General features: G+C 44.0%; 39 protein-coding genes and 2 tRNA genes (1 of these 41 running past the window's edge). 20 read left to right on the top strand and 21 right to left on the bottom strand.

The features are described 5' to 3' along the window. The first annotated feature begins 309 nt into the window (after nt 1-309). The 7 genes from AAFP11_RS08150 (at nt 310) to AAFP11_RS08180 (ending at nt 21,796) form a co-directional block, all read left to right on the top strand. The gene (locus AAFP11_RS08150; protein ID WP_341736593.1) at nt 310-1,989 is read left to right on the top strand and encodes an AarF/ABC1/UbiB kinase family protein; all 1,680 of its coding nucleotides are present in this window, start codon (nt 310-312) and stop codon (nt 1,987-1,989) included. A 109-nt stretch (nt 1,990-2,098) separates the two neighbouring features. Then, nucleotides 2,099-7,597, top strand: a complete 5,499-nt coding sequence (locus tag AAFP11_RS08155) for a GAF domain-containing protein (protein WP_341736594.1) — start codon at nt 2,099-2,101, stop codon at nt 7,595-7,597. 522 nt (nt 7,598-8,119) lie between these two features. Further along, nucleotides 8,120-13,237 (top strand): PAS domain S-box protein, encoded by a 5,118-nt coding sequence (locus AAFP11_RS08160; RefSeq protein ID WP_341736595.1) that lies wholly within the window; start codon nt 8,120-8,122, stop codon nt 13,235-13,237. Beyond that, a complete protein-coding gene (locus AAFP11_RS08165) occupies nt 13,234-16,065 on the top strand; it encodes a response regulator (RefSeq protein ID WP_341736596.1) in 2,832 nt (943 codons plus the stop codon). Before AAFP11_RS08160 ends, AAFP11_RS08165 begins: the two co-directional genes overlap by 4 nt. After that, complete coding sequence (locus AAFP11_RS08170) at nt 16,062-17,909, top strand: EAL domain-containing protein (RefSeq protein WP_341736597.1); 1,848 nt, start codon at nt 16,062-16,064, stop codon at nt 17,907-17,909. The genes AAFP11_RS08165 and AAFP11_RS08170 overlap by 4 nt, the downstream gene beginning before the upstream one ends. A gap of 122 nt (nt 17,910-18,031) precedes the next feature. Then, complete coding sequence (locus tag AAFP11_RS08175) at nt 18,032-19,174, top strand: hybrid sensor histidine kinase/response regulator (protein ID WP_341736598.1); 1,143 nt, start codon at nt 18,032-18,034, stop codon at nt 19,172-19,174. Between the two features lie 90 nt (nt 19,175-19,264). Then, nucleotides 19,265-21,796, top strand: a complete 2,532-nt coding sequence (locus AAFP11_RS08180) for an adenylate/guanylate cyclase domain-containing protein (protein ID WP_341736599.1) — start codon at nt 19,265-19,267, stop codon at nt 21,794-21,796. A gap of 94 nt (nt 21,797-21,890) precedes the next feature. Here AAFP11_RS08180 and AAFP11_RS08185 read toward each other — a convergent pair. Next, nucleotides 21,891-21,963: transfer RNA gene (locus AAFP11_RS08185), tRNA-Glu, on the bottom strand. Between the two features lie 93 nt (nt 21,964-22,056). Next, complete coding sequence (locus tag AAFP11_RS08190) at nt 22,057-23,103, bottom strand: M42 family peptidase (protein ID WP_341736600.1); 1,047 nt, start codon at nt 23,101-23,103, stop codon at nt 22,057-22,059. A gap of 140 nt (nt 23,104-23,243) precedes the next feature. On the opposite strand from AAFP11_RS08190, the gene AAFP11_RS08195 reads away from it, so the two are divergent. Next, nucleotides 23,244-24,059, top strand: a complete 816-nt coding sequence (locus tag AAFP11_RS08195; protein WP_341736601.1) for an FkbM family methyltransferase — start codon at nt 23,244-23,246, stop codon at nt 24,057-24,059. 81 nt (nt 24,060-24,140) lie between these two features. Here the strand turns inward: AAFP11_RS08195 and AAFP11_RS08200 are convergent, their stop codons facing one another. Both AAFP11_RS08200 and AAFP11_RS08205 read right to left on the bottom strand, forming a co-directional pair. Continuing rightward, complete coding sequence (locus AAFP11_RS08200; RefSeq protein WP_341736602.1) at nt 24,141-25,058, bottom strand: histidine kinase; 918 nt, start codon at nt 25,056-25,058, stop codon at nt 24,141-24,143. Between the two features lie 309 nt (nt 25,059-25,367). After that, a complete protein-coding gene (locus AAFP11_RS08205) occupies nt 25,368-26,765 on the bottom strand; it encodes an S-layer homology domain-containing protein (protein ID WP_341736603.1) in 1,398 nt (465 codons plus the stop codon). 69 nt (nt 26,766-26,834) lie between these two features. On the opposite strand from AAFP11_RS08205, the gene AAFP11_RS08210 reads away from it, so the two are divergent. Next, nucleotides 26,835-27,380: a hypothetical protein gene (locus AAFP11_RS08210; protein ID WP_340519217.1), complete on the top strand. Its 546-nt coding sequence runs from the start codon at nt 26,835-26,837 to the stop codon at nt 27,378-27,380. Between the two features lie 62 nt (nt 27,381-27,442). On the opposite strand, the gene queF is transcribed toward AAFP11_RS08210, so the two are convergent. Continuing rightward, a complete protein-coding gene (gene queF, locus AAFP11_RS08215) occupies nt 27,443-27,862 on the bottom strand; it encodes a preQ(1) synthase (protein WP_341736604.1) in 420 nt (139 codons plus the stop codon). A 141-nt stretch (nt 27,863-28,003) separates the two neighbouring features. Here queF and AAFP11_RS08220 point away from each other — a divergent pair, with 141 nt between their 5' ends. After that, nucleotides 28,004-28,636: a hypothetical protein gene (locus AAFP11_RS08220; RefSeq protein ID WP_341736605.1), complete on the top strand. Its 633-nt coding sequence runs from the start codon at nt 28,004-28,006 to the stop codon at nt 28,634-28,636. 88 nt (nt 28,637-28,724) lie between these two features. On the opposite strand, the gene speD is transcribed toward AAFP11_RS08220, so the two are convergent. The 7 genes from speD to AAFP11_RS08255 all read right to left on the bottom strand — a co-directional run bounded on the left by speD (nt 28,725) and on the right by AAFP11_RS08255 (nt 37,461). Beyond that, complete coding sequence (speD, locus tag AAFP11_RS08225) at nt 28,725-29,147, bottom strand: adenosylmethionine decarboxylase (RefSeq protein WP_341731713.1); 423 nt, start codon at nt 29,145-29,147, stop codon at nt 28,725-28,727. A gap of 206 nt (nt 29,148-29,353) precedes the next feature. After that, nucleotides 29,354-30,415 (bottom strand): pentapeptide repeat-containing protein, encoded by a 1,062-nt coding sequence (locus AAFP11_RS08230; protein ID WP_341736606.1) that lies wholly within the window; start codon nt 30,413-30,415, stop codon nt 29,354-29,356. Between the two features lie 1,357 nt (nt 30,416-31,772). Then, nucleotides 31,773-32,981, bottom strand: coding sequence for a general stress protein (locus tag AAFP11_RS08235; protein ID WP_341736607.1), 1,209 nt, complete (start codon nt 32,979-32,981; stop codon nt 31,773-31,775). Between the two features lie 325 nt (nt 32,982-33,306). Next, complete coding sequence (locus AAFP11_RS08240; RefSeq protein ID WP_341736608.1) at nt 33,307-33,771, bottom strand: BON domain-containing protein; 465 nt, start codon at nt 33,769-33,771, stop codon at nt 33,307-33,309. Between the two features lie 391 nt (nt 33,772-34,162). Further along, on the bottom strand, nt 34,163-34,927 hold the full coding sequence (locus tag AAFP11_RS08245; protein WP_341736609.1) for a hypothetical protein: 765 nt from the start codon (nt 34,925-34,927) through the stop codon (nt 34,163-34,165). A 179-nt stretch (nt 34,928-35,106) separates the two neighbouring features. Continuing rightward, a complete protein-coding gene (locus AAFP11_RS08250; RefSeq protein WP_341736610.1) occupies nt 35,107-36,015 on the bottom strand; it encodes an LD-carboxypeptidase in 909 nt (302 codons plus the stop codon). A 165-nt stretch (nt 36,016-36,180) separates the two neighbouring features. After that, nucleotides 36,181-37,461 carry a glutamate-5-semialdehyde dehydrogenase gene (locus AAFP11_RS08255; RefSeq protein ID WP_341736611.1) on the bottom strand — a complete coding sequence of 427 codons (1,281 nt, stop codon included), beginning with the start codon at nt 37,459-37,461 and terminating at the stop codon, nt 36,181-36,183. A gap of 174 nt (nt 37,462-37,635) precedes the next feature. Between AAFP11_RS08255 and AAFP11_RS08260 the strand changes: the two genes are divergently transcribed. Further along, nucleotides 37,636-39,348 (top strand): zinc metalloprotease HtpX, encoded by a 1,713-nt coding sequence (locus AAFP11_RS08260; RefSeq protein ID WP_341736612.1) that lies wholly within the window; start codon nt 37,636-37,638, stop codon nt 39,346-39,348. Nucleotides 39,349-39,413: 65 nt separating this feature from the next. Here the strand turns inward: AAFP11_RS08260 and AAFP11_RS08265 are convergent, their stop codons facing one another. From AAFP11_RS08265 to AAFP11_RS08280, 4 genes are all read right to left on the bottom strand, one after another. Next, complete coding sequence (locus AAFP11_RS08265) at nt 39,414-40,589, bottom strand: acyltransferase (protein ID WP_341736613.1); 1,176 nt, start codon at nt 40,587-40,589, stop codon at nt 39,414-39,416. Nucleotides 40,590-40,603: 14 nt separating this feature from the next. Then, the gene (locus AAFP11_RS08270; RefSeq protein WP_341736614.1) at nt 40,604-41,119 is read right to left on the bottom strand and encodes an acyltransferase; all 516 of its coding nucleotides are present in this window, start codon (nt 41,117-41,119) and stop codon (nt 40,604-40,606) included. A 219-nt stretch (nt 41,120-41,338) separates the two neighbouring features. Further along, nucleotides 41,339-42,355, bottom strand: coding sequence for a succinate dehydrogenase/fumarate reductase iron-sulfur subunit (locus AAFP11_RS08275; protein WP_341736681.1), 1,017 nt, complete (start codon nt 42,353-42,355; stop codon nt 41,339-41,341). A 65-nt stretch (nt 42,356-42,420) separates the two neighbouring features. Beyond that, entirely contained in the window at nt 42,421-42,588 is a 168-nt protein-coding gene (locus AAFP11_RS08280) for a hypothetical protein (RefSeq protein ID WP_341736615.1), read from the bottom strand. A gap of 86 nt (nt 42,589-42,674) precedes the next feature. Here AAFP11_RS08280 and radC point away from each other — a divergent pair, with 86 nt between their 5' ends. From radC to AAFP11_RS08320, 8 genes are all read left to right on the top strand, one after another. Beyond that, on the top strand, nt 42,675-43,406 hold the full coding sequence (gene radC, locus AAFP11_RS08285; protein ID WP_341736616.1) for a DNA repair protein RadC: 732 nt from the start codon (nt 42,675-42,677) through the stop codon (nt 43,404-43,406). 317 nt (nt 43,407-43,723) lie between these two features. Beyond that, a complete protein-coding gene (locus AAFP11_RS08290) occupies nt 43,724-44,068 on the top strand; it encodes a DUF1815 family protein (protein ID WP_341731728.1) in 345 nt (114 codons plus the stop codon). 72 nt (nt 44,069-44,140) lie between these two features. Beyond that, complete coding sequence (locus AAFP11_RS08295) at nt 44,141-44,317, top strand: zinc ribbon domain-containing protein (protein WP_341736617.1); 177 nt, start codon at nt 44,141-44,143, stop codon at nt 44,315-44,317. A 307-nt stretch (nt 44,318-44,624) separates the two neighbouring features. After that, on the top strand, nt 44,625-45,104 hold the full coding sequence (locus AAFP11_RS08300) for a DUF4079 domain-containing protein (RefSeq protein ID WP_341736618.1): 480 nt from the start codon (nt 44,625-44,627) through the stop codon (nt 45,102-45,104). Nucleotides 45,105-45,274: 170 nt separating this feature from the next. Next, nucleotides 45,275-47,836, top strand: coding sequence for a ComEC/Rec2 family competence protein (locus AAFP11_RS08305; RefSeq protein ID WP_341736619.1), 2,562 nt, complete (start codon nt 45,275-45,277; stop codon nt 47,834-47,836). Between the two features lie 100 nt (nt 47,837-47,936). After that, complete coding sequence (locus AAFP11_RS08310; protein WP_341736682.1) at nt 47,937-48,278, top strand: MerR family transcriptional regulator; 342 nt, start codon at nt 47,937-47,939, stop codon at nt 48,276-48,278. A gap of 63 nt (nt 48,279-48,341) precedes the next feature. After that, nucleotides 48,342-48,467, top strand: a complete 126-nt coding sequence (locus tag AAFP11_RS08315) for a zinc ribbon domain-containing protein (RefSeq protein WP_341736620.1) — start codon at nt 48,342-48,344, stop codon at nt 48,465-48,467. 524 nt (nt 48,468-48,991) lie between these two features. Next, a tRNA-Ser gene (locus tag AAFP11_RS08320) sits at nt 48,992-49,078 on the top strand. A 328-nt stretch (nt 49,079-49,406) separates the two neighbouring features. Here AAFP11_RS08320 and AAFP11_RS08325 read toward each other — a convergent pair. The 4 genes from AAFP11_RS08325 to AAFP11_RS08340 all read right to left on the bottom strand — a co-directional run bounded on the left by AAFP11_RS08325 (nt 49,407) and on the right by AAFP11_RS08340 (nt 56,102). Beyond that, complete coding sequence (locus AAFP11_RS08325) at nt 49,407-50,237, bottom strand: metallophosphoesterase (protein WP_341736621.1); 831 nt, start codon at nt 50,235-50,237, stop codon at nt 49,407-49,409. A gap of 203 nt (nt 50,238-50,440) precedes the next feature. Then, nucleotides 50,441-51,859 carry an adenylate/guanylate cyclase domain-containing protein gene (locus tag AAFP11_RS08330; RefSeq protein ID WP_341736622.1) on the bottom strand — a complete coding sequence of 473 codons (1,419 nt, stop codon included), beginning with the start codon at nt 51,857-51,859 and terminating at the stop codon, nt 50,441-50,443. Nucleotides 51,860-51,974: 115 nt separating this feature from the next. After that, nucleotides 51,975-52,361: a response regulator gene (locus AAFP11_RS08335; protein WP_340550235.1), complete on the bottom strand. Its 387-nt coding sequence runs from the start codon at nt 52,359-52,361 to the stop codon at nt 51,975-51,977. Between the two features lie 111 nt (nt 52,362-52,472). Continuing rightward, nucleotides 52,473-56,102, bottom strand: coding sequence for a GAF domain-containing protein (locus tag AAFP11_RS08340; RefSeq protein WP_341736623.1), 3,630 nt, complete (start codon nt 56,100-56,102; stop codon nt 52,473-52,475). A gap of 803 nt (nt 56,103-56,905) precedes the next feature. Here AAFP11_RS08340 and AAFP11_RS08345 point away from each other — a divergent pair. Next, nucleotides 56,906-57,382: an anti-sigma regulatory factor gene (locus AAFP11_RS08345; RefSeq protein WP_340520745.1), complete on the top strand. Its 477-nt coding sequence runs from the start codon at nt 56,906-56,908 to the stop codon at nt 57,380-57,382. A 218-nt stretch (nt 57,383-57,600) separates the two neighbouring features. Here the strand turns inward: AAFP11_RS08345 and AAFP11_RS08350 are convergent, their stop codons facing one another. After that, a protein-coding gene (locus tag AAFP11_RS08350) for a DUF6439 family protein (RefSeq protein WP_341736624.1) crosses the window boundary here: on the bottom strand, nt 57,601-57,671 show its 3' portion. 211 nt of this gene lie beyond the right edge of the window; 71 of the gene's 282 nt are visible here — the last part of the coding sequence; the start codon falls outside the window, past its right edge — the gene reads right to left on this strand; the stop codon is at nt 57,601-57,603.

Consider the following 57,671-nt stretch of genomic DNA (forward strand, 5'->3'; position numbering starts at 1 on the left):
TACCGAGATTGCCTGTGGAGTAGACAAACCCTCAGAAGTCATTCTGAGACTACGCTGAAACAGGAAATAAGCATCAGAGTAAAAACATCTAACGGTGTCTAACTTTGTCTAAGTCTTATAGAGCGGTAGATACTCCTGACCCAAAACATACCTCAACTTCCCTAAGCCTATTTGTTGACAGTTGACAGTTGACCCTTCGACTAACCAACGGCGAAGCTGAGCTCTTAACAGCGAGCGGGCATCGTTGTTGACGGTTGACTGCTCAACAGTGAACAGCTAACAGTCAACAGCGATGGAATCTCCCTTATTATGCTCATCAAAGCTGCACCTAAAACCCTACGTTGGCAACGTTCTCAATATTCACCGTTAGCACGACAAATAGATGTTTTTGCAGCAGCGGCCAAGTTTATATTTTGTCTGTGGTGGGATGGACTGCTGCAAAACAAATCTGCCCATACTAGAAGAATTCGCGCCCATTGGTTGGTCAATACTTTGTTGCATTTGGGTCCGACTTTTATCAAAATCGGACAGTCTCTTTCCACTAGGGCTGATTTGCTCCCCTTGGAGTACGTCAAGGAACTCGAACAATTACAAGACCGGGTGCCGGAGTTTAGTTCCGAAGAGGCGATCGCCCTGATAGAATCAGAGTTGGGCAAAGATATTTATGCTTTGTATCGCGATTTTGACCCTTGTCCCATTGCCGCCGCCAGTCTCGGACAGGTGCACAGGGCTAGACTCCACACGGGAGAAGATGTAGTTGTCAAAGTGCAGCGCCCCGGATTGGAAAAATTATTTGACTTGGATGTCAAAGCCGTTCGTCAAGTGATGAATTTATGCAATAAGTATTTTCCTGGGATTCGCAAATACGACCTGGAATCTATTTATCATGAGTTTTTTAAGATTTTATATCAAGAAATTGACTATATACAAGAAGGCAAAAATGCCGATCGCTTTGGCAAGAATTTTCAAGGCTATCCTCGGATTATTGTGCCAAAAGTCTATTGGCAATACACTACCAAAAAAGTGCTGACTGTACAATACGCCCCTGGTATTAAAGTCGATGACCGCCTTAGTTTAGAGGCCATAGGAGTAGATATTGTCAAGCTCAATCAACTGGGAATTTGCTGTTACTTGAAACAGTTGTTGCTCGACGGTTTTTTTCAAGCAGACCCCCATCCCGGAAATTTAGCAGTTACGGAAGATGGTAGTTTAATTTTTTATGATTTTGGGATGATGGCAGAGGTTAAGTCTTTGGAAAAAGACCAGATGGTGAAGACTTTTTTTGCTGTGATGAGAAAGGATACTGACGAGGTACTCGATACTTTAATGACCATCGGCTTAGTGGAGCCGATGCCGGATCTGATGCCGGTGCGCCGACTGATTACTTTTTTGTTGGATAAGTTTATTGATAAGCCGATCGACTTTCAAGCCTTTAACGAGATTAAAAACGAATTGTACATCATGTTCGAGCAGCAACCGTTTCGTATGCCTGCACAAATGATGTTTATTCTCAAGTCAGTGACTACCCTCGATGGCATTGCCAGAACCCTCGACCCCAACTACAATTTTCTAGCATCTGCTCAGCCTTTTGTCAAGAGTATTGCGATTAGTAAAGGTAGAGGTAATACGGTGGGAGAACTGGCGAGACAAGCGCGAGATTTGATCAGATATAAATTGCAGCAGCCGAGCAAATCAGAAGTTTTGTTCAAACGTTTAGAGCAGCGGATTCTGGATGGAGAATTGCAAATTAAAGTGCGAAATATAGAAAACGAGCGCGCCCTGAAACGCATTTATTTAGCCTTGAAAACTCTGATCTATGCGTGTGTGACAGGTTTTGTGCTGGTAGCGGGGACAGTGTTGCTCAAGGGTGGATATGCCAGGGAGGCGATCGCCGCTTTTGTGGTGTCAGGATTCGGCAGTTTGTTTTTGATACGTTCTTTTGTGGATTTGTTGCTGAAAGAAAAACTAGATCGCCTAGCGGAAAAATAAATCTAAAATATAGGGATATTAAGGCAAAAAAGTCATAAAAATCTCCGTATCTTGAGACCAGAGACTGTCAATGCTGTAATAATTGGTTAAAGCACAGTTTCCTTGAAAAATGCTGACACCTGCCACAGCCCTGACGCCAGCCGAACTAACATCCGCGATCGTCCGCAATCCGCTGATGGTTGCACCCGATACCACAGTGATGGAAGCGATCGCCCAGATGAGTGGCGTCCGTACCATTTGCTCAACCTCCAAAACCGCCGATAGCCAACTTGACGAACTCCATGTAGAGGCGCGATCGAGCTGCGTCTTAATTGTCGAAGGTAATCAGTTGCTGGGAATTCTCACAGAACGAGATATTGTGCGCCTCAGTACCCAAAAACGTTCCTTAGATAGCGTTCCGATCCGTGAAGCAATGACATCTCAGGTGGTCACTATCGGCGCATCTGCCTTCACCGATTTGTTTTTTGCGCTGAATCTGCTTCAGCAATATCAGATCCGCCACTTACCAGTGCTCGATGACCAAAATCGGGTGGTGGGAATTTTGACCCACGAGAGTTTGCGACAAACATCGCGCCCGGTAGATTTGTTACGATTGCGCCTAGTAACAGAAGTGATGACCTCTGAAGTGATTTGCGCCAATCCTGATGTTTCAATGATGAACATCGCCGAATTGATGGCCCAAAATCGAGTCAGTTCGGTGATGATTTTCGAAGAAAAGGTAGGAAGCGATCGCCAAAAACTGCAAATTCCCATAGGGATTGTGACTGAGCGCGACATCGTACAATTTCAGGCTTTAAATCTAAACTTAGAAACCTGTCTGGCAAAATCTGTGATGAGCACCCCGATTTTTGCGGTGAGTCCAGAAGATTCTCTGTGGACTGTGCAGCAGATGATGGAACAACGGTTAGTCCGCAGATTGGCGGTGACTGGCAAAGAAGGTGAATTGTTGGGAATTGTAACTCAGACGAGTATTTTGCAGGCACTCAACCCCATAGAAGTATTTAAATTAGCAGAAATTTTAGAAAAAAAGGTGTTACGACTAGAAGCAGAAAAAGTAGCACTGCTGGAAAATCGGAATATTGAACTAGAACAGCAAGTATCGGAGCGCACCGCTACCCTGAAGGCAGAATCAGAGCAAAAACAACTGATCGCTACCATCGCTTCCCAGATTCGAGCTTCCCTAGATTTACCAGAAATCCTCAATACCACAGTCACAGAAGTGCGATCGCTCTTAAATTGCGATCGGGCTGACATCTGGCAGTTTCAAGCAGATGCCAGCGTGATTGTCCTAGTAGAATCCGTCGCACATAAGCAAACAGCAAATCAAAGCAAATATGTTCAGGACAATTGTGTTGATTGGCGGGGAAAATGGCGCAGCGGAATGATTCGAGTAGTAGACGATATCTACACTGTCCCAATCACCGATTGCCACCGTCAACTATTAGAAGATTTGGAAATTAGAGCCAAAATTTTAGTACCCATTTTCCAAGCAGAAACCCTCTGGGGCTTGCTTTGCGTCTCCGAAAGCCGGGCCCCCCGCCACTGGCAAACAACAGAAATTACTCTCGTGCAACAGTTGGCTACACAACTAGAAATTGCCATTCAACAGGGAACGGCTTACCAACAGGTACAAAGCGAGTTGGCAGAAAGACGACGGGTGGAGGCCGATTTGCGAGAAAGCGAAAAACGTTTTGCGACTTTGGCTCAATCTGCTCCCGTGGGGATTTTCCGCACGGATACTAGCGGTAATTGCTTGTTTGTCAACGATCGCTGGTGTGAAATTGCTGGACTTACACCCGATGAAGCATTGGGTACGGGTTGGATTCAAGGCTTGTATCCAGAGGATCGGGACAGGATTAGCGCCGAGTGGTATCAATCCTCCCAAGAACATCGCCATTTTAAGTTAGAGTACCGCTTTGGGCGATCGGATGGGACTTTCAGTTGGGTGTTTGGGCAAGCATCGGCAGAAAGGGACGAAGACGGGCAGATTGTGGGTTATATCGGCACAATTACTGATATTAGCGATCGCAAACGGGCGGAAGAAGCACTGTCCCAACTCAATCAAGAATTAGAACAAAGGGTACAACAACGGACGCTAGAGGTACACCGCAGTGAATCTCGCCTACAGGAAGCTCAACACATTGCTCGTCTTGGCCATTGGGAAATTGATTTAGCCGAGTCTAAGATTACTGGTTCTCCTGAGATTTTCGAGATTTTGGGATTGGAGCTCGATCGTCAGGAACTGAGTTTTGAGCAACTCAGACAGCATTTCCATCCCTCGGACTGGGCCTATCATCGTAAAACCATCAAAGGAGTTATGCAACTAGGTGGTAAACACTACGAACTAGACCAGCAAATTATCCGAGCTGATGGCTCCCTAGGTTGGATTTTTGCTAAGGGACAAACGGTTTACAATGCTGAGGGTCAGCTTGTCCGATTGTTTGGCATTGTGATGGATATTAGCGATCGCAAATTAGCTGAGGAACAGTTGCGCCAACAGAAGGAAACACTTCAAACTATTTTCGATCGCATTCCCTTAATGATTGGTTTGTTTTCAGTCACTGGGGAAACTGTGATGATTAACCCGGAAATGGAGCGGGTACTTGGTTGGAACCAGGAAGAATACAACCAAATTGATGTTCTAGCATCCTGCTATCCCAATGTTGATGATTATCGCAAGGTAGTCGCTCACATGATTCGGGCTGATTCTAGTTGGCAAGATTTTGAAACTCAGGTGCGCGACGGGCGAAAGTTGATTACTAGCTGGTCTCAAATTCGTTTGTCTAACGGTTCTAGCATTGGTCTGGGACAGGATATTACCGATCGCTTCTTAGCCGAAGAAGCTTTGCGCGAATCCAAGCAATTTTTGCAAACAGTGATCAATACTTTTCCCCTGGGAGTATTTTGGAAGAATCGAGAATTTGTTTTTTTAGGTTGCAATCTATATTTTTCCCAGGTGGGTGGTTTAGCGTCTCCAGAGGCAATTGTAGGCAAGACTGATGAGGATTTTGACTGGGGACTAAGGGAAGCAGTTTTTTGCCGCACTGATGATGCAGAAGTCATGGCATCAGGTATAGCTAAACTGGGAATGATCAAGACAATGCTTCAGGCTGACGGTTCGACAATTTGGCTGGAAATTAATAAGATTCCTCTGCGAAACATCAAAGGCGAAATAGTCGGATTACTTGGTACTTTTCAGGATATTACCCATCGCAAATTAGCCGAAATTCGCTTGCAACAACAAGCAGAACAGGAACGCATCCTCACCTTCATCACTCAGCGGATACGGGCTTCTCTGAATCTCAAAGAGATTCTGAATACAGCAGTGGCAGAAGTGCGCCAGATTCTGAAGGTAGACAGAGTGTTGATCTATCGTGTCTATCCCAGTGGTACAGGGGCTGCGATTGCGGAATCCGTTGCACCGCATTGTCTGAAACTTCTGAATATAAATTTTCCCGAAGAAACGTTCCCCCCGGAGAACTATCAGCGATACTTAGATGGCAGAATTTTTGCTTTGAGCGATCGGGAAACGGGGTCTATTTTGCCTTGTTTGGTAGATTTTTTAAGGGAAATCAAAGTCAGGGCAAAACTGGTATTACCCATTGTGGATAAACAGGAACTTTGGGGATTATTAATCGCTCATCAGTGCGAGGTGTCTCGTGACTGGCAAAACTGGGAAATTGATTTGATGAAACAACTTTCTAACCAATTATCCATCGCTATTCAACAATCTAATTTGTATCAACAATTGCAAGTAGAGCTAAAGGAAAGAAAAGCCAAAGATTTGGTGATTCATAGACAAGTGGAAACGGAATCTTTGCTGAGGGAAATCACCCAACGTATCCGTGACTCCCTGGATTTACAAACTATTTTTGCCAGGGCTACGGAGGATATTCGTCATTTAATTGATGCCGATCGAGTGGGCATTTTTCAATTTGCTTACAATTCTAACTCTAATGAGGGTGAGTTTGTGGCTGAATCTGTGGTAGCAGGATTTGATTCTGTGATGGCGACTAAAATTCACGATCATTGCTTCGGCGAACAGTACGCTGTTTACTATCACCAGGGTAGAATTCAGAAAGTCAGTGACATCTATGATTCTGGACTGACAGAATGTCACATCAATATTTTGGCACAATTTCAGGTGCGGGCGTATCTGGCAGTGCCATTATTAGATGGATCGAATTTGTGGGGATTGTTGTGCATCCATCAATGTTCTAGACCCCGCTATTGGAGAGAGTCGGAGATTAATTTAGTTAAGCAAATTGCCAACCAATTGGCGATCGGCATTCAGCAGGCAAATCTTTTTGACCAGTTGCAAACGGAGTTACAGGAACGCCAACAAGCAGAAACAAAACTTACTGAAATCAATCAAGAGTTGGCTATTTCCAACCAAGAACTTGCCCGCGCTACTCGTCTCAAGGATGAATTTCTGGCGAACATGAGCCATGAATTGCGAACTCCCCTAAACGCTATTTTGGGGATGACAGAGGCTTTGCAGGATGAGATTTTTGGTGCGATTAACGAGAGACAAATACGAGCTTTGCAAACTGTTGAGCATAGTGGAAATCATCTTTTATCATTAATCAATGATATTCTCGATCTTGCCAAAATAGAATCGGGACAGGTAGAATTAAATTGTAGTCCCACAGCCGTGGATAGTTTGTGTCAGTCGAGTTTGACTTTGGTGAAACAGCAAGCTTTACAAAAAAGGATTCAACTTCAGGTAAAAATTCCCGCGAACCTCCCAGAAATAGTGCTGGATGAACGCCGGATTCGACAAGTTTTGATTAACCTGCTCAATAATGCGATTAAGTTTACTCCTGAAGGTGGTAGTGTGATTTTGGAGGTGACAATCCAACCAAGCGAAATATTACCAACAAAGGCAAATTCTCCAACTACAGCAAGTTCTATTCGGTTTGGGGTGAGGGATACTGGTATCGGTATCACAGCGGAAAATATTCAGAAGTTGTTTCAGCCTTTTGTGCAAATCGATAGTGCATTAAATCGTCAGTATATGGGTACTGGTTTGGGCTTGTCTCTGGTGAAGCGGATGGTATCTATGCACGGGGGAACAGTTTTGGTGACGAGTGAGGTTGGTGTGGGTAGTTGTTTTAGTTTCGATATCCCCGCAGGCAATTTGCCCCTGCTGGTTTCTGAGTCCGGGGATGCAAAAATGCCTAATTTGGAAGGTAGTTTGAGGGAAAAGGTGGCAGTAACAACTTCGCCTTTGCTATTGTTGGTGGATGATAATCCAGCGAATGTTAATACAATTTGTGGCTATTTAAAAGCTAAGGGATATCAGATGTTGGTGGCGAAAAATGTTGCCGAGGCGATCGCTCTCACTAAATCATCGATTCCTGACTTAATTATGATCGATATTCAGATGTCGGGAATGGATGCTGTGGATGCGATTGGGCAAATCCGCAGCGATCGCCAATTTGCGAATATTCCGACGATCGCCTTGACTACATTGGCGATGGCGGGGGATGGGGAACGATGTCTAGAAGCTGGGGCGAATCACTATCTGACTAAGCCTGTAAAATTAAAGCAATTAGTTAGCACTATTCAGGATTTATTAGCATCATCGCCCCTCGAAAGTAGTTAATGAAGGAAGAAGGAGGAAGGAGGAAGGAAGAAGGAAGAAGGAGGAAGGAAGAAGAACCCCCCCCTACCCCCCCCAAGGGGGGAAATTTAGGAAGAGCTCACCCTACCCCCCCCAAGGGGGGAAATTTAGGAAGAGCTCACCCTACCCCCCCCAAGGGGGGAAATTTAGGAAGAGCTCACCCTACCCTACCCTACCCTCCCCTACCCTCCCCTACCCTCCCCTACCCCCCCCTACCCCCCCCTACCCCCCCCAAGGGGGGAAATTTAGGAAGGGGGGAAATTTAGGAAGGGGGGAAATTTAGGAAGGGGGGAAATTTAGGAAGGGGGGAAATTTAGGAAGACTGTGTTTGGCAAATATATTCGTAGGGGCGAAGCATGACCGCAGACAATTTATTAGTGATAACCAGAGATTTACAGCGGTCATGCTTCGCCTATGCAAAATCGGGATGTTCCCAAAAATTTCCCCATTTAAAATTGAAAAAATATCAAAGTTCAAATCTAAAATACCCAATCTAAAATCAATATGACATCTAGCACCGCCCTAACACAAACTGAATTAAAATCTGCCATCATCCGCAATCCACTGACAGTTTCACCCGATACGACGGTGATGGAGGCGATCGCCCAAATGAGCGGGGTTCGTACCCTTTGTTCGGCTTCCCAAAGCGCGGATATCCAAGGACATGAATTGTCTATGGAAGTGCGATCGAGTTGCGTTTTGGTTGTGGAAGGTCGGCAGTTGTTGGGAATTGTCACAGAACGGGATATTGTTCGACTCACTGCGAAAAATTGCTGTTTAGAACGTATGAATATTACCACAGTGATGGCATCTGAGGTGGTGACTATGCGCGAATCTGTGTTCACAGATTTGTTTGTGGCGGTAAATCTGGTTCAGCAACATCATATTCGCCATTTGCCGATTCTAGACGACGAAAATCAATTGGTGGGACTTGTGACTCACGAGAGTTTGCGGAAAGCGTCGCGCCCCATTGACTTGTTGCGAATACGGCTGGTTTCTGAAGTGATGGCGACGGAAATAATTTGTGCTAGCGCGGATGTTTCTATGCTCACTATCGCTCAATTGATGGCCCAAAATCGAGTTAGTTCCGTCATGATTGTGGAAGCACAACACACAGGAGGCGATCGCCCACAACAGCAAATCCCGATTGGCATTGTCACTGAGCGCGATCTCGTCCAATTTCAAGCCTTAAATTTAAACCTGGAAACTTGTCAAGCCCACTCGGTGATGAGTACGCCGATTTTTACGGTGAAACCTAATGATTCTCTGTGGGATGTGCAGCAGATTATGGAACAGCGGTTAGTCCGTAGATTGGCGGTGACAGGGGTGTTTGGTGAACTTTTGGGTATTGTCACTCAGACAAGTATTTTGCAAGTTTTGAATCCCTTGGAACTTTATAAATTAGCTGAGGTTTTAGATAATAAGGTATCGAAATTGGAGGCGGACAAAATAGCATTGTTGGAGAATCGCACCGTCGAATTAGAGCGCCAAGTAGAGGAGCGAACTGCCGCACTCGCCACAACGGTGAGGCGGGAAAAACTGATGGTCACCATCGCTTCGCAGATTCGATCTTCTTTAGATTTGCCGGAGATTTTGGATACTGCGGTGAAGGCGGTACGAGAGTTTTTGCAGTGCGATCGACTGTTAATCTATCGGTTTGAACCGGATTGGACTGGTGTGGTGGTGGCAGAGTCGGTGGAGGCTATTTGGCGCACTTCTATTAACGATCGCATAAATGATTCTTGTTTTCAAGAAAGGGCTGAAATTATTTATCAAAGTGGAAAAACCATTTTTGTTGATAATATTTATACGGCTGGTTATACACCATGTCATGTGCAGTTGTTAGAGCAATATCAGGTAAAATCTAATCTTGTAGTACCTATTTTGGTGTCGGAAAAGTTGTGGGGATTGTTAATTGGGCATCACTGCGAAAGCTATCGTGCTTGGTATCCTAACGATCTGAGTTTGTTGGAGGAGATAGCTGTGCAATTAGCGATCGCCATTCAGCAAGCAGAACTACACAGTCAGCTTCAAGAAGAACTAGCAGAAAGACGACAGACGGAATTGCAGTTACGCAAGAGTCAAGAAAATTACCGTTTGATTACTGAAACTATTGAGGATGTATTTTGGTTAGCAGATCCGCAACTTGGGAGAGCAATTTATATTAGTTCGGGTTATGAAAAAATCTGGGGGCGTGCTGCTGAACCGCTTTATGAAAACTTTCTGGGGTGGCTAGAAGCTCTCCACCCTGACGATCGCGAATATGTCAGCAGGGAGTTTATGCAATTATTATCCACAGACCATTATGAGGTGGACTACCGGATTGTGCGGCCTGATGGTTCTGTGCGCTGGATTCGCGATCGGGGCTTTACGATTAAGGATGATTCGGGAACGGTGGTGCAGATTTCTGGGGTAGCAGAGGATATTAGCGATCGCAAAGCTAATGAGACGTTTTTGCGACAGTATGAGGGGATTGTTTCTGCGACACCCGATCGCATTGCTTTAGTCGATCGTAATTATATTTATCGCCTGGTTAACCGGACTTATTTAGAGCGTAGTGGTAAGTCTTGGACGGAAATAGTCGGACATTCGGTGGCTGATTTGCACGGAGAAACCATGTTCCAAACGATTATGAAGCCCTATCTCGATCGATGTCTTGGGGGAGAAAGTCAACAATATGAAGCCTGGGTTTATGAGTTTAATGGCACCGAACCTCGCTTTATCAGTGTCAGCTACGGGCCCTATTTATCGGCAGACGGCACGATTTCTGGCGTGACAGTCAACGCCCGCGATTTGACCGAACTCAAACTGGCTGAAGAATCTTTGCGGGAGAAAGAGCAGTTTTTACGCAGCATTTATGAAGGCATAGAACAGGCAGTTTTTACTGTGGATGTTTTGCCGGATGGAGAATTTTATTTTCTCGAATTCAACCCTGCCTGCGAGCGTTTAACTCAGACATTAACTGCTGATGTGCGAGGCAAAAAGCCCTTACCCGAAATCCGAGAACGCTATGCCCATTGCGTTCAGGCTGGATTTCCTATTTGCTATGAAGAATGTCTGACTTTTAAGGGGAAAATTACTTGGTGGATTACGACGTTGACTCCAATTCGAGATAATGGCGATCGCATTTATCGGATTGTGGGTACGAGTATGAATATTACCGATCGCAAGCAGGCAGAAGCAGACCTACTGCAACTGAACCAATCTCTAGAAGCGAGGGTAGCACAGCGCACTGCGGAACTCCAAGAACGGGAAGCTCAATTGTATGATTTATTTGACAATGCTACGGATTTGATTCAAAGCGTTTCCCCCCTTGGGCAAATTTTGTTTGTGAATTCTGCCTGGAAAGAAACTCTGGGCTATACCGATGCCGATCTACAGGAGTTGTTTTTGTTTGAAATCATCCATCCAGACAGTTTGGTTAACTGCCAAGTCATGATGGAACAGCTATTTGATGGCGTACCTTGCACCAGTATTGAAATTAAATTTTTGACAAAAGATCGTAGGACAATTGTAGTTGAAGGAAATGTCAATTGTCGGTTGGAAAATGGCAAACCCATCGCGATGCGGGGAATTTTTCGGAATATTACGGAACGCAAACAAGCCGAAGCTAGACTGAAAGATACTCTCAAGGAATTATCCGACTTTAAATATGCCTTGGATGAGTCAGCAATTGTGGCGATTACTGATGCTGAGGGCAAAATTACCTATGTTAACGATCGATTCTGCGAGATTCTTCAATATAGTCGAGGGGAGTTGATCGGGAATACCTATCGGCTGTTGAATGCTGGCCATCATTCTCCTGAATTTTTTGAGGAAATGTGGCGAACTCTACGGAATGGGGAAATCTGGCGGGGCGAGATTCTCAACCGGGCAAAGGATGGTAGTTTCTACTGGATTGATACTACGATTGTGCCTTACCTGGATGCGGACGGTAAGCCTTTTCAATACTTGGCTATCCGCACTGATATTAGCGATCGCAAGCGTGCCCAAGAGCAGTTGTCCAGTTTGTCAGACAGGTTGGAATTGGCGCTGAAGTCGGGTCAAATTGGGATTTGGGATTGGGATATTGTCAACGATCGCCTGATCTGGGACGATCGAATGTACGAACTCTATGGCGTCACAGCCTCGGATTTTGGCGGTGCTTATCAAGCCTGGGAAGCGGGCATACATCCCGATGATATCCTGGCGACGCGGACTGTGAGCGAGGAATCACGGGCTGGAATCAGAGATTTTGATACGGAATTTCGCGTGGTGTGGCCCGATGGTACGGTGAAATTTATCAAAGCCTACGCGCTGATTCAGCGCAACTCCGAAGCAGAACCCCAACGGATGATTGGGATTAATTATGATATTAGCGATCGCAAGCAAGCAGAAGCCAGACTTACTGAAACCAATCAAAAACTGGCTATTTCTAACCAAGAACTAGCTCGCGCTACTCGTCTCAAGGATGAATTTTTGGCGAATATGAGCCACGAATTACGCACGCCCCTGAATGCGATTTTGGGAATGACGGAGGCTTTGCAGGAACAGATATTTGGCTCGATTAATGAGGGACAAATACAGGCTTTGCAAACTATTGAACATAGTGGCACTCATCTTTTATCATTAATCAATGATATCCTCGACCTTGCCAAAATAGAATCGGGACAAATCGAACTAAATTGTAGTCCCATACCCATAGATAATTTGTGTCAGTCCAGTTTGAGTTTTGTGAAACAACAAGCTTTACAAAAACGGATTAAACTTCAGGTGAAAATTGCCGATATCCTCCCCGAATTATTAGTCGATGAACGTCGCATCCGACAAGTTTTGATTAATTTGCTCAATAATGCGATTAAATTTACTCCTGAAGGTGGCAGCGTGACTTTGGAGGTGACAATCGCACAAACCGAAATGGTCCCAACACTCCCAAATTCTCCCACTAGATCCAGTTCAATTCGGTTTGCAGTGAGTGATACTGGGATCGGTATCACAGCGGAAAATATTCAGAAGTTGTTTCAGCCTTTTGTGCAAATTGATAGTGCTCTGAATCGTCAGTACATGGGTACTGGTTTGGGTTTGTCTCTGGTGAAGCGGATGGTGGAAAAGCATGGGGGAACGGTTTCGGTGACGAGTGAGGTGGGCGTGGGTAGTTGTTTTAGTTTCGACTTACCGGCTGGCAATTTGCCGATGCTGATTTCTCAATCTCCGATTGTCGCACCATCAGCACCGATGGACGGGAAAAAAGACTCTGAAACATCCCGACTAATCCTATTGGCAGAAGATAATGAAGCAAATATCAGTACCATTTCTGCCTATCTGATGGCTAAAGGGTATCGGATTGTGGTGGCGAAAAATGGTGCAGAGGCGATCGCCGTCACTAAATCATCTCTTCCCGACTTGATTTTGATGGATATCCAAATGCCGGGAATGGATGGCTTTGAGGCGATTCAGCAAATTCGTAGCGATCGCCAATTTGCCAATATTCTGATTATTGCCTTGACTGCATTGGCGATGACTGGTGATGGAGAACGATGTCTAGAAGCTGGCGCGAATAACTATCTCACTAAGCCAGTAAAATTGAAGCAACTAGCAAATGCCATTCATGAATTATTAGCAACTAAAGAGCTTAATCAATGAAAAAAAATTATAACTCACGAAATCACATCGAAGGCACACTTGACTTGACTAATTGCGATCGCGAACCCATCGAAATTCCTAATGCTATTCAACCCCACGGGATTCTTATAGTATTTTCTCGACCCGATTTTACGATCGAGCAGGTGAGTGCTAATACAGAATTGCTGCTGGGAATAAGTCCCTATGACCTCTTAGGAAAATCTTGGGAAACCTTGTTAAGTCAAGCAGATTTAGAAAAAATTAAATATGGCATTGACCGAGATTTAAAAACAGCAGTTCCTATAAAACTGTTCCTCAAAAAACAACAAAATGCAACCTTATTTAACGGCATAATTCATGGGATAGGAGACAATTTAATTCTCCTAGAGCTAGAGCCGGGAGATAGTACAGATCGGTCTAGTTTTAACGGATTGTTCCAAGTAACTAAAGGCATTCTCAGTCAGATGCAAAAGGCTGCCAACCTCACAGAAATGTGTCAGACCATCACCAAAGAAGTGAGAAAACTGATTGAGTTTGACCGGGTGATTGTTTATAAGTTTGATGCTAATGATGCCGGCGAAGTGATTGCCGAAGAAAAACTCGATGAGATGGAATCCTATCTGGGGTTACATTACCCTCAATCTGATATTCCTCGGCAGGCTAAACGTCTCTATACGATTAATCTATTGCGAATAATCCCCGACATCAATTATCAGCCTGTGGGTATTTTGAAGCTGGATGCAGGGGCGATCGCCCAGTCAGGGAAAACTACAGACTATCAGCCCCTTGACTTAAGCCTTAGTGTATTACGGAGTGTTTCTCCCATCCATATTGAATATCTCCAAAATATGGGTGTGGTAGCTTCCATGTCGATTTCACTAATTGAGGATGGAAAACTCTGGGGTTTAATTGCCTGTCACCATCAAACTGCCCGATTTATTCCCTATGAAATTAGAACTATCTGCGAGTTTATTGCTCAGGTAATGTCTCTGGAATTGGCATCTAAAGAAGCTCAGGAAGATATGGATTACAAAATGTTCCTGAAGTCAGTACAGTCGCAATTGATTAAAAGTCTTGCCCAGGCTGGGGAGATTACGGAAGAATTGGCAAGAAACCAAGACAATTTATTGGCACTTGTAGGTGCTAGGGGCGCGGCAATTTGTGCCGAAAGTCAACTTGTGACTGTGGGTGATACACCCCCAGTAGCCGAGTTGCAGGATTTGATCGATTGGTTGGGCGATCGCTTCGATGGAGATATTTTTGTTACCGATTCTTTAGCTTCGTTATATCCCCAGGCGACGGAGTTTAAGGATGTGGGTAGTGGTTTAATCGCTCTTTGCATTACTAAAGTTCAGAAGAATTACCTATTGTGGTTTCGACCTGAGATCTTACAATTGGTTAATTGGGCTGGGAATCCCTATAAACCGAATCAGGTGGAAGCAGATGGGAGTCTGACGCTGTTTCCTCGGAAATCCTTTGAGCTTTGGCAACAAACTGTTCGCCTTAAGTCGCTTCCTTGGAAACCATGGGAGATTGAGGCGGCGATGGAAGTCCGAAGTGCGATCGTGGAAATTATTTTGCGAAAATCTGATGAACTGGCTGCTATTCATCAATCTGAGCTTTATGCCCAGTTGCAGGAAACTAATCAGGAATTAGCCCGCGCTACCAGGCTCAAAGATGAATTTTTGGCCAATATGAGCCACGAACTCCGTACTCCCCTGAATGCAATTTTGGGGATGACAGAGGCCTTGCAAGAACAGGTTTTTGGGAAGATTAACGAGCAACAATTGCGGGCTTTGCAAACAGTTGAAAACAGTGGCACTCATTTACTGGAATTAATTAACGATATCCTCGATTTGGCAAAAATTGAAGCAGGACAAATTGAACTAAACTGCACCTCAGTCACTGTCAGTCAGTTGTGCCAATCTAGTTTGCCGTTTGTGAAACAACAAGCTTTGCAAAAACGCATTCAGATTCAGTTGCAGATTGCACCTAATCTGCCAATTTTGATGGTGGATGAACGGCGGATTCGACAAGTTTTGATCAATTTGCTCAATAATGCGATTAAGTTTACTCCTGAAAAAGGTAGCGTTAGCTTGGATGTGAGATTAGAATCACCCACACCCCCGGCAACATTGGCGGCCGCTCGAAACATACCGAGTTTAATTCGGTTTGCGGTGATTGATACTGGTATCGGTATTAAACCCGAAAATCTCAAAAAACTGTTTCATCCTTTTGTCCAAATTGACAGTGCTTTAAACCGTCAATACACGGGGACTGGTTTGGGTCTTTCTCTGGTGAAACAGATAGTGGAAATGCACGGAGGAAATGTGGCTGTCCAGAGTGAATTAGGTGTTGGTAGTTGTTTTAGTTTCGATTTGCCCTGTGGGGATTTACCCCTTCCTGTATTTGAGCATCTGAGTGCTTCACCCCCGGAACCTATGCCCAGCGAGACTGTTACACAACTGTCTCCGCTAATCCTGTTGGTCGAAGATAATGAAGCTAATATAAGTACGCTTTCTAGTTACTTGGAGGCGAAAGGATATCGGATTGTTTTGGCGAACAATGGTTTAGAGGCGATCGCCGCCACTAGGGCCCAAGTTCCTGATTTAATTTTAATGGATGTCCAAATGCCGGAAATGGACGGTCTTGAGGCAATGAGGCAGATCCGCAGCGATCGCCAATTTGCGCATATTCCGATTATCGCCTTGACGGCATTGGCCATGACGGGCGATCGCGAACGATGTCTAGAAGCTGGGGCTAGTGATTATCTCACTAAGCCGGTTAAACTCAAGCAATTGGCCAGCACAATTCAACTATTGTTAGAAGCACAGGATAGTAAGAAATGAATCAGCCATCTGTTTTAGTAGTTGACGATGAACCCGATAATTTTGATGTGATTCAAGCACTCTTGAGCGATCGGGAATATGATTTGTACTATGCTTCTAGCGGTCAATTTGCGATCGACTCCCTAGACGTATTCCGACCCGATGTGATCTTGATGGATGTGATGATGCCAGATTTGGATGGTATTGAAGTCTGTCAGCGGATTAAAGCTTTGCCACAATGGGAGTCGGTTCCGATCATCATAGTCACAGCCTTAAGTGCCAAAGAAGACTTGGCCCGATGTCTCAAGGCTGGTGCTGATGATTTTATTAGCAAGCCCGTCAGTGGTCTGGAACTGCGCGCCAGAGTCAACTCCATGCTGCGAATTAAACAACACTACGATGACTTGCAAGCTTCTTTGAGGCGGCAAGCAATCTTAGAAGCTGAAAAACTCTATTTCCTCAAGCATCGCAATACGGAATTGGAACAACAGGTTGCAGAACGAACCACGGAACTTAAGGCAAAGGCAGAACTGATTATACACAATGCCTTACACGATCCCTTGACAGATTTGCCAAATCGGACTCTGTTGGTGGAGCGGCTCGAATTAGCGATTAATCGAGCTATGCGATTGAAAGACTATTTTTATGCTGTCTTGTTTCTCGACCTCGATCGCTTTAAAGTAATCAATGACAGCTTAGGACACTTAGCTGGAGACCTCTTGCTCACGAATATTGCTCAAAACCTCAAAAATTATCTGCGGGAGGCTGATTTAATCGCTCGACTTGGTGGTGATGAATTTGTAATTTTGCTGGAAGATGTGGCGGGTATTGAAGAAGTTATTCAAATCACTGAGCGGATTCAAAAAGAATTTCAAAACCCCCTCACGATTAATGGCTACGAAATGTTTATCAGTGCTAGTATCGGCATTGTTTTCGGGCAAAAAAATTACTATCAAGCCTCGGATTTGATTCGAGATGCGGATATTGCCATGTATCGGGCTAAGGCTCAAGGCAGAAATTCTTACAAAATTTTTGATACCACAATGCACACTCAAGCTGTCAACAGGCTAACTCTGGAAAACGATCTCCGTAGGGCGATCGAACGAGAAGAGTTTGTGGTGTACTATCAGCCAATTGTTGACATCAGAGGCGATCGGCTGGTGGGATTTGAGGCTTTGGTACGTTGGCAACATCCCACTCGTGGTTTCATTTCTCCCCTAGACTTTGTTCCTATTGCAGAAGAAACGGGGTTGATTGTACCGCTAGATAGTTGGGTATTGCAAACTGCTTGCAAACAATTAGCTCGCTGGCAAAATCAGTTTCCTAGTCGATTTCCCTTGAAGGTCAGTATTAATCTTTCCGCTCAAGACCTGCGTAAACCTCTGTTGATTCAGGAAATCGACCGCACCATTGCTGCAACAGGTTTAGATGGCAGTTATATTACTCTGGAAATTACCGAAAGTATGCTGATTAAAAATATCACAAAAACCATAGATTTATTGACCCAATTAAAAGAACGCCAAATTCAAGTCAGTATCGATGACTTTGGCACGGGATATTCATCGCTCAATTATCTCCATCGCTTGCCTGCGGATAATTTAAAAATCGACCGCTCTTTTGTGAATCAGATGCAGGAAGGCAACCGTAATTATCAGGTGGTGAGTACGATTATTGCTTTGAGCAATCAACTGGGATTAGCCGTTGTGGCTGAAGGCATAGAAACAGGACAACAACTTAAATGGTTGCAGGAACTTGGCTGTGAATTGGGTCAAGGATATTTATTTTCCAAGCCCTTATCAGCTCAAGAAATTGAGATAAAATTTTTGAATAATCAAGATGAAAATATTTTTAAATTAGCTGGTTAATCGTAGCTTGAAGATTTAGATAACTCAACGGAAAAATCGATCCTTATTCAGCAAGCCCTAATTAGGTTAACCTAATTAGCAGCGACAATTCAGTAATATTCACCAGAAAAGGAGCAGCACAAATGAATCAGCCCTCTATTCTAGTAGTTGACGACGAGCCCGATAATTTTGATGTGATTGAAGCGCTGTTGAGCGATCGGGGATATGATTTGCACTATGCTTCCAATGGTCAAGTCGCCCTCAACTCCCTGGATGTATTCCAGCCCGATGTGATCTTGATGGATGTGATGATGCCAGACTTGGATGGTATGGAAGTCTGTCAGCGGATTAAAGCCCAGCCCCAATGGGAAGGTGTTCCCATCATCATGGTGACAGCTTTGAGCGCCAAAGAAGACCTGGCTCGATGTATCAAGGCTGGTGCCGATGATTTTATCAGCAAGCCCGTCAGTGGGCTGGAACTCCGTGCTAGGGTTCATTCCATGTTGCGACTCAAGCAACAATATGACAAAATCACCAGTCTTTCCAAAGTCCAAGAAAGTACGATCGACCTATTACAAAAAAATCTGAATGAATTAAGCGGTAACTTAGCTTCCAGTTTACCTCACGAATTGAACACACCATTAAACGGTATTTTCGGAGTTATTGGATTGTTGATCGACGATCGTGAAGACATGAGTGAGGAAGAAATTCATGAACTTTTACTATTAGCTCAACAGTCGGCTCTGAGATTAGATAGGCTGACCAAAAAGTTTTTGATTTATATCAAGCTAGAACTGATGACTAGCCAAATGCCTATGGATAAAATTCCGACTAATAATGAAGTCACTTCTACTAAATCAGTCATAGAAAATTGTGCGATGGAACAGGCAAAAAAAGTCGATCGCCAAAATGACTTGATTTGCGAGCTAGAAGATATAGCTGTTCCAGTGTCTGAGGACAATTTGAAGTGGATGGTGGACGAATTGTTAGAAAATGCTTTGAAGTTTTCTACACCTTTAACACCGGTGAAGGTAAGTAGTCAATTAATTAAGGGAGCATTTCATCTATCCATATCCGATCGCGGCAGGGGAATGACAGAGGAACAGATTTCCAAAATCGGAGCGTTTATGCAATTTGAACGCCGTACCTATGAGCAACAAGGTTTAGGACTAGGATTAAAAATAGTCAAAAAAATCATAGATATATCCGGTGGAGAATTTTATCTTTCTAGTGTATACCATGAAGAGACAACCGCTCATGTTAAATTGCCTAGCATTTCTGAATAGTTGGGTTTTGTGATGATATAGCAACCGCCAAACATTTAAGTTGTCAACTTTTTTGCTGGGTCCATCTTTTCTACACTAATCTTACAAATTTTGCGACTGCCAAAACTTTATACTTTACGCAAAAAGTTGATCGTCTCCTTTTTAATAGTGGCGCTAATTCCACTAATGTTGCTAGCGGCGATCGACAAACACGCCACTGAACAAATATTAACCAAGAATGCGGAACAATCTCTATTTGCGATCGCCTCCCAAACCGCTGTCAGCATCGACACTTTCATCACCGTCAATCTCAACGATGTCCGCGTCGCAGCCCTGTTACCAGGACTCTCAAAATACCTGAGTTTACCCCCAGAGTCTAGGGCTGAAAGTGAGGAAAAAAAAGTAGTTGAAGAGACTTTACATAGTCTCAGCCGTCGAGATACTGTGAATATATTTTCCTATGCACTGCTAGACATCAATGGTAAAAATGTATTAGACACTTATAGTGAGGATATCGGGAAAGATGAATCGAACCGCGATTACTTTCAACAACCCTTGAACACCGGTTTACCCTATGTTTCAAATTTACGACTTTCCCCAAAAAAACCAGGTTTAGTTAACATTTATTTTAGCAATTTAGTTCGCAACAGCCAAGGAGTTGCGGTGGGGTTGTTGCGAGTATCATATAATGCGACTGTGTTGGATCAGTCCATCGCCCGACAAACTGGTTTAGCCGGTCAAAAATCCTTTGCTATTTTACTAGACGAAAATTATATTCGGTTAGCCCACGGTACGGAACCGGAATTAATTTTCAAATCCGTAGTTCCTCTCCCACCGGATTTGGTAAAAAAATTGCAAGCCGAGAGAAGGTTGCCGGAGTTACCTATGGACGAATTGTCCACTAATTTGCCCGAATTAAAACATGGTTTAGACAATGCTCTCGATCGACCTTTTTTAAGGTTGCGACTAACATCCACACACAATCAACTGAGTGCAGTGGCGATCGCACCTTTACACAATCTCCCCTGGTACGTCCTATTTGTACAGCCACAGTCAGTATTTCTCGCCCCCATAGAAGCCCAAACCCGCACCGCACTCATATTATCTCTAATTATTGCTAGCCTTGTCACCCTCGTGGCGATTATCTTAGCACGAATCTTAGCTAAACCAATTATTATTTTAACTCAAAGAATTGCCCAATTCAAAGCAGGAAACTTAAATATTAGAGTCCCCATAGAATCGAGAGACGAACTGGGAAATCTCGCCGATACATTCAATAAAATGATTGAAAGAATCCAAAGTTATACGGATAGCTTGGAAGTGAAAAATGCCGCTTTGTTGCAAGTGGAATCGCAGTTACGTGAAAGCGAAAGCCGACTGTCCCAATTGCTAGAAGCAATGCCTGTCGGCGTGTTTGTCACCGATGCCAACGGTCAACCCTACTACGCCAATCAGGTAGCCCAACAGTTACTTGGTCAAGGAGTTTTAGCCGGAGATACAATTGAGGAATTAGTCCAAAATTATCAAATTTATATTGCAGGAACTAAGCAAAATTATAACTTAGAAATTTTTACGATTCCGAAACTATTGAGGGGAGAATATGCTAACGCTGACAATATAGAAATTCACCGCGCGGACAAGGTGATTCCCATCGAAGCTTGGGGAACTCCAATTTTTAACAACCAAGGTAATATCTCCTATACAATTATCGCGTTTCAGGACATTTCGGAACGGCGAAAAATTGAAGGAGAGCGAGAAAAGTTTACTGAGGAACTATCGCAACTGAATCGCAACTTAAAAAAAGCCCTGGATGCGGAATTTGAACTAACCGATGCCTACGGTAGGTTTGTGCCGCATCAATTTTTACATTTACTGGGATACGAAAGTATTGTTGATGTGAAATTGGGGGACAACGTACAGCAAAAAATGTCGGTGCTGTTTGCGGATATTCGGGATTTCACAGCGCTGTCGGAGAGCATGACACCTCAAGATAATTTTAAGTTTATCAATGATTATTTGATTCGGATGGAGCCTTGTATTACTGCGAGTAATGGGTTTATTGATAAATATATTGGTGATGGGATTATGGCTTTGTTTAGCGGTAGTGCGGATGATGCGGTGAAAGCAGGAATTGCGATGCTAGAAAGTTTGGCAGAATACAATTTAATCAGGAAAGAAGGAGGTTATGCGCCGATTAAAATAGGGATTGGGATTAATACTGGTTCTTTGATGTTGGGTACTGTGGGCGGGGAAAATCGGATGGATGGAACTGTGATTAGTGATGCTGTGAATTTGGCATCTCGTCTGGAAGGATTGACCAAAAATTATGGAATATCGCTGTTAATTAGTCATCATACTTTTTCAGCGCTGACAATTCCTAGTGATTATGATATTCGGCTAATCGATCGAGTTCAGGTGAAAGGTAAGTCGGAGTTGGTGACTGTGTATGAGGTGTTTAATGCCGATTTACCGGAGGTGCGGGAGGCTAAGGCGATCGCCAAAACCGCTTTTGAAAGTGCCTGGATTTTGTACAATCAGGAAAGGTTTACTGAGGCGGCACAACTGTTTGAGGATTGTGTGCTGCGAAATCCGGCGGATGGGGTGGCTGCAATTTATCTCGATCGCAGCCAACAACAATTCTGACAATTTTCCTGTCTTGCTCATAGCAAGAAGGGCGGGCTTATTGCCCACCCTTCGGTTGCTTGATATCGTTTTGATATCGGAGTTAGATTTTTAATACCCCCAGGGGAATTCGAATCCCCGTCGCATCCGTGAAAGGGATGTGTCCTAGGCCTCTAGACGATGGGGGCGCGTCGTTTGCTTGTGTTCCGCACCTTTATTAACTTAACTAATCTTCCTCGATTTGTCAACCACTTTGAGAAAGTTTTTTTTAAACTTGTGGGTCAATCGTCGGAAAGCTCGTCACAGTAAGCTTTCAGAATCCGAGCACAATTGTCGATCGCCCCTAGATGAGCAATCTCAAAGCCGTGGGTGTTCTGGGTAGGGAAGGCCAAACAAGCGGCACGGGCCACATGGCCGAACTTCATGGCGATGGAAGCATCACTACCAAAACCGCTAATCGCCGCCAACTGCACCTGGACACCAGCCCGATCGGCCGCCACGCGCAATTGCCCATTCAACCCTTCATCGTAAATCCCATAGCCGTCCTGAACCAGCAACACTGGATTTTCGCCGTCGGCGATCGGGTATTCTGGAGCCAGCGGGCAAATTTCCAAAGCAATCAGCGCATCCAAGGGCTGCCGCTGCGAGAAATACAAAGCCCCGATCGCCCCAACCTCCTCCTTCGCCGAAGCCACCAAATAAACATTCACCGCAGGCTCGGTCAAACATTCCGCCAAACCCAGCAAAATCGCCACAGAAGCCTTGTTATCCAGGGTATAGCTCCCGATCCAGTCCTTCAAGCGGATCGGCTGTTTGCGGTGCTTGGACACCACCATCCGCGTTCCGGGTCGAACTCCCGCCTCCGCTAATTCCTCAGTAGTACACTTAGTTTCGATCCACGCATCTTCCCACTTGAGGGAAACATCCTCCTGCTGAGCTTTTTGAGGGGATTCGTGGGAGACGTGACGGCTTCCGAAGCTGAGAATGCCACTAATTGTTTGGTTGTCGCCCAACAAATCGACAACGCCTTCGCCGTAAACCCAAGGAAACGCGCCCCCTAATTTGCGAACTTCCACCCGCCCCGGGCTACCGATGGTTTTGACGATCGCCCCAATTTCGTCTTTGTGGGCGGTAATGGCGATCGACTTTTGCCGATTGCGCCCCGGAATCAGGGCGATGACATTATCGGCGCGATCGATCCAAGCATTCACTCCCAGGGCTGCAAATTTTTCCATTAACCCCTGATTAATTTCTGATTCCACGCCGCTGGGGGAGTATAGCATCACTAATTCTGCGATGGTTTGAAAAAGTCGATCGAACTCTAGCATTGTTGATTTTCTTGTTGGCTAGCGCAGGTTAATATACAATAACGCGGGGTGCACTTATCTAGATTCTAGTTTTGAATTTGAGTTTATTGGTATCGAAGCAGCAATCAGCAATAAGCAAGCACCAAGCAGCACTAACATCAATGATTTCAGCCATTAATAATGTCCTCAACATCTTCAAGGTCGCTCTACCGCCCACCCCTACAGGTCGCTATCCCTTGATTATGCTATTCAGTAAAATTGTGCAACTCCTGAAACGGAAAATTAGAGCCAAAAAATTAGGGATAAAATTCCCCAGAGTTGCGAAGTTTAATTTACCCGATAGTTTAATTATACAAGGCAAGACTCAACCACTTAAATTGCCTTCCGAAAAAGGCATGGATGGAGAATTTATCGAAGTGCTTTTAGACGACTGCTATGGCTTAGAGCAATTACCTCAATCCCTGCTAAAAATTATAGATGTGGGAGCCAATGTGGGATTGTTTTCGATTGCCGCTCGCAACCGATTTCCCCAAGCAGTGATTCACGCCTATGAAGCTAATCCTAACTTGGAAAAGTACCTCAAAAATCAGTCGAAAATTGCCAGTTTTGCCTATTTCATGGAAGCCATCGGCGCTAGAGATGGTAAAGTAGTGCTGGATATCCGGGAAGTATCGGGAAAAACGCGATCGACTGTCACGGAAAACGGCGATATACCGATGGTATCCTTGAAAAAGGCGATCGATCGCATTGGTGGCAAAGTAGATTTAGCTAAAATAGACTGCGAAGGTGCAGAATGGCCCTTATTTGAAGATAAAGAAATTTGGCAATTTGTGGAAAATCTTTCTTTAGAATATCACTTGTGGTCTGGACACACCCACGCCGAAACTAGACAAGTTATTGAAAGTTTAGGATTTCAAATAAAAAAACAAATACCGATAGATAAATGGTACGGTTTAATTCTAGCATCCCGTACTTAAATAGCTCCTTTAACTCTAAGTCTGCTTAGTCAGTGTAGGCAGACTTCCTTTTACAATACCCAGTTTCAAATCCCCATCTTTTCAAAAAGGTTGTTTATGTCGTTCATCAACTTTGTCCTTTAATTTTCCTATAATCGATTGCAAACGACTCGCGTGTCTGACCATTTCCTCTTGATAAAAATCCAGCACACGACTCAAGCCGATCAGTTGACTTGCTTCCAGTATTTCCCTAGGAACAATCTTGTTAGTAGCCATAACTATCGGGGTGTTTGGGGAGTTATTAAAAACTACTTCCCCATCAAAAGGCAACAAGGCAGTTTTCACTGCCACCGCTAAAATATTTAACTGTTCTGCTATATTTAAGGAAATTTCTATGTTCAGTAAAATTTCTACCATAAATAAACTTCCCGAAGGCAGCAGTCCACCTATTCCTAACACAGATTTGACTTCATAGGGAATAAATAATGAATTTTGTTCAGCAATAAAGGGGCTATTTCGGGCTGAGGATATATAAAAAATATTTAATAACTTTGGCTCCATTTTTAACATTTTTTCATCAGCAATTCCCAGGACGGTAGGAATATCTAAACCTAACTGTAGAATCCGTTCAGAAATTGGCGGCATTTGAGCTACCAATGCTTCATTTACTAAGGGAATGACGATATTCGGGGCTTCGTCAGCATAATTAGACTGGGGTTCTTTTCCTGCGGAGGCTAACAGCGTCCAGCATTTCATTTCATAGGGGGGAATTTTATTCTGCATCAAGCTACGCGCAGATGCCTGCAATGAATCGTCTAATTCTCCGTAGGGATGGGTTTTGAAAAGACGTACTAAAACACAGGAATTTTGGGAGCTTTCGGAGTCATAAAAATATTGATAAATATAATCAGCAATTTTTTGACTTGTCTCTTGCATACTAGCAGAATTTCTACCTAACTGGCGCAGGACTAAGCTACATTTTGCCAAATTTCTCAAGGTAAACGGGGTCTGATTATACATCAAAAAACGCTCTCCCAGAAATTGAATACTCTTTTCTATTTATCCTTCTGGCTAGGGCCAGATCCGGAATAATACCAATTTCATCAATATTTGCTACAGATGCCGTTCAAAGCCCCCCCTTAGTAAGGGGGGGTTGGGGGGGGGTAGTTATGTCGCGCTACTTTAATATTTGCTACAGATGCCGTTCAAAGCCCCCCCTTAGTAAGGGGGGGTTGGGGGGGTAGTAATTATATAAAAAAAATACTATAGCCAGATAGCCGACTTCTGAAAGAAATCGACTATCTAACAGATATCGGCTTTTAGCTGTGGCTACTGAGGAGGTTGAGACTTGGCTTCCCCAGCATCTTTTGCAGATAATCCCTGATCTTGAACGCCAAAATACCACAAACTAGCCGCGGCTTCGGCGCGAGTCACGGATTTTTTTGGTTGAAACAATGTTGTGAAACCAAAAACCCGGCGAATATTGGCTAAATCTCCATTGTTAAAATCTGCTAAAACTGCTCGCGATGCTTGGGAATCAATCTTAGAAGTATCTTGAAAACCCCACTTTTCTTTCACTGCATCAATGTTAGCTGTGGGTAAGACTTGACGAGTATCTAAAGGTACTTTCCACAGAATCATTGCTTCGCGAGTTAAAGGTGCATCGGGACGAAATTTAATATCTTTAGTTTCTCCTGAAATGCTACTGGGAATTAAACCGGCTTCTGCTAAACCTTGAATGGCTGCAAAATCTGGGTCGGTTTTGGGTATGTCAGCAAAAGCTGGTTCGCTGGATGCTACTGCTAATCTAATTTGTTTGGCTTGACGGCTGGCATAAATTTGATTGTTAGCAGCTACTAACCAGCGGGCATATTCCCGACGGGTGGCTATTTTGTTTGGTTCGGGTAAGGTGTTTTCTGTTTCTAAATTTGCACCGGATTTCGATCGCACTTTCAGCACTTCCAATGAGGCTAAATCTGCTACATACTGCCGCAATTGTTGAGGAATTTGGCTATCTAATTGACTGGTTTTTTTGGTTTTTGACTCTGGAGATGATGTGGCAGTTGGTGCTTCGGAATTAGAGGAAGTTGGGGCTGGTGAGGGAGATTGGTTAGCATCGGAATTCTGAGGTTGGGGATTGCTGGCAATTTCCCCATTTGCTTTGTCGTATGCAATCACAAATTCTGTCGCACCTCCTAATTTTTGGGTAGGAGAAAGTGACACTGTTACTCGCAATTTATCTTGCTGGGCTACCACAGAACCTTGTCCGTCGGGGGTTGGGGGAGTGACTATTTTCCAGTTGCGACGCCCAAACTCATTCTGATAAAAACTTTGAATGGAATTAATCGGATCGGTGCTTTCGTAGCGCAGTCGTATATTTTGTTCTGAGGGGGTGCTTGGCCCTGTAACTTCGACCAACTGAGCATTAGGATATAGGGGTATCTCTGTTGGGAAATCGGGAGGGAGTTTGGCGTTTGTGCTGGTGTCCACTGGTGTAGCTGGCTGGGGGGAAGCCAAAGCCACGGGATTTTCTTTTAATTTGGGATCGGCGGCGAAGGATTCTTCCATCGCCTTGCTGTTGGGGCTGTTGGCGCAGCCTGTGACAGCCCCAAGCAGACAGATTGCTAGCAAAGCATTTACAGTTGCGAGTATATGGGTTTTACTGGTTTTAGTTGGCGATCGCCCTGTCAAGTCGCGTCGCCGTTGAGCAAATATAATATTCAACATAAATCCCCCGTTTGCGGATATAGTTCTAGGCTAGCGCAAATCCATCGGGCTAACCTAATTATTGCCAAAATGAACTTCCTACATTTATTCCTAGTTACTGCTACATTATTTGTCTCTGTTGTCAAGTTTGCTAGTCCCCTCCAGGCTGAATCTGCTCCCAGGGCGGGGGTACTTGCTCAACCGGATTGGCAGCCCTTTTGTTCCGCTGAGGGTTTGTTTGCGATCGACATACCAGGAACTACCAAAATTAATGCCGAGACTTTTTCAAATCAGATTATTGTTCATACCTACAGATCGATATTAAAAAACGAAGAAACTTATTTACTGCAATACTTCGACTTAGATTTAGCTCTAACTAATAATAACATTAAAATCACTTTAAATAATGCCGTTGATTTATTTGTGGTCGCATCTAATGCTAAATTGCTGCAAGTGCGCGATATTTCCCTGGGTAGTTATCCGGGAAAAGAATTTGAGTTTCAGTCCCTTTCCCCTAGTGCACCTGTAGGTGTAGGTCAGGTATTTTTGGTGGACAGACGTCTTTACGGCTTAGTCGCCATTACCTCAAAACCTGAAAATGCTCAAAAGTTTCTGGCATCTTTTCGTTTATTTTAAATCAGAACATGGAAGGTTCCCAAGGCTGTACTTGGGAACGAGAAATGAACAGGTTGTGCCTGCTACTTCTGATGGGATACCTCAATTACGGTGTGCACGTTCCCTCGTGGCGAAAAATCGCCTTTAATGGTGGCTGAATGTGGCGCGCAAGCGGCGACGAAATCGTCTAGAATTTGGTTGATCGATTCTTCGTGAGAAATGTAGCGATCGCGATAACTGTTAATGTACAGCTTGAGCGCCTTCAATTCCACTACTCGTTCGTCGGGCACGTAGGTGACGTGAATTGTCGCAAAATCGGGATAGCCGGAAAACGGACACTTGCAGGTAAACTCCGGTAAAGTAATGTTAATGGAGTAACGCCGGCCGACTCGCGGATTCGGGAAGGTAATTAACTCTCCTTCTAAAATCTGGCGTTCGCCGTATTTCATTGCCTCGGTACTTGACTTTTGTGACATACTTTCTTCTGTTTGGTGGTTGTTCATAGCGAGCCACTGGAAACTGCTAACATTTAACTAGACTTCACTATCTGTAACAAATATCTTGACGAATTGTGTGGCGATCGATCTAATTGCAAATACTCTCAGGCTAAACTAAAAAAAGCTCACCCTCGCCATCTATAAATTATGCAAAATACTACCTTACCTGACCATAACTCCTCCGCCAACTCAAATAACTACTCTCCATCAGTACCTATTTCCCTCTACCGAGAAGTCACTGCCGAGTTGCAATCAGCCCAAGCAATGCTGGACTCTCTCAAAACTCATAATCAGCAATTAGTCCAACAAAATCAACAACTGCGGCGAGAAGTAGAAACAGTAGTTCAAGCATCCATATATCTACAGCAAGCGGTCAATTCTGCTCAAAGTGTTAGCCAGACTGGGATGCCTCAAATGACTCCGGTCAAAAAATTCAATCTCAGCGTGGAATCCCCTCGCCTAGCATCTTTACCATTCCCGGCTGACTATTCCGTACCCAACGACACCTCTACCCCAAATCCAGCCCCTGCCACTGTGAATTTCCCTTTCCCCATAGCAGCAGGCGAACCAACAGCCCCTTCCCTAGATGAAAAACTACCCGATAAACTTCCCGAAAAATTATTTACCGAAGTACCCGAAACTCCTTACCGTTTGCGCTCTCAATCAAAAAAAGCCTCTGACTTGAGCGGATTGTGGTTAGCCCTTGCTATTTTTCTGATTGTGATTGCTGCTTTCGGCGCTGGTTATGTAGTTGTTCGCCCTTTATTAATGAAAAAGTAAATTTCCAAAACAATAATCCCACGGTTCTAACCGTGGGATTTTCAGCAAAGGATAGCATAAAATAGTTAAAGTTACGCTAATTGGCTGATTATACTCTAGTGGCACCCGTCTCTATCAAACGAGGCGCATACTGTTCTTCAGAAGCAGAACCTAAGATGCCCACCCCTGGCTCGAAACCGCGCGTGAACTCAGTGAGTTTTACCTGTTTAGCTTCCAAAGCTGTCTGTAGCACCTTCATGGCCTTGTGAGGGTCGCCGGCACCGCAGAAAAATAAATCCGCAGCAAAATAACCGTGTTCAGGCCAAGTATGGATTGCTATATGAGACTCAGCCAAAGTAGCAGTAGCCGTCACTCCGTGAGGACTAAACTGGTGTACGCACAAATCGATGAGAGTAGCTCCTCCGGCTTCGATCGCATCGAGAATAGCGCGGCGGATACGTTCAGGATCGTTGAGCAGGTCTCCAGGAGACTGCCAAGCATCAGCGACCAGATGGGTTCCCAATTGTTTCATTCTGCGGGGTTTTACCTCTATTGATTTTAAGTCTCAAACCTTTTAACCTTAGCACGGTGTCTCTAGTTTGGCAAGTAGGCAAACCCAAAATTTTTCAGATAGTCGCAAAGGAGCCGATCGAAACCACGAGTTTGTTGACGGTTGACTGTTCGCTGTTGGCTGACCACAGACCTCAGTTAACCGTTAACCGTCAACAGTTAACCCGATTAATCCCGACTGTGAGTAGCTCCATTGGGCAAAATTGCGCCGCCCAAAGCTGCTTCATTTAAATTAGCAACATTCAAACTCGCCCCAATCAAATTAGCCTCGGATAAATTAGTTCCTGTTAAATTTGCTCCCGCCAGAGAACTGAGCAGCAAACCAGCTCCCGACAAATTAGCACCACTCAAATTCGCCCCGCGCAAATCCGCTTCCAGCAAGCTAGCTCCAGACAAATTAGCACCGCTTAAATTAGCTCCCCGCAAAGCAGCTTTGTTCAAATTCGCACCCCTCAAATTAGCATTGTGCAGAATCAAACCATTTAAATTAGCTTTACTCAAATTAGCGCCTTGCAAATCAGCACCATTCAAATTAGATCCATTCAAATTAGCAGATTGTAAGTCAGCACCGCTCAAGTCAGCACCGCTCAAATTAGCCGCGCACATACAAACTTCTCGCAGACTTGCTTCGCTCAAAGAAGCTCCCACCAAATTAATACCGCCAAGATTGCCGCGATTTATATAAGCTCGAATCAGAGTTGCACCGCTGAGGTTAGCCCCGCTCAAATCTATTTCGCTCATAATGGCTCTAATTAGATTTGCTTTGCTCAAATCTACTCCACTCATAATGGCTCGACTCAGTGTCGCCCCGCTCAAATTAGCCTCAGTTAGTTTGGAGCCACTGAGCATACAAGCTCCCAGTAAACTGGCTCCAGTCAGAATAGCTCTGCTCCAGTCAGCCTGAGACAATATGGCTCCGCTGAGATTGGCACCGCTAAAATCTGCTCCGATCGCCATGGTTCCAGTTAAACTAGAACTGCCCAGATTCGCTTCAATGAGTTTGGCCTTAGATAAATTAGCACCGCTCAAGTCGGCTCCGTTTAAATTAGCTCCAATCAGTTTGCTTTTAATTAAGTTGGCCCCTTTCAAATTAGCCGTGCTTAAATTTGTCCGACTGAGATTAGCTTCACTGAGATTAGCTTTAATGAGGTTAGCACCTCGAAAATCTCTTTCTCCGTTTCTATGTCTAATTAAAAATTCATCAGCACTTAACTGTTCAGTGGAATTCATAAAAAAATTGAGTGAGTTTCCTTGCTTTCTCGATTCGATGTTCTATGCAGTCTGAAAAATTCGTAGTTTAGAGGTTGCCAGTATTTTTTTCAACAAATACTTACTGCAACAGCAAAAATGGCAAAAACTGGTAGATTCCCAGCAGCATCGTGCGAGGGAATTGGGAATTTTGTTAATAGTTAGTTTTCGGTCGTTATGAGTTAATTAGTTATTAGTGATTAGTTGTATTTTCTACTAACTGCTAACTGCTAACTATTAACTACTAACCATTTACCAAAATACTTAGTAGTTGTCGATCGCGCCTAGGAGCGATCGAGTATTTGGGGTATCGGTGGTGGCACAGAGGCCACATTCTGACCCGAAAAATTGCTGCTACAGGCGATCGAATGTATTAGTCCCAGAAACCCTCAAGAGAGTAGAGCTTAAACACTTCTACCTTGTAGCATCTGCTTGATACCTTCGAGAACCAGTGACAGCAGCACCCGGTCAGCTCAGCTAGTGTCACCTCCCCCCACTGTGCATAGTGCCAGTGAAAGCCAACAGGAAGGCTCTTTCCCTCTGAGTTCTGAGCCGGTCACAAACGAAGGAAGCAACAGGCTATCCCTCGCCTGCAATTTCGCATAAAGACTCTCCGCGAGCCATTTCCGTGCTCCCGCGCTGATGTGCTTGCTGTTAATCTTGATTCGATCCATGAGCGCTTGCGGTTCTAATTAACAGAACACCTGACACTAGACGCACTCTCGGACATCATAGCTGTTCCTGGGCTTCTCAAATGCTTCGCTGAGGCATTCCCAGGAAAACTGTATTCCTGTAGCAGGTCTTGCCAACGGCAATTAGGCTGCTCCATCCAACCAATTGCCAACCTAAGCCTTGGGGGAATCTGTTCGAGAGCCCTCAATCTGGGCTGGCGACGACAATATTGTTTTAATAGTTGCCGACCACCGCAGGCCGTACTCGGCGCGTGGGACTGGACTACTTCACATCTATAAGTTGCTGAAATTAGCGGCCCCATAACTTAAAGATAGTCGCGATCGATCAACCGAGCAATATCTGCTGTAAGGTATGCCGTCTAGTTAAATCATACTCCGTCCTTAGCAAGTAAGCAGTAGTGAGTGTTACAGACACCAAATTATGACCAATGTGGTGTATAAAAATTAATGTTAAGAATTAATTTGACTGTGGAGCGGCTGGTCGGGAACAGGGATTAGCCCAGTCCACGACACAAATCCAAATCGCACTGTGGAAAAGCAGTTTTTTTTACTTTCCATAAAAAATCCCAAGTCGGCAATTTCAGATAAATTGCCGACTTGGGAGATGATTTTGCGGTTAAATATCTATTCGCAAAAGCTGAGTTCACTTACAGGCGACTGTTGCTAGTAACACCCTGATTTGGGTCATAAATATGAGGAGTGGTCTCAACTCCAGGAGCGCCGGGAACACCGTAGTCAGTGCGAGCATTATCCACGCTGGGATAATCGTAGATGCCCAAGTTCTGAACACCTCCCTTGTTGAGAATCGTTTCGGCTTTGGCGACTTCTGCTTCACTACCGTTGAGCAGTACCAGATAGTCTCCGCGAGATACCCGATCGCTGTATGCTTTAGCTTCATCTTCGGGAATTCCCAAACCAGCTAGGGCTCCGATCAAACTACCTGCTGTGGCACCCAAAGCAGTACCAGCCAATGTAGTCGCAATCGCCGTAGCTTCAGCACCCGCCAACATAATCGGCCCAATACCGGGAATGGCCAACAAGCCCAGACCTACCAACAAACCAGTCAAACCGCCCAAAGCGCCACCGGTGAGAGCGCCCTTCGTTGCACCTTCATCAGCCTTATTGTCCGCGCCCTCTTTGACATCAATACCTGCAATTTCGCCCTTAGAGTCGGCATCCTTAGCGATGACAGAAACCCGATCCATATCGAAACCCGCAGCTCTAAGCTCTGTGAGCGCTTGTTCCGTCTCACGTCTGGTAGAAAATACGCCCACAGCGCGCTTGTGGCGGCCCGAAGCTTTACGATGAGTGTCTACCGGCACATCGTAAATACCCCAATCTTGAATACCCCGGACACTGAAAATTCCTTCAGCGGTAGCAATTTCTTCATCGGTACCTTCTACGAATACCAAATATTCTCCACGGGAAATGCGATCGCTATAAATTTTAGCTTTGTCATCTGGAACTCCCAAACCTACCAAACCACCAGCTAAACCTCCCGCAGCGGCCCCAATCGCGCCTCCGACAGCAGTGTCAGCCAGCAAAGTTGCCAAAGCTCCCCCAGCCATCACAGGCCCAACTCCCGGAATCGCCAGCGCACCAATGCTTCCGAGCAAACCAATCAAACCCCCAGTCACAACTCCCGCCGTCGCCCCTGCTTTCGCGCCACCGGCAACTTGGTCATCGGTACTCTTACCCGCAGTCGCACCTGCGATTTTGCCTCCCTCCAGATTTTCGCCCACTACCGAAACTCTATTCATCGGAAACCCTGCACTTTGTAGTTCCATGAGAGCGAGTTCAGTATCTCGGTAATTAGAAAATACTCCTACAGCCCGTTTGTGTTGACCTAAAGCCATTTTTTTTCTCCTTCAAAATATTCTAGTTTTAACTTGTCAACAACTACAGAATTTAATTTCTGTTTGCTGCTATTAATATAAATTAAGTCATTTTTTACCTAACAAATTCATCGCTCGTTGGACATAACTTGCTTCTGTATCTTCCGACCGATATTCACTGGTTTTCCACGGAGTAAATCCATCTCTCCATTAGAGATTTAAAAGTAAAGAATTTGCTCATTTTATGCTGAGTAACCAGGATTGAGATAAACAAAAAAAGTCCCAGGAGAAGGGGACTCATAAATCTAGGGGATATTCAAGTCTGATTTGGTATTACTACTGAAGCTTATTTGGCTGTAGCCGGGGCAACAACTGCGGTAACATTCACTGTTTTGACACCCTTAATCTGTTTAGCCAAGGGTTCTATTTTAGCTAAATCTTGTTGATTAGGAACTGTTCCTCCGATGGTAACTACCCCATCTTTGGCATCCACAGTTAGCTGACCTTTCGTAATATTGACTTCCAACTTAGAGCGCACTTCACTTTTGAGGTCGCCGTCGGCTCTAATGGCATCGCCACCTGTCACATTGTTGCGCTGTTCTCGCGCCCTAATATCAGAATTGGCTTGGGCTTTGCGAACATCGCTAGTTGCGTCGCCCTGAGTTTTTTTGACGGTCTCGGCTGCGGGAGGACTAGCTGTAGTTTGTGTGGCGGAATTAGGAGCATCAGCGCTAGTTTTTGCACCTTCACTGCAAGCTACTGCTCCAAATAACAGAATACCGCCGATCAAAAATGGTGTTAGTTTGTTCATAATATTTGAATACCCAACAGGTAACTTTTAGGTGATAGGACTGATTGTTTGGCTTTTGTGGGTGGAATTTAAAAACCTTATTTTTAATATAAATATTTTGGTAAATAGCTACATCGCTCTACAGGTGTAACTTTGTTCTATGTCGTTAGACATAGTAAAAAAAATCATGGAGCCAGGATGGGGATAATTTTGATAGATTTGAAGTAATGGGTAATTGGTAATGGGTAATTGGTAATGGGTACTAGGTAATTGGTAATTGGTAATTGGTAATGCCCAAGTCCCCCATGCCCCATTACCCATTACCCATTACCTAGTACCCACCTAACTGAGAAAGGCTATAGATTGTTTGCTCGCCTAAAATATCTGTAAAACCCGCCCGGAATTATCTAAACTATCTCGTGACGCATTGTCCGCCCACGACTACCCGACACTGATTTCGGCTATCATCAATCCGAGCCGAATCTAAATTCCTAGTGCGCGAGTTATAGTAATAATCTCCCTGGGGATAATCGCGAGTTGGTATCGCACAATAAGTCATATCTCCATCATCAAACCTTACTCTCACCAGAGAACGTCTCTGGTTACAGTCCACAGCCCGCAAACCCAAATCATCTCGCAAAATCTGTTCTCCGTCGTACCTGTTGTTATTATCTCTCCGATTGGAGCGCCCGTTATTGTTCCTGTTGTCCCGCCAATCCCTAGCCCTTCTGTCACCCTGAATCCCAGAAACTTCCAACGTATAATTTCCGCCCCTTGTAGCATCTTTTGCTAACACTAAAAGTCGATAATCGCCACTACGGGGAATCTGATAATTAAAAGAAGTCTCTTGGGTAAAAGCTACTTGTTTGTTATTCCCGTAAAACAGCACCATTACAGGAGTAAAACCGCCACTTCTGTTAGTGTTTAAATAAACTTGGATATCATCGCCTTCGTTAGCAGTAAAAGTGTATTCTTGACCACGTAATTCTTCGGTTGGTGATCCTGGTACCCACATATTTCGGAAGCGGTAGATGGTGGATGTGCGACGAATTACTCCGTCGAGGCGATCGCCATTGGTGATTTGTTCAGCCCCAGCACCGGAGGAAATTCCAGTCAGTGCTAATCCTGCAACTAGCACAGCGGCGGTAATATTTTTTAACAATTTGTCTGTTTTCATATTCACCTCTTTGGGTAATTTTTTAATTTTTTTGGCTGTGTTTACACCGACATTTGCACAGATAAAGGCGGTAATGGATGGTCGGTAAAAGGCTACATTTTAAATATACTTTCGGTCATCCAGTGTCAACCTCACCCAACAGGACTATTTAGCCATTGCAAAGTGCGATCGCTCAGAATTTAGCCGCAAATGAGCACTCCCGATTCAGCATCGAGACTGGCCATAATTCCCATTGGTAAAGCAGCGTTAACTCCGTCGTGTCCAAAGGGTAAATCCGAGACAATGGGAATATTTAAGTCACCCAGGCGATCGCGCAAAACTTCTTCTACACTAAAACTGGGAATCTGCGGGTCAATCTCGCAACGACTGAAACGTCCCAAAGCAATCCCCTGCACCCCTGTAAAAGCCCCCGCCATCCGCCAAGTCGTCAACATTCGATCGATCCTGTAAGGAGCCTCTGAAACATCCTCAAATGCTAGAATCACCCCGGTTAAATCCGGTTGATAGGGGGTTCCGAGCAAATGAGTAGCCACCGTCAGATTCGCGGGAAACAGCGTCCCCGTGGCTTTTAGACCCCCCCATCCCTTGCCAGACAAAGATGGTAACGGACGACCTTCTACATAGTCAAAAAGACGATCGACAGACCAATCAGGTTCCAGGCCCAAAGTAGTCAGCAGTGGCCCGTGAACGCCCCAAATGCCTAGTTTATCGTGATTCCAGAGCAAAGCCGTAATATCTGAAAAGCCAATCAGCCATTTCGGAGAATGGGAATCAGGAAATGGCGATTGGGTATTTTTTGCCACTCTTCCTGTTTCCAAAAGTCGAGTGCTGCCGAAACCACCGCGCACGCATAGAATACCGCGACAATCTGGGTCCTTAAGGGCATCTGTGAGTTGTTGGAGTCTGTTTTCGTCAGAACCAGCCAAATAGCCCCAGCGACTGTCAAAACCGGGACTTAATTCAACTCGATAGCCGCGGGATTTCCAAATTTCTACACCACGTTCAAAGTTAGTTAATTCTCGCAAAGTACCACTGGGGGAAATTACTCTGAGCAAATCTCCTGGTTGCAGAAATTCTATGTTACTCATTTGTGATTGGTTATTTTTGATTTTAATATTACTCAGGATTTACAAATCCCGATTTTGCATAGGCGAAGCATGACCGCAGACAATTTATTAGTGATAACCAGAGATTTACAGCCGTCATGCTTCACCCCTAGGAATATATTGGCACTCATTGAGATGCACCCGGATTTACAAATCCCGATGACTAAACTTCTGAGACTGATTTCCCACATAACTAGCGGCAATATGTCCATCTCCCACCACTCGATACTTGTACGTCACCAATCCTTCTAAACCAACAGGCCCGCGAGGTGGCATTTGCTGGGTACTAATCCCCACTTCTGCACCAAAACCGTAGCGGAAACCATCGGCAAATCGAGTGGAACAATTGTGATAAACTCCGGCGGCATCTACTCGATCTAAAAAGGTTTCGGCGGCTTCGCTATCTTCGGTGACAATTACATCTGTGTGTCGGGAACCGTAGGTATTAATGTGATTAATTGCTGCTTCCACAGAATCTACTATTTTGATTGACAAAATTAAATCGCTATATTCTGTAGACCAATCTGTTTCTGTAGCTGGGGCAATATCCAAGATTTCACGAGTTTTTTCATCTCCCCGCAGTTCGACTTTTTTCTCCTGCAAAGCTGCGGCTACTAGAGGCAAAAATTTGGGAGCGATCGCACTGTGAACCAACATAGTTTCAATGGCATTACAGGCTGCGGGATACTGAGTTTTGGCATCGACGGCAATCGAGATTGCTTTGTCAATATCCGCAGCTTGGTCTGCATACAAATGACAAATTCCGTCGGCGTGTCCCAAGACGGGAATTCTGGTGTTTTCCTGCACGAACTGGACAAAAGAGTTGGAGCCTCTGGGAATAATTAAATCTATATATTTATCCATCTTTAGCAATTCGATTGTTTCTTCCCGCGTGGTTAGTAACTGCACAACCTGGGGATTGACTACGGTTTCTGCTAAGGCTTGTTGAATGACTTTTGTCAAGATTTCGCAGGAACGGACTGCCTCTTTGCCACCTTTGAGAATCACGCCATTTCCTGATTTGATTGCCAAGGATACTATCTGAATTAAAGCTTCAGGACGGGCTTCAAAAATAATTCCTAAAACGCCCAAAGGACAGGTAACGCGCTTCAGAATCAATCCTGCATCCAATTCCCGGTGAATTTGCACGACACCGATCGGGTCTGGCAGTTTGGCAACGTCGCGCACACCGGCGATCGCACTTTTCAACTTCACCTCATCCAACTTCAGGCGATCGTACAACGGTTTAGCAATGCCCTCGGCCTGAGCGGCTTGGCAATCTGCCACATTTGCCGCCACAATGGAGGGCGCAGCAACTTCTAAAGCTTTAGCAATAGCTTCAATGGCTTGATTTTTGGCATCCGCGGACAAAACGGCTAACTTTCTAGCAGCTTGGCGGGTGGTTTGGGCAATTTGGGCGATCGACATAACAGTAACTTGTCAAAAAATTATTATACTCAGTTTCTATTTTAACAAAACTAGAACAAATTCTATACTTTTGTTGAGAATCTGTACAACATTCCGAAGTTACAGGCTAAAACAGTGAAGTATATACAAAGCATGACGGACATTCGTCTTTTAAAATAACCTTTGGAGATTATTATGTCTTCTCAATCCCGTTTACACAAGACAGGAAGAACTCCCAAAGCTGGCGTTAAGCTGGTACAAAAAACGGGAGGAAATCTCGTTTTAGCTTCCGGTGTCACTATCACCCTGCTATTAGGTATGGTGTTAGCCTTATCCTTAGCGGCAGTTTTCATTATCAATAGTCCAGATCCAGTAACCGGATTGGCGATCGCACTTCCGATTACGCTAATTTTCAACATCGCCGCTTTTTTCTTCTCACCTTGGTTAATGGACTTAACCCAAAACTGGCTTTACAATACTCGCTGGGTTTCCCTAGCAGAAATTGAAGACAAAAGTCCTGAAACAGTGAAAGTTATTCAGAAAGTTTGTCAGCAGCACAAATTGAAGCAACCACGGTTAGGAATTATCGATGACCAAAACCCCACTGCTTTTACCTACGGTTCCTTTCCAAACAGCGCTCGCGTCGTCGTCAGTGAAGGTCTTTTTACCTATTTAGATGACGATGAAGTTGCCACTGTTTATGCCCACGAACTGGGTCACATCGTCCACTGGGATTTTGCAGTCATGACTTTAGCTTCGACTTTAGTGCAGATTACTTATTTAATTTACACTACCGCTCACAGGCTCGGCAATAGGGGTGGGGAAAAAGTGAAAGATGCGGCCAGTTCCGTAGCGGCTGTGGCTTATTTGTTTTACATTGTCGGCACTTATTTGTTACTATACTTGTCGCGCACCAGGGAATATTTTGCTGACCATTTTGCTGCTGAAACTACTGGCAACCCCAATGCTTTGTCCCGCGCTTTAGTCAAAATTGCTTACGGAATTTTGGAAGAAGGACAAAGGGCAACAGAACCCAGCCGCTTATTAGAAGGAACTCGCGCTTTAGGCATTTACGATGCCAAAGCTGCCACATCTACAGGCACTGCTTACCGGATTTCTTCGGAACCAGAAAAGATCGGGCGGGTATTTTTGTGGGATATGTTTAACCCTTGGGCTTGGTGGATGGAGTTGAATTCAACTCACCCGCTGACTGGTAAACGAGTTCGCGCTTTGAGCACTTATGCGGAACAATTAGGCTTAGATACTGAGTTTGATATGGGGAGGATTGTCGGCGAAGGCCACAATTTGAGCAAGCGGAAATTGTACGGCAATTTTGTGTTGGATTTGCTGCTTTACAGTGCAGAAATTGTCGGTTTGTCTGTGGGTTTTGCGATCGGAATTTCCCTGTCGGCTGCCAATCCGATGATGATGATTGCCTGTCCTTTAATTGGTTTGGGTACGGGGATTTTCCTGAAGACTTTGGTGATGTTCCCTACATACAACCAAGCAGAGAGTTTGGATGTTTTAACTTTAATGTCTGACCCCTATGCTAGTCCTTTGCGGGGTCAACCTGCGAAACTTCAGGGCGAATTAATTGGTCGTGGTGATGCTGGTTATGCTTTCGGTTCTGATTTGAAATTGCAAGATAGAACCGGGATGATTTATCTGCGTTATGCTTCTCGTTTTGGCCCGATTGGTAATTTTCTGTTTGGGATGAAACGGGTGAAAAGTTTGATTGGGATGGATGTTAAGGCTTTGGGTTGGTTCCGCCGTGGTGTCGCACCTTGGATGGATTTAATTCAGCTTGAAAGCGATAGCGGTACGACGGTTAATAGTTATCACCGCTTCTGGTCTTTGTTATTGGCTATTGGGGCGATCGCGATCGGTATTGCATCGCTATTTCTGTAATTTCTATTCTGTTAGCACTCCGACTTTTTCCATAAGTCTGGGTGCTGATATTTGGCTTTTTTAGTTTAGTTGCTCATAAATGGTTTCTCAAAGATTATATGAAAAATATAAGCACTCAAGAGGCATAGTGGTAATCCTAATAGTGAAAGTAGGATAAAATTGACTAAAGGTGTTCGCATTACATCTTTGAGACCGAATTGAAGTAGTGCCATTGCTATGGTGTGTACTAAGTACAGGCTATAAGAAAAAGACCCTAATTTAACTAGCCATCGCCCTTCTAATATCTTCAAAATACCTTGGAAATTAGTTTTTAATCCCTCCGATAAAAACCGCGTGCAGGAGATAATTAACCCCGTAGCTACTAGACCCAATAAAATATCGTCAAAAATGATGTTTACTTGAATCAGATCGAAGGCATTGGCAATGACTAAACTAATCCAAATTCCACCTAGTAGACTCGTCACTAAATCCCAAGGAAATCTTTCTTTCAATTTTACTAAGGATTGCTTTTTAGAAAATCCGATCGTGGCACCAATCATGCCTAGTGTAAATAGGATTATGTACCACCAATGGGCGATGCGAAAACCAATTACAGCACCAAATATACTCGCCACAACTAAGACAGGTATGATGCCAAAGCGTCGCCATACAGGTAGTAGTAAAAATGCAAACACGAAATAGATTTGCCATTCTAGTGCTACACTCCACATGGGGGGATTGATCAGGAAGACCCATTGACCCTTGAGGTTATGAAGCAGCAATAAGTGTGATAAGATGCCATCTAGAGTGAAAGCAGGTTGTCCAGAATTCCAATGCCATCCTGTAGCAGACATTAAAGTTGCTGGTACTAAAGCTGACAACAGCAAGGAAAAGAAAAGGGCTGCGTAATAAGGAGGTAAAATTCTTCGGGCCCGTCGCTTGATGTAATTAACAACTCCACCTCGCAGTTTACCATCGCTAGATTTAGCAACAGGTAACATTAAACAATAGCCAGAAAGTACAATGAAGATGGCAACACTGGATGCTCCATGAGACATGAAGACTTCTATTATTGAGTTCAACAAGTAAGGGAATTTTATTATTCCTGATTTGGTGTTAATGACATCAAGATAAATGTGAAACCAGACCACGTAGAGAGCTGCAATCCCCCGCATTCCATCTAAAAATTCAAGCCGAATTCTTGTTGATTTGGCGGGATTTAATGGCTCTGCGGAGGATTGAGATAATTCAATTCTAGACATGAAACTCCGTAATATTATTCAGAGAAAGTGCGATCGCTATTGGAAGGGGGGTCGATTTTTTTGACAACTCTCGCAGGTATTCCCGCCACAATACTATAAGGCTCTACGTCTTTATTCACTAGGGAACCAGCAGCTACTACTGAATGCTCTCCTATGATGCAAGGACCAATCACCGTCACATTACTAGCCAGCCAAGCTCCTTCTTTGATGATGACATCTCTGCCAAAGCCTGGAACAGTGATTTGTCTTTCACGACCAAACTTGTTATAATCATGGGTTCCTGTTAAAACTGAAACATTCAGTCCAAAAAATACATATTCTCCTATTTTGATGTCGCCGGAGATTGTATTAAAAGTAGCATTGTTAATCACCGCAGTTTCTGCTATTTGCAAACGGTCTTCATTCCCGTAAAGCAAGTATTTGAATAGAAAGCGGGTTTCCATGTATCTGTCGATCGCCAAATTTCCTATTTTGGAAAATAACTTATCGTAAATTTTAATTACCAGCAGCTTAATTTTTTTTTTGATCATTGTCAAACTCCTTATTTACTCTTAGATTTCTCCCAAAACAACGAGTTTTTGGCTGGCTCGATGCCAAACCAAAGCAAAATTTCGGGGAAGTCTCACCACATTTACGCTTCTTTAAAATCGAGAGCAGGGATTGAGGATGGGAAATACGAGGTATCTACCTGTTATCTCATCCCCAGAATCTCCAACTAGGCAATTTTACCAAAACATGACAACAAACAGTTAATCTGTTGATTTTTCTAAACTTTGAACTGATTCAATCAAATCTCGGATGGTGTTAGTACCTTCTGAACTCTCAAAGGATAAGGGGAATTTGCCGCGAGCGATCATTCTTAAACCCAAGGGGCCGAGACTTAATAAACCTTGGACATCGCGGAAGTAGTTTCCTACTACTTCGATGCCAAATTTACGCTCGTCTATCCAGCCACCTTCTTTGACTAGATTGATTAAGACTTTGCGGTGGCGAATCGATCGACTGGCTTGGTCATCTTTGCGATCGAGAATCTCTTGTTTAATCTTACCAATTTGATCCATCGGCGCAACTTCCATGGGGCAAACCGAGTTGCAGTAGTAACAACGGGTACATCCCCAAACGCCTTCTGTGCCTTGGTTATATTTTTCCAGGCGATTTTCTGTATCGCTATCGCGGGAGTCGGCGATGGTGCGATAAGCTTTGGCTAGGGCGTGGGGCCCGACAAATTCTGGGTTGACTTCGCGGGCGTTGCACTCAGAATAGCACGCGCCGCAGAGGATGCAATTGCCTGTTTGGTCGAGTTTCGATCGCTCTTCTGGTGTTTGCAGAAATTCGCGTTCTGGCACTGCTCGCCCCGAAGTGCTGACATAGGGGTCAACGGCTTCCAGGTTGTCCCAAAAACTGGTCATATCTACGACCAAATCTTTGATTACGGGCATATTTCCCATGGGGGCGATCGTAATTTCTGGGATGAAATCGGTTGGTTTTTCTGCCGAACTGAAATTAGCTATTTTATCAAGTCTTGCGAGTTCGCTGCCAACATTTTCTTTGCAAGCTAATGCCGATAGACCATTAATCCGCATGGAACAACTACCACAAATTGTGTTACGGCAATTTTTGCGGTAGGCTAAGGTGCCATCCTGTTCCCACTTAATGCTATTGAGGCAGTCGAGGATAGTATTGCTTTCTTCTACCTCTAGCGTGTAAGTATGAACGTGGGGAGGTTCGTTTTGATTTTGGCGAACTACATTAAAACGGACTTGCATAGTTTTGGCTAGGAAGTTTTCGTACATTTTAAGCTGAAATTTTTGGTTATTTAAAAAGCTATTAATTATTTAATATATAAATATTTATCAAAAACCGCCGTAAATTCCGCACCGCCTTGGTCAATTCCTTGGGGTTTTTTACGCGATCGCACTGATTTTAACAGAGAGAGCGATCGGCTAATATGGGAACTTGGTTGAGCTTGCAATGTTGGTGCGTCCGCGGCCCTAGACACTTAGAAAAACCTAGCATCCTGACCACAAGCCCCTGGATTCATCTGTAGGTTCAATCTCAAATCTCAAATCTCAAATCTAAAATTCGATGACTTACAGCTTGAGAATTGTCGATTTACCGACAAGTGAACGGCCGCGGGAGCGCTTGATGGCTAGTGGCCCAAAAAGTTTGGCGACGGCGGAACTGATTGCGATTCTGCTCGGTACTGGGCAGGGAAAGGGCAAGCTTTCGGCTGTGGGGTTGGGACAATATATTTTAAATCAGTTGAGCCAGCACCAGCGGGACCCTCTGGCTGTGCTGCGAGATATTAGCGTGCAGGAGTTGACCCAGATTCACGGGATTGGTCCGGCTAAGGCGACGGGGATTTTGGCTGCGGTAGAATTGGGTAAGCGGGTGTTTCAGTCGCGGCCACCGGATTTGGCAATTGTTGACTCTCCCCAATCGGCTGCGGCTGCTCTGAGTCAGGATTTGATGTGGCAGTCTCAGGAACGTTTTGCTGTGGTGTTGCTGGATGTAAAAAATCGGCTGCTGGGAACTCAGGTAATTACCATCGGCACTGCGACGGAGACTTTGGCTCACCCTAGGGATATTTTTCGGGAGGTAATCCGTCAAGGGGCCACCAGGGCGATTATTTCCCACAATCATCCGTCGGGAAATCTGGAACCGAGCCCGGAGGATATTGCTTTGACACGACAGTTGCTGGCTGGCGCCCAGTTTTTGTGTATTCCGCTGCTGGATCATTTGATCTTGGGAAATGGCGATTTTCGGAGCTTACGACAGACGACGACTCTTTGGGATGAGTATCCCCAGGGCGATTGACATCTTCTACTTAACTAACTACATAGCTATCATTAGTTATTTGTATCTTTGGGTGATTCAATGGCTGAATCACCGATTACAGAAGGCAAATTTTGTGGCTTGAGCGCTCTGTGGCAGAGTGTTTGATCTGAATGTCGCTGCTGATACTCCGTGGAGAACACAACTGGGTTAATCTAGTAATGGTGGGCTGAAGAGATCGCTAATTTGATTTTTTTCTAGCATACTGAACGTATACTGTACCAGCACCTAGGGACCCAATCATTAAGAAATTATGAAATTGGGTATAAAATAAACGGCGTGGTGATAGGAGAAAAACTGTGTTTCTGAGACTTGCAGAACAACACCGTAAATTCGTCCAAGATTTGGTAATGAACCTCCAAGCTTTAGCGATCGTGCTAGAGCATCGGGGTTATCTGGCATCCTGCTACACTTGCGGGGGTCAGATGAACAGTGCCTCATTTATGGTCAGTTTGACGGATAATCATCTGATTCGATTTTTAGTGTCAGATTATGGTATCACTTGGACTGAGATGCGGGACGATCGGGAACTGATGAAACTAGAAGGTGCAGAAGCGATTAGTCAGTTACAAGAACTGGCAAATCTCGTCAAGTACCATATCCAACCTTCGGAAGCTACTTTGGCTACGGCCCAACGAGTCTAGCGATGGCTTTTATCCGAAGGAGCCGACAGCGAAAGTCTATGCTTCCCTGCTGCCAACCACTCCCCAGGGAGTATGTTGAGAAGGCCAGAAGTTGCGGAGCGATCAGTTTATGATAAATTAGGTGGCTCTAAAACATTTAAATGCCCTAACTGCGGTCACGAACATGACCGAGATTGGGGCGGCGCTCGGAACATTATGATCCGAGCTTTGAGGGACGGCTCCTTTGCTTTAGCTATCAATTCAGAGTGAGGATGAGGCTGTGAAGATTGGCGAGGCGCAGTCAGGGGGTATGTTAAATGGGTGAACTGCGTTGATTTTTGCCCTTTGATTTAGTCTATAAGACTAACAATTAATTTGAAGCAGCAGCAATGCTGTCGAAATCTCACAGCCGGCCTTAGCCGGCTAAGTTTTGTTTAAATGTATGTTTTCAGTTGGTTTCTATAATTTCCAATTGGTGTTGATTAAAGTTGACGATCGCCCAGGCAACCATAATATTTTATAATGTATTTAAAATTGCTCCGAAAAAATCGACCGGGAAGTTGAGAGTCAGAATCAAATGGTAAATTTAAGCGAAATTCTAGAGCCTATAGCCAGTCAATTCCGCAGCCTGGGAATTCCCGAACCGATTACCCATTGGGGACACCCAGTCATGATGGGCATCGTGGTGGTAGCGATGGGCAGTTTTGTGGGTTATACAGGATGGCAAGGACGTTTGGCCACCGATAAAGACGTGGCCATCAAAAGTCGCTCCGATCACCGCAAACTTGCTCCCTGGATGTTTTTGTTCATCGCTTTGGGCTACACTGGCGGCTTGTTGTCTCTGGTGATCCAACACCAGCCAGTCATGGAAAGTCCTCATTTTTGGACTGGTTCGACAATCATTGTATTGTTGACTGTTAATAGTTTGATTTCCCTAACAGGTTTTGGCGGCGACAAGCTGGCACTGCGCGCTGTTCACGCTTATTTGGGCACGACAGCCCTGGCAGTGATGGTACTCCACGCGGCTTTCGGTTTAAAATTGGGTTTGTCTATTTAAGAAAGTGGCGGGGGAACTCCGTCACTCAAAAAAGCCTTTGCAAAAAAGGAAAAAGAAGCCCGCGGTCTAACTGTACTCAGTAGACCGTCAGGTTTGTTCACGAGCATACCCACATCCCTGACTTCTGCGGTGAAGTCGGGGATATAATAGCTATGGTGTTTTAGGTTTAGATGAATCAAGCAACGGGTGTAATTTTCTGTTTAGCTTACATTTTGGGATTGATTTCTACAGCGCTTCCTTGGGGTGGTTACGGTGTACTTTCCTTGGGAGTTGTTACGGCGATCGCCTTACCGAATTTTTTGCGAACATACACTCGAAACGCTGTAAAAAATACTAAAAAAAGACGCAGCAGAACTACTAAAAATCCTACTGATTCTTCCTTAGAAAAAACGGAAGAATTGAATTTTTATCAAATATTGCCGAGATCGAAATGGGTATGGTTCCTCGCAGGTTTGACGGGATTTCTCGCTAGCTTTTATTTTCAAATTCGCTCGCCAGTACCAGCCATTAATGACATCAGCAAACTGATTCCGGCTGGTGGTAATACTCAAGAAATCGCCGTGACAGTGCGCGGTAGAGTTGTTAGTACGCCACGGTTGACTCGATCGGGACGATCGCAATTTTGGCTAGACACCAATCTAGTTAGCGAAATCAACGGCGGCGAGGGAGGAGTAGTCGTAAATCGGGAAGTATCCGGTCAACTTTACGTCACAGTACCTTTGTTGCAAGCCACAGGTTTGTACGAAGACAATACGATCGCCGTGGTGGGCTCTTTGTACAAACCGCAGCGGCCATCAAATCCAGGGGCTTTTGATTTTGAAGCATATTTAGCCAGATCGGGGGCTTTTGCGGGTCTCAAAGGAAGCCAAATTGACTGGAAGAGAGAAAATGCGATCGCTGATGTTAATGGAAGTGAGAACCAAGCTGCTAGTTTTTCCGAGTCCAGCGCCATGCCCCAATCACACATTCAAGCCATGCGACAACGGATTGTGCGATCGCAACTATTTCACTTGAATGTTCCTGAAGGCACCTTAATTAGTGCGATCGCCCTCGGCAAGCAAGCAGTAGATTTACCTTATAACATCCGCGACTATTTTGTGCAAGTTGGATTAGCCCATGCGATCGCAGCTTCCGGCACTCAAGTTTCGATGGTTTTAGCTTTAGTTCTCGCTTTAACCAGGCGTTTTTCCAAACAGTTGCAGTTTAGTTTTGGAGTCGGCGCTTTATTGCTGCTAGTGGGATTAACAGGCTTTGAAGCTTCAGTATGTCGCGCTGCTTTAATGGGATTTGGAACATTATTTGCTTTGCTACTAAAGCGAGAAGTTAAGCCTCTGGGATTGCTCTTAATCGCTGCGATAATTTTACTGCTAGTTAATCCTTTGTGGATTTGGGATTTAGGTTTTCAACTCAGTTTTTTAGCAACTTTGGGATTGATAGTTACCACACCACCGCTGATGGCAAAGTTGGACTGGATGCCACCGGCGATCGCTTCTATTTTTGTGGTTCCCATCGCTGCTTCAGTTTGGGTATTACCCTTGCTACTTTACGTTTTTAATGTGGTATCTCCCTACAGTATTTTAGTCAATATTATTGCAGCTCCTTTACTCTGGATTTTGAGTATTGGGGGAATGATTAGTGCCTTAGCTGGATTGATTTTTCCACCGGCTGGTAGTGGGTTAGCGCAACTGCTAGAGTATCCTGCAAAAGGGTTAATTGCGATCGCTGAATATTTCTCCCAGTTACCGGGTAATTCGGTAGCTGTCGGCCAAGTATCCCAGTTGCAGCTAATCGCACTTTACAGTTTAATTTGCTGGGTTTGGCTGGGGAGAAAGTCAACCCCCCCCCAAGGAAGAGAAGAACCCGCACCTACCGCCCCCAAGAGGGGAAGCCAGAAGGGAAAAAGCACTGTTGTTTCGCTGCCAATTTTTTCATCAGCCTCAATTTTACCCCTGGCAATTGTGGCGGGAATTAGCATCATAGTTTTACCAGCTTGGCACAGTCAATTATCTTTATTTCAAGTTACTTTGCTGGCGACATCGAGGGAACCTGTTTTGGTAATACAAGAACGGGGAAAAGTATCACTAATTAATAGCGGTGATGACAATACAGTCCGGTTTATAGTATTGCCTTTCTTGCAGCAACAAGGTATCAATTCTGTGAATTTTGCGATCGCCACCCATCCTCATTTAGGTTTAAACGCAGGTTGGGGAAAATTATTAGAACGCTTGCCAATTCAAACATTCTATGATAACACATCTCCCAAACAAATTAACTATGCCAGCGGTCAAGAATTGATGACTGCGGTGCAATCTCGCCAAGGAGTTTACTTTCCTTTAGAAACTAACAGCACCATTAATCTGGGCTCTGTGCAGTTGCAGTTTGTGAATGCAGAAATCCCGGTTGTAGAACTGCTGGTGGGTGGACGAACTTGGTTGCTGCTGGGTGAAATAGCACCAGAAGCCCAAAAAAAATTGGTAGCAACGGGAAGTTTAAAGCCAGCTCAAGTGCTGTGGTGGTCGGGGAAAACCCTGACACCGGAGTTATTAACGGCGATTGGGCCAAAAGTGGCGATCGCCACTGCTGACGAAATTGACCCGGAAACGGCCGCACAACTTCAAAAAACCAAAACCCAAATTTTCTGGACGGGACGGGATGGAGCCTTGCTGTGGACACCAGCAGGGGGATTTAAGACCACCCTGGAGTCGCAAGAAAATCAAACTTCTGTTTTGTAGAGCTAGTACCTAGATAGCAAATAAGTAGACAGAATGGTACACTTATCGACAAAACTACGGTGTACCATTTTGTTTAAACTCGCGCGTTTTTGCAAAAAAGCTGGGATTGTCAGTAAAAACACTCCAGCGTTGGGATGTCTCAGGGAAGCTACCGGCCAAGCGCACCCTATCAGGTCATCGGTTTTACACAGAAGACGATTTTGCCTTTGAATTCATCCAAGAACTTGCCGTATCAGTCGGATGTGAAATTATAGTCGCCAACCAAGAATCACTGTCTCCTCAACATGAATTAGTAGAAGACCTGATGGCAATAATTCACTGTTTCTCCTGTCGGTTATACGGTCTACGAAATTACTCCAAGGAAATCAAAGAAAATTTAAAAAATGCTATTGACAAACCAGTACAGGACGTGGCAGAGTTAAACAAAGAAATCCAGTGTTGAGGTCGAACAATGCTTCTATCCATCAAAACAAAGTTAAAGCTAAACAAAAGTCAATCAACAGTTATGAGTAAACACGCTGGCATAGGTATGCCGTTAAAAGAAAGGACTTATAACTGTGAAAGTTGCGGTCATTCGATAGACAGGGATTTGAATGCAGCAATAAATTTATCACGGTTGGCTAAACCGTGAAAGCTTACTGAGGGATAGCCGCTCCCATGCCCCCGATGAAGTAAGAAGCAAATGTCTAGACTTGTCTAGTATTTGTATAGCAGATGGGCAAATGTGGCGCGTGGTGCGTTAAGATACAAAATACTCAAGGTCTCAACAAAATTTGCGGCCCCATCGCCTAAATCGGCTATCCGCTAATCACTGGACAAAAGTGGACAAGGTAGCCAGTCTAAGCCTTTAACTAGGCTACGTTAGCAGGGTCACGACACCTACGGGTGCTTTGGAGCCTGTAGCTCTGTCGCCGGAGATTAAACATCTTTATTTAGCTAAGGAAGTGTCTCCGGCACGACAAGCCTCGCTAACATTGACGAGGAAAACATAACCTGAGTAATCAGAGGACTTTTATGTCTAACTTTGTGTTCGTTCTAGATACCAACAAACAACCGCTTGATCCGATCGCCAAATTAGCGTCGCAACTACAACCTGAAGTTTTTGGTTGATTTTTACCTCGCGTTATGCAATTATTGTAGAGTAGCCAACCAATTGGAGAGGTGGCAGAGCGGTTGAATGCGGTAGACTCGAAATCTACTTTAGGGGTGACTCTAACGTGGGTTCAAATCCCACCCTCTCCGTACATTTCTTACTCCACAATGCTTTGATGCTATCAGTATCTTTAGCCAAAGGTGCAGTTTTATAGCCAGTGGTATATGTAAGTGGTATATGTACCACTCCGGTATATACCACTTTTTGTTTTAACTTCACCCCACCAAGGGGGCGATCGGTCAGGACAAAAGCATTTCTAAAACAGGACTTATACCAATTTCATAAATATTTGCTACAGATGCAGTTCAAAGCTCCCATTACTAAGCGGAGTTGGGAGGGAGTTATGTAGCGCTACTTTATGAAATTGGGGTTAGGGGGGATCGGATTCTATACAGCCTCATAAAAAATTGATATTACTCATTCACAAATTAAAGTAATTACTGTCACTTCCGGCGGACAAAATAGCCTTCCGGGTGCATAGGTTCCCAAACCGCGATTCACGTATAGTAAATTATTCCCCACCCGATGTAAACCACTGGCCCATTCCCAGTGAGTAACTACTCGATCGTCAATGGATAAAAAAGGCATCCAATTACGTACCCATTGAGGAATAGCAGAGCTAATTTTTTTTAGCCAAGCATACACAGGCCCAATACCGGGAATCACTATTTGACCACCGTGGGTGTGTCCCGAAAACTGCAAATCAATCCGGTATCCTTGCAGCTTTTCCGCAGTATCAGGATTGTGAGACAAGACAATCCGAGGGATGGATAGATCGACTGATGTCATTACAGGTTCAGGTTGAAAATCCCCAGACCAAAAATCCGCCAACCCAATTAAAGCTAAATTTTCTCCCAAAGGATAGGTAGCTTCATTGTACAAAACCCGAATTCCCGCGTTATTTAAAGCATTAGTAACCTCTATTTTACCTCCAGGCCAATAGTGGTCGTGATTGCCTAAAACAGCATAAATTCCCACCCGACTTTGCAAGTTTTTTAATCGTTGCACTAAGTCGTGAATCGGGGCAGTTTCCAGAGTGACAAAATCCCCGGTTAAGAAAATCAAGTCTGCTTCCGCTTCATTTGCCGCAGCGATCGCCTCGAATAGTAAACCTTCCGACAGCCGCACCCCGTCATAGTGAAAATCAGTCAGTTGTACCAGTTTAGTACCCGATAGATTTGCTGGAAGATTGGCGATCGGTATGGTTAAATGTTCTACCCGCAGTTTCCCAGTTAATAACCTGTGCATAAATCTAAGGTTTATTGACAGAGTGCAATTTCTAGCTTAGCAAATAAACCGCCCAAATCGCCCAACTATATTTAATGACCTCTTTTCTGATTCCTATAGCAATCCTAAATCATTTGTGAACGTCTTACTCCTTCCCCTTACTAAAGGGAGGTTTGGGGTGGGGTTAAAAATTTGTGACTCCTGCAAGGATTGCTATATTTACTTCATTTTTGATAAATCACTTCAAAAGTTTTTACAGCTTTCTTCTTACCTTTAACTATCACTTGACCCATCTCTTTAAACTCAAACATATCTTTAGTAGCGCTATACACACTATCGCTAACCAAAATTTGTTTTCCCTTAGCAATGGACTGCAACCTAGAGGCAATATTCACCTCATCCCCGATCGCAGTATAATCCATGTGCTGCGGCGAACCAATATTTCCTACAACCACCTCACCCGCACTAATACCAATACCTGTGAGAAAGTTATCCCTAATCCAAGGAATCGAAATTTCTTCAATCCGACGCTGCATATCGATCGCAGTTTCGATCGCTTTCCGTTCTCGATCGGCAACTTCCGAAGGAGCACCGAACATTGCCACAATCATATCTCCCACAAACTTATTTACCGTACCTTGTTTACTAAAAATTACCTCTACCATCTGGGTAAAATATTCATTTAAATAGAGCACTATCTTTTCAGCCGGAAGTTCTTCGCACTTGGTAGTAAAATCTCTAATATCCGAAAAAAGCACCGTGATATTGCGCTTAGTTGGACTCAGAGAAATTTCTCCTTTAGCTTCGATAACTGCTTGAACGACGTGGGGAGAAAGATATCTTTCCAAATTATTCTTAATCCGTTCTTCCTTCAATTTACTTTCATGCAATAGCGCATTCTCGATCGCCGCTGCTGCTTGGGAAGCCAAAGCTGTCAAAAGTTTTAAATCCTGTGCTGTATAGTTTACGAGTTGATTATTACTAACATTGATGACACCTATCGTACCACTTTGTGTAGTTAAAGGAGCGCAAATGAGAGAACGCAGCTCATTGTTTCCCTTAACATATCTGGGATCGGAAAGCACATCATTGACTATTTCAGCTTTTCCAGACACGAGAATGTGACCTGCTATTCCCACATTTGGACCAATTGTTGTTTTGCTATTATACTTTTTTCCCCTGGCTGAAATCACCTCTAATTTACCAATTTTATGATTAACTAACATCAGCGAAATATTGGTAGCGTCAATCAATTTCTTGGCTTCTGTTACCACTAAATCCGTGACTTCAGAGACTCCTAAACAACTTGAAATTTTGCTGGAAAAATCGTACAAAAAATTCACTTCTTCGTACTTTTCCAAAGTATCCATAGCCAAAGTTCTTGTATCCGAATCAGCTTGAGCAGCATAGCCAATCAAATCAGCAATGAATTTTGCTTTTTGAGAGCCTGTGACATAACCAATTACTTCATCGGCTAGCACCACAGGGTATTTGTATAAGCATGGATGAGTGTCTTCACCCAATAAAATAACTCCCTCAATATTACGAATTGCGATCGGAGCATCTAGAGCCGAAATAGCACCCTTAATAACTGCCTGAAAATCTTTTTTAGAAATCAATTTTTTCAGATTAATACGAACCATTAATTTTGCTATTTAGTTATGAGTATACTCTCGCGAGTTATTTTCAAATCAGTCACTAGCTCTCCCAAAAATAATTAATAAAGGCAGAGCTATATTGCAGATATCTGAAAGGGTGTCAAGTCAAACCGAGAACTTCTCTAGCTTTTTGCAGGACTTCTTTCGGGCGGAAAGGTTTAGTCATGTAAAGATTTGCCCCCACAGCCATACCACTTTGTTTATCATATTCTTGTCCCTTGGCTGTCAACATAATAATATAAACATCATCCATTTTTAGCTCGTTTTTAACAGTGTTGCATACTTCTAGTCCGCTCATTTTCGGCATCATGACATCCAGAAAAACTAAATCAGGCTTTTCTTCCTTGATTATATCAAGTGCTTCCAGTCCATTTTTAGCCGTGATTAATTCTACGTCATCCTCATCTTCCAATTTTTCCAGAGCCTGCTCCATCAAAATCAAAATGTTCGGTTCATCATCTACAATTAAAACTTTTTTAACTGCCATTTTTCCTCAATATTTTTCAGTAAGTTGTTCAGATTCAATCGGGAAATTTAAGGATGTTCAGAACCTAGATTTATGTAGTAAATCCAAATTTTTCAGAAGTCTTTAAGATTTCTAGGTGTTGTTGTTTGACTGCTCTACTTTTTTAGGTAGGGTATTTTCTGACATATTTCCCATAAAAATTAAGGAAACATTTTCCAAGCCATCAGTCAGGCGCAAAGTTTTGACAAGTTCTTTTTCTTGAGATAATACTTCATCAATAATAATCAAATTTGGCTTCCTTGATATAGCTAGATTCAGACACTCTTCAGCATTATAGGCTTTGATGACATTATATCCTTGAAAGACCAAAGCATCCGAGACTGTTTTCAGATTTGAAGGATTGCGATCTACCACCAATACAGTCTTGTTAGACATAGTTGGATTTAGGAGCAAGCCAATTTCTCTCAATAGTCTTCCTACGTTGATAGGTTTGGTAAAATAGCTGTCTATCCCCAAGCGAGCGCCCCTTTCCAGATCGTGAATCAAAGAAACTATGACAATGGGAATACCCATAGTCTGGGGGTCATGTTTGAGAACAGCAGCGACATCAAAACCATCTATATGTGGCATCATTATATCTAAAATAATCAGATCAGGTTTTAAAGATTTTGCTTTAGAAATAGCATCGATGCCATTAAATGCTTCCGTAACTTCATACCCTTCTTCTTCCAGTGACTGTCGGAGCAGTTCCCGGATGTTAGGCTCGTCGTCAACAACGAGAATCTGCTTGACTTCTTTAGTATTTGTCGCAGTTCTGCTGACAACCTGATGTTTTAATTGTGAGATTAAATCATTGAAATTTTCCCAGTTCTCTACAGGTGGAACATTGTTTACGATCGGTATACTAAAGGAAAAAGTGCTGCCGCGACCAACTTCACTTTCTAGCCAAATTCTACCGCCGTGATGTTCAATAATTTGTTTGGAAATTGGCAGCCCCAAGCCTGTACCTTTTGGCTTTTGGGTCAGGATATCTCCCACTTGTTTAAATCTTTCAAAAACTTTGCTTTGGTCTTCTGGTGCAATACCTATGCCAGTATCTATAATACTAATAACTATCTCATCATTCTCTACTCTTGCTTTGCAAGTGACGGAACCTGATTGGGTGAACTTTACGGCATTCGAGAGCAAATTGATAGATACTTGAACCATGCGATCGCGGTCAACTAATACCTGGGGAAGTCCCGGCTTAAAATCCTTAATCAATTTCAAATTATTTTTTTCTAATAAAGATGAAGTAGCGGCGATCGCCTGTTTTAATATTTGCACTGGATCGGTTGGTTGCAACTGCCAATCTACTCTGCCCGCCTCCATCTTCGCAATATCCAAAACATCATTAATCAAAGAGGTGAGTCGCTCAGCTTCTGAGACAATAATATTGATATTATCTCCCACTTTGTGCAAAGCTTTTTTGGTTTTTTTGTCTTCGATAGGTATGGCCGGAAAAATCACATCTTCTAGTTTTTCTTTGATGATTGAAGCAAAACCCAACACAGAGGTTAGAGGTGTCCGCAGTTCGTGAGAAACTGTAGCCAAAAAGTCAGTTTTCATCCGGTCAACTTCTCGTTCAACGGTGACATCCCTAATCAAAATAACCGAACCAAGGGAGTGATCTACTTCATCGTTCACAGCTTCTTTGAGAATATTGGTTGCCAAAGCTTGACCGATTCGGTTATTTCCCAGTTCCACCTCAAGGGTCACAATTTCTCCCTCATTGCGTTCCGCTTCATCAGCCAGCCTTGCCAAGTTTTTAGCAAAGATATCAGAGACTTTTTTGCCTTTCAACTCCACATCTTTTAATTCAAACAGTGCGAGGAGAGCTGGGTTAAACCTCGTAATTTTACCCTCTATATCTGTAACTAATAATCCGTCAGCCAAGTTGTCAACAATGGCATTCAAATCTGCCAAAGTTGTCTGCAATTCCCAGGACTGCTTTTTAGTTTGATCTAGCAATTCTGCTTGGTGCATGGCTACTCCCAATTGACTGCCAATCTGAGCCAGCAACCTGACTTCTCCAGGTTCCCATTGACGAGAAGTTGAGTTTTGATAAGCTGCTAGCAAACCCCACAGATTTTTACCTACAAAAACTGGGGCCACACAATATGCTTTGGCTTCAATTTGCTCTAGAATTTCTAGGTGACACTGAGAGTGGCCAATTTTGTAAATGTCATTTACTACAAAAATCTCCTGATTGCGATACCTACCTCCCTGAGTATTTTGCAAGTATTCATCTTGCCAGACGGTTTTAATTTTTTCAGTTACTAAAGATATCCAGCCTTCGGCTACGGACTCCGAGACAAATTCGCCACTCCAGTCAGGAAAGAAACGGTAAACTGCTACGCGATCGCAGTTGAGGATTTGGCGAACTTCTTGAGTAGTAGCACTGAAAATTTTGTCAATGTTTAGGGTTTGACGAATCCTTTCAATTACTCTGGCTAAAGTCCGCTCCTGTTCGGCTGCTTTTGCCTGCTGTTTAGCTTGAAATTGAATTTTTTCTAGGTATTCTAACTGCTGCAATGCCACTCCCAAATGGGTAGCAATTTGAGTTAGTAATTTGACTTCATTTTCTTCCCAATGTCGCGGACCAGTGTGTTGAAATGCACTCAGCAATCCCCAAAGTTTTTCTCCTTTAAAAATAGCAACTACGGCACAGGATTTAACACCAAAATATTCTAAAGCTTCGATGTGGCAATCACTCTGACCGGCGTTGTATATATCGTCAGCGATAAAGATTTCGGCATTGCGGAATCTGCCTCCTTTGTGTTCGTTTAAGTAAGGGTCTTCCCAACCACTACCTACCAATTTAGGCCATTCCCCAGATTCAGATTCAAAGATAAAGTCACCGAAATAGTCTTCGCGAAATTGATAAATAGCAATGCGATCGACATTCAACAGTTTTCGCACCTCTGTGGCTGCTGTCTGGAAAATTATTTCGATCTCTAAGGTTTGGCGAATCTTGTCAATCATGCGAGTGATGGCTCGTTCTCGCTCTGCTTCCTTAACTAACTCTTCAGTCCTTTTTTGCAATTGCACCTCAAGAGTTGTCTGGAGTGCTGTGGACCGCCTTTCAGCTTTTTCTAAAAGTTCTGCTTGCTGTATTGCTACTCCCAAATGAACTGAAATTTGAGTAACAAACTCAATTTCATCTTCCTGCCACTGGCGTGGACTACGACATTGGTGAATGCAGATTAATCCCCATAGTTGATTGCCTTTAATTAAAGGTACAATTAGGTTGGCTTTGACTTGAAACCTGGAAAGAATTGCAATATGGCAATCGCTCAATCCGGCGTTGTAAATATCAGTAACTGCCTGAATTTTTCCTTGTTGATAGTTGACTGCGTATTGTGTTCCAAAACAACGATCGTGTACCTTGATGGCTTTGGCGGAGTCAAACTCCGGCAGCACGTCTTCTGAGACAAATTCCCCGTCGTCAAATCCTGAATTGGGGTCAAACTGAAACATTCCCACTCGATCGGCATTCAGCAGTTGCCGTACTTCTGTAGCGGTTGATTTTAAAATAATATCTAAATCTAAAGACTCGCGAATTTTGGTGACTACGGCAAACAGTGCTTTTTGTTTGGCAACTCTAGCGGACTCTTGTTTATCTGCCATTTCTAGTTCCGCCAGCCGCCCTTTCAGGGTTGCGAGCTCTCTTGTGAGGGACTCATAAGCCTCGGCATCTAATTTTATGTATTTCTGTGACATGGCATTTACTTGTGTTTTGGTTGATTTATTTAGTTTTTATAGTTTTTATAATTTTTGAATTCTAATTTTAAATTATAGATATAAACTTGGACTCTGATTCATTAACTGTCGATCGCCTTTAGTCCCACGCGCGATCGCCAGCCCAGAACATCCCTTGATACTTACGTAAAAACACTATATTACCTGCATAAAAAAACAAAATGAACCACGGCGGCCAGTAGCGCCTGGTATGGGGGTGGCGGTTATGGTTGGGTTTGTTTGGCTGATGTAAAAAATTACAGGACTTACGGAGGATAGTTATCCGTAAGATTGGGTAGAGGACCAGTGTCCCATCCCGGATCGAGAACCCCCCCCCAGGCCCAAGCCTAGATTTTGGTTTTTATATGTGGAAAGTAAATAAATTGATTATTTACATTAATTATTGTATCAAAAGAGTTTGACAATGGTAACTTATGCTAATTACCTACCGAAGCAGAGCTAGCAATCCACGGGGACTGAGCAGGGATCGAGGGATTAAAGTAGGTTTTGTACTGATTGATATTGGGGATCTGGGAGATTGGCAAGTTGAGGTTTTTGGGAATGGGACCTTGGTGAACTCCGCTGACAGGGTGGCTGAGTGAGCAAAAAGTCCTATTGTGAGAGTCGCAAAATATTTTGTGAGGATCTTTGCTTTGATCCAGGGTTTTGATACTCTAAAATATAGATAGAGCTGTGGCGCTCAATCGATCGGCATTGTTAATACTAGGGGAGCCAACTATGCAGGGTGTGAAAATTATTCACCTGAAAGTTAGGGAGTTTTCTGAGTGATTGCTATCTCAGCCCGTCCAGTAGGGCGCAATTGGATTACGATTAGCTTCGCTTCTACTCTATACCTTTGTCCTGTTTTGGATCTGCTCCTAGCAGAGGTTCCGGTTCACTGGCAAGCGGAATTACGGTTAGGGCTTCAAGAAGCTTTGGTAAATGCTGCTAAACATGGAAACAAATTGGACCCCAGTAAAACTGTTGGAGTCCGTTTTTCCATAGTCCAAAATCAATATTGGTGGGTGATATCAGACGAGGGAACGGGGTTTCAAGCCCCTTGCAATTGCAACCTTTATACAGATGATTGCGATAGCGATGTTGCAGATAACTGTGAACTCCCTGACGTTGAAAATGAATGCGGCAGGGGGTTGTTTATTCTTTACCAGATATTCGATCGGGTTGAGTGGAATTCTCAGGGTACAGAGTTAAGGGTATGCAAACAAGTTCCCAGTTCCTCAAGCCTACCTCGCTGGCGGTAAAACTACTACATATTTGGCAGAATTGTCAACATCAGTCACAACCGGAGAGTTGTCTGGTTGCCGAATCGACCGATCGTACATCTCGATCGGTCTACTTGTTGTGCATAAGTCACTCCCACTAACAAAATATCACACCTAGATGCCGGACTTCTTCCACAAGTCGGGCATCTAAAACCAGAGGGTTTTGAGTTTCCCTAGTTTCGATCAAAACTGCATAACTATTTTCCGTGTCCGTGGGTGGGGCAAGGAGGAGCTGAGATCGATCGATCTAGCCATCCTGCGGCTTGAT

Source organism: Microcoleus sp. CAWBG640 (assembly GCF_020883015.1).
GTDB lineage: Bacteria > Cyanobacteriota > Cyanobacteriia > Cyanobacteriales > Microcoleaceae > Microcoleus > Microcoleus anatoxicus.

What these genes read in the sequence shown, in the direction of transcription:
- AAFP11_RS08150 (WP_341736593.1), top strand. Translation starts at nt 310, where the DNA reads ATGCTCATCAAAGCTGCACCTAAAACCCTACGTTGGCAACGTTCTCAA.
- AAFP11_RS08155 (WP_341736594.1), top strand. Translation starts at nt 2,099, where the DNA reads ATGCTGACACCTGCCACAGCCCTGACGCCAGCCGAACTAACATCCGCG.
- AAFP11_RS08160 (WP_341736595.1), top strand. Translation starts at nt 8,120, where the DNA reads ATGACATCTAGCACCGCCCTAACACAAACTGAATTAAAATCTGCCATC.
- AAFP11_RS08165 (WP_341736596.1), top strand. Translation starts at nt 13,234, where the DNA reads ATGAAAAAAAATTATAACTCACGAAATCACATCGAAGGCACACTTGAC.
- AAFP11_RS08170 (WP_341736597.1), top strand. Translation starts at nt 16,062, where the DNA reads ATGAATCAGCCATCTGTTTTAGTAGTTGACGATGAACCCGATAATTTT.
- AAFP11_RS08175 (WP_341736598.1), top strand. Translation starts at nt 18,032, where the DNA reads ATGAATCAGCCCTCTATTCTAGTAGTTGACGACGAGCCCGATAATTTT.
- AAFP11_RS08190 (WP_341736600.1), bottom strand. Translation starts at nt 23,103, where the DNA reads ATGCTAGAGTTCGATCGACTTTTTCAAACCATCGCAGAATTAGTGATG.
- AAFP11_RS08195 (WP_341736601.1), top strand. Translation starts at nt 23,244, where the DNA reads ATGATTTCAGCCATTAATAATGTCCTCAACATCTTCAAGGTCGCTCTA.
- AAFP11_RS08200 (WP_341736602.1), bottom strand. Translation starts at nt 25,058, where the DNA reads ATGTATAATCAGACCCCGTTTACCTTGAGAAATTTGGCAAAATGTAGC.
- AAFP11_RS08205 (WP_341736603.1), bottom strand. Translation starts at nt 26,765, where the DNA reads ATGTTGAATATTATATTTGCTCAACGGCGACGCGACTTGACAGGGCGA.
- AAFP11_RS08210 (WP_340519217.1), top strand. Translation starts at nt 26,835, where the DNA reads ATGAACTTCCTACATTTATTCCTAGTTACTGCTACATTATTTGTCTCT.
- queF (WP_341736604.1), bottom strand. Translation starts at nt 27,862, where the DNA reads ATGAACAACCACCAAACAGAAGAAAGTATGTCACAAAAGTCAAGTACC.
- AAFP11_RS08220 (WP_341736605.1), top strand. Translation starts at nt 28,004, where the DNA reads ATGCAAAATACTACCTTACCTGACCATAACTCCTCCGCCAACTCAAAT.
- speD (WP_341731713.1), bottom strand. Translation starts at nt 29,147, where the DNA reads ATGAAACAATTGGGAACCCATCTGGTCGCTGATGCTTGGCAGTCTCCT.
- AAFP11_RS08230 (WP_341736606.1), bottom strand. Translation starts at nt 30,415, where the DNA reads ATGAATTCCACTGAACAGTTAAGTGCTGATGAATTTTTAATTAGACAT.
- AAFP11_RS08235 (WP_341736607.1), bottom strand. Translation starts at nt 32,981, where the DNA reads ATGGCTTTAGGTCAACACAAACGGGCTGTAGGAGTATTTTCTAATTAC.
- AAFP11_RS08240 (WP_341736608.1), bottom strand. Translation starts at nt 33,771, where the DNA reads ATGAACAAACTAACACCATTTTTGATCGGCGGTATTCTGTTATTTGGA.
- AAFP11_RS08245 (WP_341736609.1), bottom strand. Translation starts at nt 34,927, where the DNA reads ATGAAAACAGACAAATTGTTAAAAAATATTACCGCCGCTGTGCTAGTT.
- AAFP11_RS08250 (WP_341736610.1), bottom strand. Translation starts at nt 36,015, where the DNA reads ATGAGTAACATAGAATTTCTGCAACCAGGAGATTTGCTCAGAGTAATT.
- AAFP11_RS08255 (WP_341736611.1), bottom strand. Translation starts at nt 37,461, where the DNA reads ATGTCGATCGCCCAAATTGCCCAAACCACCCGCCAAGCTGCTAGAAAG.
- AAFP11_RS08260 (WP_341736612.1), top strand. Translation starts at nt 37,636, where the DNA reads ATGTCTTCTCAATCCCGTTTACACAAGACAGGAAGAACTCCCAAAGCT.
- AAFP11_RS08265 (WP_341736613.1), bottom strand. Translation starts at nt 40,589, where the DNA reads ATGTCTAGAATTGAATTATCTCAATCCTCCGCAGAGCCATTAAATCCC.
- AAFP11_RS08270 (WP_341736614.1), bottom strand. Translation starts at nt 41,119, where the DNA reads ATGATCAAAAAAAAAATTAAGCTGCTGGTAATTAAAATTTACGATAAG.
- AAFP11_RS08275 (WP_341736681.1), bottom strand. Translation starts at nt 42,355, where the DNA reads ATGCAAGTCCGTTTTAATGTAGTTCGCCAAAATCAAAACGAACCTCCC.
- radC (WP_341736616.1), top strand. Translation starts at nt 42,675, where the DNA reads ATGACTTACAGCTTGAGAATTGTCGATTTACCGACAAGTGAACGGCCG.
- AAFP11_RS08295 (WP_341736617.1), top strand. Translation starts at nt 44,141, where the DNA reads ATGTTGAGAAGGCCAGAAGTTGCGGAGCGATCAGTTTATGATAAATTA.
- AAFP11_RS08300 (WP_341736618.1), top strand. Translation starts at nt 44,625, where the DNA reads ATGGTAAATTTAAGCGAAATTCTAGAGCCTATAGCCAGTCAATTCCGC.
- AAFP11_RS08305 (WP_341736619.1), top strand. Translation starts at nt 45,275, where the DNA reads ATGAATCAAGCAACGGGTGTAATTTTCTGTTTAGCTTACATTTTGGGA.
- AAFP11_RS08315 (WP_341736620.1), top strand. Translation starts at nt 48,342, where the DNA reads ATGAGTAAACACGCTGGCATAGGTATGCCGTTAAAAGAAAGGACTTAT.
- AAFP11_RS08325 (WP_341736621.1), bottom strand. Translation starts at nt 50,237, where the DNA reads ATGCACAGGTTATTAACTGGGAAACTGCGGGTAGAACATTTAACCATA.
- AAFP11_RS08330 (WP_341736622.1), bottom strand. Translation starts at nt 51,859, where the DNA reads ATGGTTCGTATTAATCTGAAAAAATTGATTTCTAAAAAAGATTTTCAG.
- AAFP11_RS08335 (WP_340550235.1), bottom strand. Translation starts at nt 52,361, where the DNA reads ATGGCAGTTAAAAAAGTTTTAATTGTAGATGATGAACCGAACATTTTG.
- AAFP11_RS08340 (WP_341736623.1), bottom strand. Translation starts at nt 56,102, where the DNA reads ATGTCACAGAAATACATAAAATTAGATGCCGAGGCTTATGAGTCCCTC.